This is a genomic window from Candidatus Rickettsia colombianensi, from assembly GCF_003664375.1.
Taxonomy (GTDB): Bacteria; Pseudomonadota; Alphaproteobacteria; order Rickettsiales; family Rickettsiaceae; genus Rickettsia; species Rickettsia tamurae.
Genome location: NZ_RAQN01000004.1, coordinates 1 through 57,671 on the forward strand (window position 1 = coordinate 1; position 57,671 = coordinate 57,671).

The following is a 57,671-nucleotide window of genomic DNA, read 5'->3' on the forward strand; positions in this document are numbered from 1 at the left end:
ATCAAAATAAAAAAAACATAATAAATTTTATATATAATGCGTTAAAACCTATAGGTTCTGTTTATTTCATTATTCTTATATTAATTTTCCTAGTATTATATAGATTACCGGATAACTTAATTAATGTTATGATTAATCCGTTTTTGCTTCATCTTGAGTATGATGCTTTTGAAATAGCAAGCGTTGGAAAGTTTTGGGGCGTTGTAGGAGCTATAATCGGTGGACTTGTCGGCGGTGTTATTATGAAACATAAAAATATATTAAATAGTATATTTTTATTTGGTATTATTCATGCTTTAGGACATATTTTATTTATTTTTCTTGAAATAAACAGTAAAAATTCTTTATTATTATTTATTACGATAGGAATAGAAAGTATTACCGGTGGTATGACGATGACTGCTTATATCGCTTTTATTTCTTCACTCTGTCAAGGTAAATTTCGAGCTACTCAATATTCTTTTCTTTCATCGATGATGGGAATTTCACGCTCAATTTTTCCTATAATTTCAGGCTATATGGTAGTAAATTTTGGTTGGCAAAATTTCTTTTTATTTACTACTATTATAACTATCCCATCTTTATTAATATTATTAAAAATAAAAACTAAATTACAATAATGAATGATATATTAAGTGCTTTTTTACATGGCATCGTTTTAGCTCTCGGTTTAATAGTGCCGCTTGGAGTACAGAATATTTTTATATTTAATCAAGGAGCAAAACAGCCAAAATTTAGCAAGGCTTTATCTAGCATAATTGCAGCCTCAATATGTGATACTATTCTTATATGTATGGCAGTTCTTGGGATATCTTTATTAATTCTTGAAATTTCTTGGTTAAAATTATCTATATTTATTGTTGGATTTATTTTCTTAATTTATATGGGATATAATACTTGGAATCAGCCTCCTATTGATCTTACAATGATGAATTCCGGGGCTTTTTCAGCTAAAAAACAAATTTTATTTGCTATATCGGTGTCAATATTAAATCCGCATGCAATTATGGATACAATTATAGTAATAGGTACTAGTGCTTTAAAGTATAACGGTATTGCAAAAATTATATTTACCTTAACTTGCATACTTATATCTTGGATATGGTTTTTTTCTTTAGCAGTTGCAGGTTATAATATCAGAAAGCTAAATAAAAGTAGTACGATTTTAACCATAATTAATAAAATAGCTGCTATTGTTATTTGGGCAGTTGCGTTTTATATTGGAGTACAAATATTGTATGAAATCGGTTTTATTAACTAGAAATATTAAAGAAAATAATGAAACTATAAAGGAAATAAGTAAATATAATTTAGATTTACGTTATATTCATTGTCCTTTAATTAAATATAAAACTCTAGATTTTAATATCGATATTTTAGATAATTACTCAAATATAATAATAACTAGTAAATATGCAGCAAATATCTTAGCCGGTCATAACTTAAAACAAGATGTTTGGGTAGTAGGTAGTAAGTCAAAACGATTATTAGGCAAGAAAGTAATTTATACTGCTAAAAACGTGGAAGATTTGATTAAGCATTTTCCTCCTGATTTATATGAGCAGACTATATATTTATCTTCAAATGAAATTACTAAAGATTTGTCTAATAAAATAGCTAGACATATCATTTATAATGTAGAATATTTGAATGAGCTGCCCTTATCTATTATAAAAGAATTTAAAAGCAATATTGACTTTATACTTCTTTATTCTCAGAATAGTGCTAAGACTTTTGTAAGATTATTACTTCAAAATAATTTACTAGAATACTTACAAGATAGTTTAGTTGTAGCTATAAGTTTGAAAGTCGCAAATATAGTTAGACCTTTTATAAAAAATGTGGTTTATTGTGATGATCAGAACCCTAACGATGTAATCAAGTTATTATCTGAAAATGCAAAAATTCGATAGTTTATTTAAAAGCAAAAATATCTTTTTTATAGCAATAGTAATATTTGTCTTATCTTCTTTTATTCTTTATCATAATAGATCCGATATTTTAAAACTGTTTAAAAGTGAAAATAAAGATTTAAGCCAAATTTCTGATCAAGCAGTAGAAAATAAAGAAAATACTACCCTGGAAGAAAAGGAAGCAGCCCCTCTATTATCTACCAAATCGCTTTTAAATTACGTAAGTTCTTTAAAGTTTCCTGAAGCACCGACTAATTTAGTAGAACCAAAATTAGAAACTGTAGTCAATTCAGCTTCATTCGGATACAAGGAACAAGGAGCGAAGCCTATAACTAATAGGAAAGCGACGAGTGACGATGTAGGCGGATGGGGATTAATTGACTATATTAATTACTTATTAAATGTAAATCTATTATTATATAATTTCATGCAAGATAAGGATTATAGTAAAGAACTAAGACTAGTAAAATCCCGCCTGCTGCCTCAAGATATAAGGAATATTTTAAATAACTTAGAAGCATATAATAATAATTATCTTTGTTCTAAATCAAGTAGTACGGAAGTAATTTTGCCTACCAACCATAAATGGCTGGAGAAGTTTATCAAAATTGAGAAAAAACCTTCTGCTATGATGGTAAAAGAACAAGATAAAGCTCTAATTTTAGAGAAATTAAACTGTTTAATCGATTTTCTTTATTCAGAAAAATTTATGCAGGAGTTTGTAAATAAAGATGTTTAGGTTATTATTAATATGTGCTACTTTTTTACTGCTTTATTTCGGATTTACTTTAATAGAGAGCTTTGATTCAAAAGTTTTTATTAGTTTATACGATTATAATATTGAGACTACTTTGTTCTTTAGTCTTATTTTAGGATTATTATTACTAATTTCTTGTTTTATTGTCATTAGATTTCTAATATTAATTATCGATTTACCGTCTAAAATACATAATATTTTTAATAAACGAAAAATTAATCATGATAGATATGCTTTAATTTTAGCTTTTGCCGAATATATTATGAATAATAAAGCTAAATCTGCTTCTATTGCCCGCAAAAATTTATCTTCTGAAGATCTAAAAGATTCACAAGAATTCCATAATTTAATCTTAGCCGTAACTGAAGAGGATGTAGATAGAAAAATTTCCTATTTTCAAAAACTTATTACATCTAAAGAATTTGTTTTTTACAGTAGCAAAAACCTAGCAAAACTTTATTATGATAAATCTTTGTATGAGAAAGCAGAAAATTACGCAACAAAGGCTTATAATTTCAATGAACTTGATAGTGACAATTTAATTACTTTAATGCGTTGTTATGCTAGACTTTCTCTATGGACGAAATTTATTTTTATAACGAACAAGCTTGCAAAATTTCATAAACATGAGTCTATGCTGGAAATTGCTGAGTATTATTTATTAGCAACGAAGCAGGAAGTAGAAGGTAATAATACGGCTAATGCTATAGATTATTTGGAAACGGCTGTAGATTTAAATTTTTATAACGACGAATTACTAGAATTTTACTTTAATTTAAATGATAAGCTTAATGTTAATAAAAAGATCAAAATATTAAAAGATGCTTTTTGTATTATCCCCTCTTTAAAATTAGTGCAGCTATTTAAAAAATTCACTTCTCTATCAGATAGACAAATTTACAAAGAATTAACTCAAGAGTTAGATACTAAAAAAGATGAAATCTTAATTTTGGCAATGGAAGCTTATTTAGAATTGTAGACGTTGTGATATGGATCAGTTTTAGCGTCATTGCGAGGAAAAATTAAAAATTTTGATGAAGCAATCTCAGGAGTTTGTTATTATTTCATGCGATTGCCGTGCAGCCTACGGCTGCTCGCAATGACAGATAAGCCGAACCACACAATAAAAACTAATATAAAAATAGTTTCTTTTGGCTCTTACTAATTTCTTCATTTACATTATTATTATGGTGATGATAATTAGATTGGATTGTTATTAAATAATCATTTATTGCTTTAGAAAATTCTTCAGTTTTATAACGAAAGAAATGGTCAGCCCCATTGATAATTTTATAATCAACTTTAATATGGGATTGTTGCTTAGATAATCTATTTGCTAGGTCTTTTACATCATCTGCCGATACTATACTATCATTATCTCCCTGTAATATAAATCCTGGGATAGGACAAGGTGAAAGGAATGAAAAATCATATTTATGAATTGTATTAACTGGTGGCGAAATAGCAATAAAATGATTTATTTCCGGACGTCGCATTACCAGTTGCATAGCTATCCATGCTCCGAACGAAAATCCTAATATCAGATTAGACTGAGCATTTGGGTTATTCTGCTGTAACCAGTCGAGAGCTGCCCCCGCATCAACAACTTCACCGACTCCGTTATCAAATTTACCTTGCGATCCCCCTACTCCTCTAAAATTAATACGTAAGACGGTATAACCGTTATCTGCTAAAATCTTATAGGCATTATAAACTACTTTATTATTCATATTACCCTCATATAAAGGATGAGGATGAAGAACTAATGCAATAGGAGCATTAGGTGAGGTAGCTTTTGCATATCTTCCTTCAACTCGTCCTTCCGGACCGTTAAAATAAATTTGCGGCATAATTATTCATAATATTTAATTTGTTCGATATGATATTTTACCACTTTTTCTTATTAGTGCAACTATTCTTAATTAAAATATGATTGTATTGACGCATGCCGCCATATATACTAAAGTGTAGTCAAATCATTTGACTATAGCGGATAATAATAACTGAATGGAGCTATATTATGAATACGGTAGATATTAGATTACGTGTTTCAGAAGATATAAAGACAAAAGCAGAAGAAATATTTAAGCAAATGGGGATGACTATGTCGGAAGCCATGAGGATATTCCTAAATCAATGTATAAATAGCGGCGGTTTGCCTTTCAAAACACATATTAAGATTCCTAATGAAAAGACTATAAAAACTTTTGAGGATACAGATAAGCAAATTGGTTTAACTATCTCAAATAATAAGAAATGTTTAATAAGTTAGGCATCTAATTTGTATCATCATTGCAAGCGACTAAAAACCTTGTTGTACGACTTCTATGTCATTCCCGCTTTCGCAGGAATCCAAAAAAATAGCCTTAATACTAGTACAAAAATTACGCATCAATTGACAAAATAAACCTAAAAAAACAAGTTTTTTATAGGTTTTGCTGGATTCCCGCTTTCGCGGAGATGACATATAAAGATGATCTAAGAAAATACTGCTCGTTCGACTGCATCTACGCTATGTTGCACTAAATCCTTAGCAATTTCTTTAGTAATCATCTTTTTTAGACCGTTTTTAAGTTCTTGTCTAACACATCCAAGCATTTGCGGTTCTGCTACAATAATCAACGCCTTATATTTAGCTTGATCAGCAGTAGTTACTTTCTCTAAATATTTAATAACGCTCCTTGCTGCTTTTTTATGTTCTATATCTTTTAGTGAAGTATGCGGCTCAAAAAGTGATCCTGGGGTAGATTTATTTTGGTAAGGGCTTTGTCTTTTTTCTCTATGGTGGTGATGTTCCTCTAAATCTAAAGATAATTTTAAAGGTTTATTAGTAGTAATTTTAACTCCTTGAGCGTCATAAAGCATCATTTGTTTACTATCGATAACTGCAATTAATTTTAACGGTGCTGTACTTACCATAAATACCTCCATAAGAACTAAGTTGTAATTTTATGATAATACTAATTATTTTTAAAATCTAATATTAATTTAATAATTTTTGCTTTTCACTGTTAATAATTTGCTCAACCTTGTCATTAAGTATACGTACGTCAGTTTGCTCTATTTCTTCTTTTTCTATTACACCTATAATCTTTACCTTTATAGTTCCAGGCTGCTTAAACCAAAACCCTCTAGGCCAAAATAAACCGGCATTATGAGCCATCATTACAATTGGAACTTTAGTAATTGAAGCAAGCTTTACGGCACTTGGCTTAAATTTCACCGTTCTATCAGGCGGAACTTTAGTTGATTCCGGAAATATTATTAACCATAATCCTTCTTTTATTTTTTCCTGACCTTCTCTTAAAATCTGAGCAACCGAGCTATTAGTACCACGGTCAACCGCAATAGGTTTAACCATCCGAAGTCCCCAACCAAGCAAGGGTATGTTAAATAATTCACGCTTTAATACCCAAGAATGTTTAGGAATAATCAACTGCATAAACATTTGATCCCAAAAGGATTGGTGATTAGATACGACTATTGAGATTGTTTCCGGTAATTTCTCAAGCCCCTCTACTTCATATTTTAAACCGCAACAAATTTTTGCAAGCCATATAAAAGCATAAGAAAAGATAATGGCAACTCTATATCTTATTTGATAGTTGACATTGAAAAATGTTACGGGTATGTAACATATAAGAAAAAAAATAAATGTAAATAACGATAATAATCCGTAAAATGATAAAATTCTTAAACGCCACAGCATAATTATTAAGATAATTATATTAATTAAAATGGTATTTATAACATAATTTTACAATGAGTAAAATAAAAAGGTATTAAATGAAAAAAACTGTTCTTTCCGGTGTGCAAGCAACCGGTTCTTTACATCTCGGTAACTATTTAGGTTCAATTAGAAACTGGGTTAAAATACAGGAAGAATATAATTGTTTTTTCTTCTTAGCAGATTTGCATGCTATCACGGTTGATATTAAGCCATCAGAACTTAATAATTCAATTATGGGGGGTCTTGCTGTTTATTTAGCAGCAGGGCTTAACCCCGACAAAGTAACGATTTTTGCCCAAAGTATGGTGAAAGAGCATACTGAACTTGCTTGGCTACTAAATTGTGTTACACCGCTTGGATGGTTAAAGCGAATGACGCAATTTAAAGATACAGCAGGTAGTGATCAAGAAAAGGCTTGCCTTGGGCTATTTTCCTATCCGGTACTTATGGCAGCGGATATCTTAATATATAAAGCCGATATAGTGCCTGTAGGCGAGGATCAGAAGCAGCATTTAGAGCTAACAAGAGATATTGCAGGTGTGATAAATAGGAGATTTGATAAAGAAATTCTAAAAGTCCCGGATATTTTAATTAGTGAAACAGGTACAAGAATCATGAGTTTACGGGATGGATTAAAGAAAATGAGTAAATCTGATATTTCGGATTTTTCCCGTATCAATTTAAAAGACGATAATGATCTTATTCATCAAAAAATAAAAAAAGCTAAAACCGATCATTTAAGCTTTGTTAGCTATGATAAAGAAACAAGACCGGAAATTAGTAATTTATTAGATATTTATAGAAGTTTATCCGAAGAAAGCTTAGAAAAAATAATCGATAATTATCAAAACCAAGGTTTTACAAAATTTAAAGAAGATTTGGCAGAAATTATTATTACAAATCTACAACCGATACGTGATAAATATTTAGAATTAATGAATGATAAAGAATATTTATTAAAAATACTGCACAAAGGAGCAGAAAAAGCAAGAATTAGAGCTTCTGAAACGGTTAACGAAGTGAAAGAACAATTCGGATTTGTAATTTAACTTTATATATTGCAAGATTTCCCTTGAAATATATAAGATTATTTGGTATGAATCTTCTTGGATAGGTGGCCGAGCGGTTTAAGGCACTAGTCTTGAAAACTGGCGTACGGGCAACCGTACCGTGGGTTCGAATCCCACCCTATCCACCAGCTCAGTTTATAGTATTATGTCCTTTTATTTTCTTTATAGTGCTTAGTATATTTATCTAGTAAAATCCTAATCATTTTTTTATTGGTTAAAAATCCTTAAATATATTCCCTAAATATCTATTTATCCAGTTGCTCCAACATCATTTTAGCGGCTTTTATACCTGCTTCTTTTGAAGTTTTTATATTGGTGGTTTCAGTATGGAAAGTTATTTTACTACCGTCAAGGTTGCCGAGCATAAAATCGGTTTGTATATTAGACATCTTCCCAAACTCTACTTCTAGGGGTAATTTGTACGTCAATCCGGTACTCGCATCCTCACGTACGCTTTTGTACGCTGCGGTGCTGCGTTCCGTGTTTTCTTCAAATTCTTCCCTATAAGCAAGTTTGGAAAGATGTCTAGGATCCGCATCTAAATATTTAGAGTAAGCAGCAATCAGGGTACGGCAATTAGCATCTAGATATTCTAAAAAAGCTCTTTCAGGTTTTATTAGTTCAAAGGTAGGAATATGATTAATTTGGTTGCATATCTCAAGCATAGCATTATCATCTTGTCGTATTTCAACTGCAATGACTCCCTGCCCTATACACGGTAACATCTGTGAATATTCTATCAAATGACAATATTCCGGATTAAATGCCTCTAACCTTTTCAGCCCTGCATATGCTAAAATTGTCGCATCAACTTCGCCGGTCATTAACTTTTTTATTCTTGAATCAACATTCCCTCTAAAAACCGTTACCTTTAAATCCGGTCTTATTTTTGGATGAATGCTTTTCTTCGTACTGCCGAACTACCTATTACGGCATTTTGCGGCAGTTCTTCTATGGATTTATAATTTAAACATACAAAAACATCTCTAGGATCTTCACGCTCTAAAACGGCAGCAATTGCTAGCTCTTCAGGTATTCTACCAGGTACGTCTTTTAAAGAATGAACGGCTAAGTCAATTTTTTTATCACGCAAGGTTTGCTCTATTTCCTTTAAAAATAAAGCTTTGCCGCCTATATCGCATAATGGTTTATTTTGGATTAAATCCCCGCTAGTAATAATTGGTACTATTTCACAATTAATATCAGGAAAAAATTGTTTAATTTGCTGAATAACTAAATTAGTTTGTATTAAAGCAAGCGGACTTTGTCTTGTACCTATTCTGATAGAATTTGTCATTTGTTTTCTACTATTTCAAAAGGGCTAGTAAAACTTAAAACATTACTGCTTATAATTACTTCATGATTCATAATAACCGGATGATTTACCTCTCCATGCCCTATTCCTACTACTTTATAAGCTTCTATATGCGGAATATGATTTAAACAAAAACTTTTTATAGCTTGTTCTACAAACTCATCCCCTTTAGTAAAATCACCGAAAATTATCGCCTCTATATCGTCAAATATACCGGCATTTTTTAATTGAACTAGATTACGATGCACGGCATAGGCTTTTTCATTAACGTCTTCAAGTAGTAATATATTACCCTTTTTTAGGTTAATAGAAGTTCCTATTAATTTGCTAAAAACCGTTAAATTTCCGCCTGTTATTTTACCGGTTATATTTTCCTCACTAATTTTCTTTATAGGTATAAGTTGTATTTCACTCTTTTCTCCTTTAAGGACATTTATTATAGATGTAATATCCTGATTAGTAGGCGGTAGTAACGAGGTTAGTACTGAACCGTGAATAGTTGGGATATTATAATGGTTATTTAGTAATAAATGCAAAACGGTAATATCGCTATAGCCTATCAGAATTTTATCGCCTTTTTGCTTTATATTAAAACAATCTTCTACAAATTCACCGCATCCATATCCGCCACGAAAAGCCCAAATTATTTTAACCTGTTCATTTTCCATAGCCTCTTTAAATGTTCTTAGCCTTTCCTCTTTAGGAGCAGCGAAAAAAGGCAATTCATCACCTGAAAAAATCTTATCATCTACTAAAGTTTTAAACCCTTGTAAAGTTAGTATTTCAATAGCTTTCTTTAGTTTATCCTGTGCATCAGGACAACCTGACGCCGGTGCTATAATTGATATCAAATCTCGTTGTTTGTTAAAAATAATCTTTTTCATAATAATGTCATCCCTTGGCTTGACCACGGTATCTAGATAAAAATGTTGAAAAGTGCGTGTTATAAGTTGTTTTTTGGATACCGTGGTCAAGCCAAGGGATGACAGCAAAAAATACTGGATTCCCGTTTTCACGGGAATGATATTAAAATCATAATAGTTATACGAAGATCAACTTCAAAAAGAGCAAAGAGTCTATAAGGCGAGGAGCGGAGCGTATACTTAATACGTGAGCACCGCAGCTCTTATAAGACGACGTAGCCAATTTTTGAAGTTCATCGAGTATAAGGCATCGTAAAAATAAAAGTAGTCTTCCCCAGTTTATCGTTTTCTGCCCAAATTTTTCCGGCGTGCAGTTCTATTACTTTCTTACATAGAGCAAGCCCTACTCCTCTACCTCCTGCCGGTGTACGTGTTTTAGAGCTTACGACAAATACACCGAATATACTCTGCAAATCCTCTTTCAGTACTCCTATTCCATCGTCTTTTATACTAAACAAGATATTATTTTCTTGTATGTGTAGATCAATTTTTATTATTCCCTCACTACAATAGCTAATAGCATTAATTATTAGATTATCGAATGTGTGTTTAATATAATGAGGATCACAGTTAAATATTATATTTTCTTCAATATCAGATATAAAATTTAAGGTTTTGCCGTTTAGATATAATTTCTTACATATTTTAATCCTTTCATGTAGCAATTCGCTTAAGTTTATATCTTCTTTATTTAGTTCATAATTAAGACTAGATAATTTTGAAAAATCTAGAATATTATTTATCAAGCTATTTAATCTAATAGAGCTTTTAGCTATAATCTCTACGGCATTACGACGCTGATCTTCATTAAATTTATCATAATTAGCCCATAAGGTTTCACCAAGGCTAATAATACCGGTTAGCGGCGTATTGATTTCATGGTTTATATTACGTAAGAACTCATGTTTCAAATCAAGTAACTTCTCTAATTCCTGCTCTCTATAATTAACTCTATTACCTAAATGGGTATTTTTTAGGTTAACTAATCTCTCTTGCTCCTGCCTTGGTTTTAAGAATATTATTAAAAGGCTGCTAAATAAGGTTAGGAAATATACTACTTTAAATTGAAAACTATCTATGCTAATTAATAACTTCTCATCCATAAAATATTTATAAAACTCTATACTAGCAAACACGCCCGTAACGGTCATAAGTAAAGTAGCTTGCCACCTGAATATCGTTGCAATTATAAGTAAGTTAATTATCGAACACATTAATTGCAGCTGATCAAAATTACTTGATATAACAAGTAAACTACCGAAAAATATTAATATAACAAAAGTAGCAACAAACCAAGATAAAGATATAATATAATAATTCTTTTTAAACTTTAAAGACCATAAAGGATAAGTGATTAATATTGCAGCAGTTATAAGTGTGGTATGGTAAATAATATTATATATATCCAAATGGTTCATTATTCTGCTACCCGGTGTGGTATATAAAGATGAGAACATCGATATTAAAATAAATATACCGACATAACTATAGGTAATTTCTTGATTTGGTAGGGTACTTTCCCAATATTTAAAGATGTTAAAATTCTTAAGATCACGAAATAAAGTCAAAAATTTTCTTTTTCTCTCTTGCCTGATTATTTTAACGGCTAGTGGCTCTTTTAAAGAACTAAACCCTCCGGGTTGCTTTAAAATATAATGGCTTCCAAGGAAAAAGAGTAAATTTACGATAGTTGCGGGTAGTATCGGATAAATACCTAGAACTGCTCTTAAAGAAAATATTTGCCACAATATAATAGTTAATATTGCAGCAATCATACCGATAAAAAAACTTTTGGCACTTGATTTAAAACCGTATATTAACAAAATTAACGGCAAAGTGATTAGAGGTAAATAGATACTAGTTAACAATAGAAATAGATTTATTAAATCTTTCGTATAAAGTGATATAATAAAACCTATTAATCCTATAGTAATTGCGGTTATATAATTATAATTTAATGAAGCTTTTTTAATGATGTCATTAGTAAAAGTTACCGCTGCAACGTTAATATAAGAGTTAGTACTTGAGATTATCATTGCCATAATAACGCCGACGATTAACCCCTTAAATCCTATATAACTTTTAATAATCCGTAAAAACAGTTCATTAGTGTCAACACTCGGTTCTTGAGATAGTAATAATATTACAATCCAAATAAATAAAACAGATAAACAAAGACAAATAATTGCCGAAATAAAAAAAGTTTTTGATATTTGCTTTGTGTCTTTTGCCATCAATACTCTTTGAAAAATTGAAGGACCAAGCGACGGAATCGCAAAATATATAAAAATATTTAAAGAAATCCAAAATTTAGGACTAGTATAGTGAAACAATCCTTGTAAATCAGTCAGACGAGTTTGTACGTTTGAGTCTATAACTATATGCGGATCACTAAAAACATTCCATACGACAATTCCTATTACCGGAATAATTGCACTATAGGTAAAAAACTGTACGGCTTCGGTAAAAGTAACCGATTTTACACCACCAAAAGCAGAATAACTTATTATTACGGTGGCTATACATAAATCTATATAAAAATTTGAAATATTAAAGAATAGCTGTAATATTAAACTTGCTACGTGGAATTGCATGGCAATTCTACCTATAGACATTAATATACTAACTATCGACGTAAGAATACGAACTTTGTTACCGTACGCCTCCCCTATTATTTCTGCTGCCGATAAGCTGCCCAAAAAATTCTCAAAACAAGGAGCTATAAAGTAACTAATTAATAACCAACTAACGACGCTACCGAATATACTAGGTACTAAGTAAAATAATCCATCCGTATATATTCTTGAATTATCGATTAAAAAAGTACTAGTACCGATCCAAGTAGCAATAAGAGTTGCAACTATCGTACCTGTAGAAAAATTCCTTTTTCCTATCGCATATTCGCGAATATTTTTTATATTTTTGATATTTAGAAGTCCAACTAGCAAATTAATCGCTAAAAAGCTAGTAAAAATGAGGAGATCTATATTTGGCATAGAGTTAAGTTATAGGAATTTTCTATGCAAATAATAATAAAGATAAAAAAAGAAACAAACAATATTTTTGTGGAGTTAAAAAAGTATTTCATTCCTGCTTTGGCATTGTTGTGTGGATCTATTTTTCCGTCATTGCGAGGAAATTACGTAAGTAATTGACGAAGCAATTCAGTAAGAAATTCTGATTTACAGAATTTTTTTATTATTTTTCTGGATTGCCACGCAGTCTACGACTGCTCGCAATGACGACGCGAGAATAACATTAAGATAAACTATCTTTTATTCATAAAGATTGAACTCTTCTACTGCCTGACCTAATGATGCTACAGTATAATCGTTATTATACCAAGTTGTGTACTCATCAAGTGCATTATGACAATCATTATAATCAACTATAGCTGTTTTTTTCTCTTCTAATACATCTGCTGCAGTTTTATTAGCAGGCGTTATTGCATCTTGTTCACATCGAGAATTTACATCAGCACCTTTTTCGATTAAAGTTTCTACTACCTTCTTAGCATTATAATCACTATACCAATCAAGCGTAGTTCTACCAACGGCATCACAGAAATTTATATCAGGTTTTGTGTTTTCATATTTTCTATGCATTCTTTTAAGAATTCTGCTCCAAATTCACCAAGCCATGCTATAGCATGGAATTTAAATTGATCAATAATCTCAGCATTAAAGCCTTTTTGTTTTACTATTTTTTCTATTATAGGCTTAGCTAAATTTTGTAGATCATGCAAATTGATAAGTAATAATTTTTTTCTTGATCTGAGGCTTTGAAAATATTTTGTTTAATAGACCATATTATATTACCAAGTGTAGCAATCATATTATTACCGCCAGTGGAATTTTCAAGGTCACAATTTTCTAATGCTTTTTCTACTAATTTTTCTACTTTTCTTATTAAAGCCTTAAAATCTGCTTGAGCTATATGCTTATGACCTTTGTTGGATATTTTAGATATTGTATTTTGTATTTGTTGTAAAGTACCGTTAGCTACTAAATTTAATATATTATTTGCCTCAAGTGAAGGGTTAGCTTCAAATTTAAGTAAGTTCTCAACTATTTCATAATATTTATCTATTTGAGCTTGATATACACTTATATTTGTATCATTTGGATTATTAGCAATAAGCTTATATTTATTTAAATAAGTCTTTATTATGGAATATTAAAGCAGCATGATTATTATCTTGACCAAAATCATTAATATCTAAACCTAACAGCTTAAATTTTTCGATTTGCTCGACACGAAATTCATCGGAAATATGCGTCTCCATAGTAACACGCCAAAAATTTTGGATTTGTGCTTTTTCAGCTGCAACAAATTTATTCATTATTTGAGAATTATTATGCAATACTTCCATCACTTTAGTGCTATTACTCCATAGTCCCCATTCAAAAACGGTATTACCGTTTTTATCTCAATCAGTTTCTGGGTTGGAAATCATTTTATTTAATACTTGTACTGCAGTACTTTCTAATACATTTTTACAGTTTGACTTTGCTGTTTAGGCATTAAACTGCAAAGAGCTTCAAAAATATTTAGCTTGGAATTATTAAGCTCATCAATATTAGTTCCGTTTAATATAGATGGTATTTGTTGTATATTTCTTGAATTTAATAATTGAAAAAGACTCTCCATAAAAAAACAAAATTTATATTTTGCAATCAATTACCATGAAACATGGTTTTTACTTGTGTCACTAAAATACATAAAGTATTAATAAATGTCAATGGATTATTTACTAATAATTTAAATTTTGTTAATTAATTTAATACCAAAGTGCGAGAGATAAGTTTATTTTAATCCCTTTAACGGTAATATCCGCTTCTTTATCGGCAAGATATTTTTCTTCTCTGATTAAGGCGATTGCTTTATTACGGTAACTTGAGCATATTACGCCGATTTTATCGTTATCTGCGAGTATTTCTTCATCTTTAACTAATGAGGATAAATCTTCATCTGCTGTAATTTTATATATCTTTCTTCTTATAACACCTTGATATTTAGCTCTTGAAATAACTTCCTGACCAACATAACAGCCTTTGTCAAAACTAATTGCATTTAACTCCTCAGCACCATACATATTTGGAATAGATTTATCTGTGATTAAATCTTCTACTCCGTCTATTATTGCAAAATTATATTTATCTTCTAGGTATAATTTTTCATTAAAAGAAGCTGGATTCCCGCTTTCGCGGGGAGGTATTGTTGCATGGACCGATTCCACTCTTGTCATACCGCGACTTGATCGCGGGATCCAATCTTGTTTAATTGTTTTCTGGATACCGCGGTCAAGCTGCGGTATGACACCGAGCTCATATATAGAACGAAAACCGAGCATAGTATAGCGAGGATCACGAGACGTAACTAGCGTGTCTATATCTAATTTTTGATGTGAGTAGATAACTTTATATTCTTCGCTGCAATCTATTATTTGTATTTTAGAGCGAAATTTATAAAAGTTTAAATGCTCTATCAAAGCAGCTTTATTACTTTTATCAATATCAAGGTAAATTTCCTCAAGGTTAGGAACATACACAAAAAAATCAAATAAATATCTTCCTTGATTATTAAGCAAATAAGTATAGCAGTAATTATTCTTTTTTATGTCGTTAGTAATGAGATTTTGTAGGAACTTTACGGAATCTAAACCTATTATTTTGATAACTTCTCTATTACTTAATATTTCATACATAATTATAATATTATTGACTTTATAGGTTCCTAACTACTATACTCTAAATTTATATAAATTAAACTTAATAATCATGAGATGTTCATCTTACTGTACTTCTTCCGAATATAAGATGAGTAATCTAGTTACTAATTTAAAAAAGATTGGTCTTGAACCTCAACATTTTGACGATGTTTTATATATTCGGAAAGAGATAAATAAAGATTCTGATTTTATAGAGATATTTTTCTTTCCGTTTGGCTGTGTAACTATTTGGGGCGGCGATGAAATTCAAGAAAAAATAGTTTTAAGCGATACTGATTTAGTAACCGTGAACAAGCTTAAAGAGCCGGTGTTTGATTATATTTATTTTGAATATAATCCAGAAGTCGAGAAAACATTTATTGATGAAGAAAAAAATAAAATAATCTTAGCCGATAAATCAGTTTTTGTTAAACTTTCTATTTCCCATGCTCTTGCACAATCGGTTAAACTGAGCGTTCTTGAGCAATCCGTTAGTAACTTGATTGTTCAGACAACCCCTATACAACAGGAACTAGCTAGAACCGGTAGCGTATCGCTTTCTAAAAAGGAGATATTACAGCAAATAGGTATATTATTTAACGAGCGTTATTCAATCAGTTTGTATAGCGATATATTCGATACTCCGGAATTCTTTTGGCGTCGTCCGAACTATGAGCCTCTATATCTCATGACAGCAGAGTTTCAAGACATAGAAATACGGCAAAATATAATGAATCATCGTCTTAATATGATTCATGAACTTTTAGACATTCTTTCAAATGACCTTAATTATAAACATTCTACCAAACTTGAGTGGATTATTATTATTTTAATCGGTCTTGAAGTTGTCCTGTCGTTATCTCATACTAATCTTTTCTTAAAAATTATCGGAGCTTTATAAATAGCTTCTATGCAAATTATCGATAATCAAAAAACATTAGAAGAATTTTGTAACCGGTTAGCAAATAAGGCATGCTTAAGCATAGATACGGAATTTGAGCGTCGCTATACTTATTATGCTCAGCTTAGTATAATTCAAGTTAAAGCAGAAGAATATTGCGGAATAATTGATGCATTAAGCAATTTAGATCTGAATATTTTTAATAAGCTGCTTGCAGATAATAATATTACTAAAATATTTCATGCTCCTCGTGAAGATTTAGAGATTTTCTATAATTTATTTAAAATACTACCTTCTAATGTTTTTGATATACAAATTGCAGCAAATATTTGCGGATTCGGTAAACAGCTAAGCTATGATGACCTTTGCTATAAGCTAATCGGTATTACTATCGATAAAACCCACCAAAAATCTAACTGGCTAAAACGCCCTATCACTAGTGATATGTTAAATTATGCAATGTTAGACGTGGAGTATTTGTATAAGATATATAAAGAGTTAAATAATATAATTATTAGAAATAATTTAACTAATAAATATCAAACTACTCTTAGTTCTTTATTAGATGTTAGAAATTATAAGGTTGAGCCGAAAGATGCTTGGAAAAAAATAACATATAGAAGTGATGATGAGAGTTTTAACCACAAAATTCAAATACTTGCAGCTTATCGTGAAGAGAATGCACAAACTATAAATATTCCTCGTAAGCATTTTATTTTAGATGAAGATTTAATAAAGCTTAGTAAATACCCGCCATTGCATCACAAAGATTTTAAAAATCTAAATTTAAAAAGCAAATATTTACACAAACAAAAATATAAAGATGAAATAATAAGTTTGTGTAATAACTTATAAGAAAAAAGGCTACAAATCAAATAACTTGTAGTCTATATATGAATAGAAAAAAATTAGCCAACTAATGTAACTTGTATCTCACTATCTTGTACTACTTTGACATATTCGTTGTATACATCATCAGGCAAGTTATAAAATGCCTGATCTATGATAAGTGTCCCTACTCCTACCAATGCTAATTGAAAGCAAATATCTCCAGTCTGAGTATTGCCGGATACTTGTCCTGTTTCTAGCTAATCTCCAACTGCTTGTGCAAAAAAAAAGCAAAAGGTACACCGATCGATACGACAATTTTTTTTATTATATCAACCATTTTACCCTAAGTTGATTTTTGTAATAATATTTTATACAATTAAAAAAATTAAGGTTATTATACCGAAATCACAAAATTAAGCTTACGATCATGAGATTCAACCAGCAAATTATCTATTAATTGTTCTTTTAAACAAACTCCGGCGGTTAATATATTTCGGTTATTATTAAGATATCGGTCAAAATGTCCTTTGCCGTATCCAAGTCTATAACCCTCTTTACTAAACGCAAGTCCTGGGATAATAACTAACTCAGGTATAAAAAAATCATTATTTATAGGTTCATAGGTTTTAAAAGCCCCTAAAGCCAATTGATCATTATAATGATAAGGACAATATTTTATCTTATTTTTTATAATTTTCGGTAAGAAGAATTTTATTTTAGGATGTAAGTTTGTTATTTCAAGTAAGTTAATTTCGTATTTTAGAGGAAAGTAAAGTCCTGCTGTCTTTACTTTTAACTCCTGTAATAACCGGCTAATTTTATTGATTAGGGAGTTTTTGACTAAGTCGGAAGTAATTTTTTCTTGGTTTTTTATTAAAAGTTCTTTGAAATAAAGACGCAGTTCTTGCTTGTTCATATCATTGTCATACCGTGGCTTGACCACGGTATCCATAAAAATAACTTACCATTCTAATAATTTTAACTGGATGCCGTGGTCAAGCCACGGCATGATAATTTGAACATTTACATATTAATAGTCCTTTTATCCACACTAAGTGCTGCCTCTTTTATAGCTTCGCTTAAAGTTGGATGGGCGTGGCAGGTTCGTGCTATATCTTCTGAAGCTGCTCCGAATTCCATATAAGCGGTAAGCTCGGCAATTAATGTACCTGCATCGGCTCCTATAATATGAGCTCCTAAAACCCTATCGGTTTTACTATCGGCAAGAATCTTAACCATACCTTCCGTACTACCGATTGCTCTTGCTCTACTATTTGCTAAAAACGGAAACTTACCGACTTTATAATTAATGCCTTTTTCTTTTAGTTGTTCTTCCGTTTCACCGACGCTTGCTACTTCAGGATAAGTATATATTACGCTTGGAATTAAATTATAGTTAACATGTCCCGCCTGCCCTGCCATAATTTCCACGGCAGCTACAGCCTCTTCCTCGGCTTTATGAGCAAGCATAGCTCCTTTTACCACATCACCGACTGCGTAAATATTTGAAATTGCTGTTTGGAACCGGTCATTAATCTCAATTCTACCTTGCTTATCCATAATAATACCGACAGACTCAAGTCCTAGATTTTGTGTATAGGCTTTTCTGCCTACCGCCATCAACACAACATCGCTTGTTACTACCGAACTCTTACCGCCCTCCTCTATTGTCAGATTTACTTTTCCTGACTTTACTGCAGATAGCACTTTAGTATTCAGTTTAAACTCTATACCTTGTTTTTGCTGTAGTTTCATAAATTGCGTAGCAATTTCTTTATCAAGCATAGGTACAATGCTCGGTGTATACTCAATAACCGTTACTTTAGCTCCCAAACGACGCCAAACTGAACCAAGTTCTAAGCCTATATACCCTCCCCCGACAACTATTAAGTTCTCAGGTACTTTAGAAAGTTTCAAAGCACCGGTAGATGAAACAATAAATTCTTCGTCTATTTTAATGTTCGGTATTTCTATGACGCTGGAGCCTGTAGTAATTAGGATATTTTTGGCTTTAATTTGCTCTTTATTTACTTCAACGATATTACTAGAGATAATTTTAGCTTCGCCTTTTATCCTAGTAATCTTATTCTTAGCAAATAAGCTTTCTATACCTTTTGTAAGATCAAGAACTACTTTATCTTTATTAGCTAGCATTTTTTGTAAGTCTAGTTTTACATCTGCAGTAATACCTATACTCTCAAAATGCTTTAGAGCTTCTTCATATTTTTCAGAGGAATTAAGTAAAGCTTTCGACGGTATGCATCCTATATTTAAACAAGTGCCGCCAAGAGTATCGTTTTTCTCAATACACGCTACTTTCATACCAAGCTGAGCAGCCCTAATACTGCCTGTATAACCGGCCGGACCGCTACCTATTACCACTAAATCAAATTCTTGCATATTTTTACCTTATATTATCCTCCCTTTGTCATACCGTGGCTTGACCACGGGGTCCAAAAAACAACTTAAAATACTAATAATTTAGTATTTTTAACTGGACCCTGTGGTCAAGCTACGGGGTGACAACAAAAAAGCCTAGATTCCCACTCTCGCGGGAATGACATCGACTGCCATACGGCAATGCCTCTATCATCATTCCAACCAACCATACACCACTATCACCTTTATAACAACTTTAATCTTATACTATTCTTATTCGGTGAAGCAATAAAACTAATTAAATTAATATTATCTTCAAAGCCGTTTGTATAATTTTGTAGTAAAGAAAACATCTTTTTAGAAATAGCGTAATTATGACTAGCATTTAGTGAATTTGACTCACCTATATTTTTTATTTTCCTCATTAAAGCTAAAGGATTATCAAATTTTAGCTCTATATTTTCATAGTCAACAATTACTTCGGCAAATCCTGCTTGTGATAATAGCATTGGGACATGATCAAAATGAATAAAAGGAGAAATATGAGGAAAATGTTTAAAACCACTTGCTATTTCGGCATCTATTAAGGATTGACGTAAATTCTTTAAGCTATTTCCTCCGACAAAATTACCGATAAAAATACCGTCAGACTTTAAAAATGTTCTTATATTAGATAGAAAACTTTGCACATCGTTTATCCAGTGTAATCCTAATGAATAAATAATTAAATCAAAAGAGTTCGGAGGAAATTCTAAATCTTCATCATCGATTAACAATTTGTGATTATGCTCAAAAAAATCAAGCAATAAAGGCGACATATCTGTTACGGTAATATCGGCACTTCGATAAGCATTTTTTAGTAAACCCGTAAGATAACCGCATTTAGCCGATATTTCTAGAATATCCGAAAAATCCTTATCAATCATCTCTAACCGACTTATTATATCATTAGCTGCATGCTTGATAAATAAGCTGTTACTTATTCCCGCTACTGCATTATTTCGGTGATTTTTTAGCTTTAGTCTGTTGAATATATAATCCTCTCCTATCTTGAATTTTCTCTCCTAAAATTGTTGGTGGCGGTCGAGAAATAAAACCTCCTAAAAAATCTCCTAGCAAACTATTTTAAACAAGTTCTCTCTGTCTTGCAGTGCGAATATCATCCCCTTTAACTCTATCTAGCCCTTCAAAATTCTCCTGAATACCTACAACTATAGGTTTCGTATTTTTATTATTAGGCGATAAAGGTTCTAAACTCAACAGGCTTTTTTCTGAAGGATTTAAATCCGAAGTTAGATCCAAATACTCTAAGTAGACAGGTTTTAGTTGTTTATCATTACTAGAAACTTTTTTTCTTGCTACCGCTGAAACATTGCTCTTTGTCTTATTAGATTCTCCTAGAGATTTATAACTACTTATACACAACAATAATAATATAAATTAAACAATATATGAATCAAGTATTGAAATAAATTAATTATTTCTAAAGATATTATCTTCGTATTTTTTTCTATAATATATTTTGTAATTCTCGTTTCTTATATCATTAAACCATTGGTCTTGTTGTTTTTTAATATAATAATTTAGGGAATTAGATTTACTTTTACTAGTTTGGAAATTATCTTCACAAAATTTTAAAAAACCTGATATTAAAGTTTCTACTCCATTAGTCTCAGATTTTTTCTCAAGAAATTGCATAGAAAAATTAGTAGGATTATTATGTTTTAAATAAAATTGCTTATATTTCTCATGAATTTTATTTTCTTTTTTTATTTGTTGTTCTGAAAAAGATAATTTTTCCTCTAATAATTTATGAATTTCGGTACAGTCGCTCCAAGGTAATTCTATTGTTAGCTGCTCTTCCTGATATTCAAAATTATCTTGAATATTGTTAAAATCGGTATTTACTTTTACCGCACTTACTAATATTAAAAAACATGTAATTAATTTAATATTCATAGAATTAATTAATTTTAGCAGGAACTGGTATCATAATACTACTTCTGTATCTTTTATTGCCAATAAAAAGTGATTTTTTTTTAACTTTGTTATTATTGACCGGAATTGTATCTTCTAAAGCCCCTTCATTATTATTTAGATAACTATGTAAGGATGCTTTATAAAGAGCCATATTACTTGCTATTTTAACTACATCTTGCTTATATTTAAACCCTAAAGAATGTGTAGCCGAATGATAATGAGCTATCGCTTTGTGCCAGCTCCCTAACTGATCATATTTTGAACGTAAAAATTCTGCACCGTAACGAATGTTATTATTTGGATCAAATGCATGTTCAAGGGAATTAAAAGCCCCGAAATGATGCCTTAAGTTAATCTGCATGCATCCAACATCAATACTCTCTCGCCCTTTTATAAGCTCTATTCTAACAAAACTTATGGCTTCTCTTTTACTGTTAAAATAATAGCCTTTTCCTTCAACATTTACCGTCCAAGGCCATACTACTCTAATTTTATGGGTTGTATGTTTTTTCCCCGATTCTTTTAAAGCTATTGAATGTAACGTATTAGATGGGATATTAAATTTTTTTTCAAAGTAAGGAAAAAGTTTTGAACATTTAAAGGATTCAGCTATTTCAGGATCGGCAATAGCCGGCTTAGAGAAGAGGATAAAGGATAATAATAGGAGTAGTATGGTCATTGTGTTATTCTTTGCCTCCCCTATGTCATTCCCACGAAAGCGGGAATGACATAGGAAAATTTGGCACAATTCCCAAACCATACCGGCAACGCTAAAATAAACTTGAGTTACAATAAGATAAACTAGCCTATCATAACTTATATTATGAAGCAAGGGAAGTTATGGTATAAGAAGCGAACAAGATTACTTATAAATCATTAGCATCAAAATTATCTTTAGTAATACCTAATGTTTCTAATATTTGTTCAAGTTCTTTACTACAGGCTCTAACTCAGCTGACTTTTTATTAAAGTTAAAATTTTCTGAGGTTAATGTTTCTTCATCTAAATTTGCAGCTCTAACCACATTAAATCTTACGCCAACTTCTTTAAGCCATTGATATGTATTATTAACATCTTCATGATTTCTATAATAATCACTACAATCATTTAGTAGTATGTAAAATATTGTTGTTTTTAATGTATCGCTTTTAGTTGCCGGTAAATTTTGAGCAAGCAACTCTAATATGTCCTTACCTTTATAGCTTATTATTCTTTGCTTCTTTTGAAACCTGCTCTAAGGACAATAAACCTTGTCTTAATGCTACACTATCAGTATTATTAGCTTCAATAAGCTTTTTGATTTTGGTAAGTATACTTAAATAATCTGTCGATTCTAGTTTACCCATTACATCTTTTTTTTTTAATTTTCAATCAAAGACTCTTTCACAAATAATATATCCTTATTTAAATTAAAATCTTAAAAACCATGGAATATGGATTCTGAATTTTTGAAAACGGAAATATAGAATTTGTAAAATTTTGTCAATATAATAAAATATAAGGTTTGTGTATAGAAATTATTAATTATTTTTAAGAAATAAAAATAATCTATCATAACTTCTCTTGCGAAACAAAAGAAGTTATGACATTTAAGAGGTAAAGATTTAATCTAAATCCCAAGCTGCATCATTAGTGTTTTGAGGATTACCTAGTATATCGGGTACCATATCCAACAAATTATTAATATCACCCCCTGTCGCTTGCAAAAGATTACTGTACTTGCGTTACAAAGTCTTCAGCAGTTCTACCTTGAGCATCTTGAGGATTAGTAGTTCCATCTGCACTCCGGCATTAATTAATGTTACTAAATCCTTAGCTTGCATACCTAAAAAATAGTATCTTCTGTACCGCTCTCTCCTCTATTAGAACTAGTAGAAGGTTGTACATGTGGTATTTCCTCTCTGTTAGCATGAGCAGTTGCTTGATGAACCACAGTTGTAAGTTGTTGATCGTTAAGATTATTTTGTTCCTTTGACATTTCTGGAGATAACGTAGAATCATCCTCAGATAGATCAATTAGATCTTCTTCTTGCAATATAGAGCTTGTATTCGTACTATAGCTTAAAGCTTGTAACATTGAAAAAGCCTCATCTTTAATTACGCTTTCATACCATTTTTTATGTTCGTTAGCTGCATGTTTTGCATTTTCATTATTTTTATAATTATTTGGAATAGCGTATAAACCGTATTCTCCTTTATCTGCTTCGTCTATTATGATTTTAGCTATATTCAGTTCATCTATACTTAAGTCAATATTTTGTTTAATAAGTAAGTTTCAGTATCTGATCACCTTGTGCTACCCCTTTATTATTTTTCCAGCCTCTTATTAAACTACAATAATCTATACCTGATGTTCTAGCATGCTCTAATACTGCTTTTATAGTTTTCCATTGATTATTAGCTTTTTCATTTTCACCTTGCTGCTCATCTTTAATAGCGTCCTCAGCCCATTTAGCAATTTGAGCATATGATGCTAGCTCCCCTACTGCATTAAATATGGATACGTGTTTACCTGGATAATCTACTTTTGTAATTATTTCAGATAGATCAAATTTTTGAACTAATTTTGGTAATTCAACAAGAAATTCATCATAATATGGTTTGTCTAAACTCCATTCTCTTCCATTTTGTTTGATTTCATTTATAGTTTCTTGAGTAAAGTTAAATAATGAATATTTATTCATTATTTTATCCCTTTGTAATTATTGGTCAAATTGTGGTATTTCTTAATTTTTATAAACATATAATATATTATTTAATATATGTCAATAAAATACCATGTTTCATGGTATTTTATTTAAAAATGCTTTAAATTGGTAATTGACTAAATAAATAAAAATGTTTATTATCAGTCCAAATTAAATGTAAAAGTATATTTTATGAAAGTTGTTAGCTCATTAAAATCATTAAAAAAACGTGATAAAGATTGTCAGATCGTTAAAAGAAGAAGCAAAATTTTTGTAATAAATAAAAAGAATAAAAGATTTAAAGCAAAACAAGGTTAATTAATCGGATGAACTTGAAAAATTGCCTTACTCTTTTGCTTTCAAGAATTGTTCTTTCATTTTATCGAAAATTCCTGTACTCACGTACTAAGTGGTACGTTGCGTACAGTCACCTCTCAAAATAAAATTCAATTCTTGAAAGCATGTGAGTATATGTCGTCTTTGTAAGTTCTCGGATGCTGAACGTTTAATATACGCTCCGCTCCTCGGCTTACAGACTCCTTGCTATTTTCCAAGTTGATCTTCGTATATTACTCTTCATTTTACTTCGGAGTATATAATATTACTTTTGAAAGAAAAGAAATAAATATGGCCGGTCACTCAAAGTTCAAAAATATTCAGTATCGTAAAGGGGCTCAAGATAAAAAAAGAGCAAAAGTTTTCACTAAATTAATTCGTGAAATAGTTACTGCAGCTAAAACCGGTTCTTCTAATAATCCTGAAAATAATCCACGTCTTAGAAATGCTTTAACCGCCGCACGTAGTCAAAATCTCCCTAAAGAAAGAATAGATAAAGCTATTAATAGTGCTAATGATTCTTCTAATACCGAAAATTATACGGAAATTAGATATGAAGGTTATGCCCCGAATGGTATTGCTATAATAGTTGAAGCTTTAACCGATAATAAAAACCGCACTGCTGCAGAAGTACGCTCTAGTTTTACTAAATATGGTGGAAGTTTAGGCGAAACCGGTAGTGTCAATTATTTATTTAAACATTACGGCGTTATTCAATATCTAAGCAATATAGCATCGAATGAAAATATTTTAGAAGCAGTTATAGAGTTAGATGTAGATGATATTATCTCTGATGATACCACCCATACAATCTATACGGATATTGAAAATTTTTCTAAAGTTCTAGAATTTTTAACCGGCAAATACGGTATGCCTGAAGACTCTTATATAGGCTGGATTCCATTAAATACAATAATTATAGATGATAAGGAAAAAGCTGAAAAATTACTAAAGCTCGTGGAAGTTTTAGAAGAAAGCGACGATGTACAAAGAGTTTTCGGGAATTATGAGTTATCCGATGATGTTTATGAAATAATACAAGGAGAACAATGACTTATAACGATACAAATTATCAAATAATTATTTTAGCAGCCGGTAAAGGTACTAGAATGGAGTCCGATTTACCGAAAGTAATGCATAAAGTCGGCGGAGTTCCAATGCTTGAAACGGTATTAAAGAATTCGCTTAACGTCACAAATGATGTAATTATAGTTTATTTAGAAGAACTTAAAAAACATTTAACGCCCTATGAAAATATGTGTTGCTTTGTACTGCAAGAAGAACCTAAAGGTACAGCTCATGCTACTTATGCAGCAATAGATTTAATTGATAAAAATAAAACAATATTAGTTTTATACGGCGATCATCCTCTTATTACTCCAAAACTTATGCATGAATTAATAGATTACTTAAGCCTTACTAATTCTGCATTAGTGACTTTAAGCTTTGAGAGAGCAAATCCGGCTCAATATGGAAGAATAGCTACTGATAAAAATGGTGAGTTTTTAGAGATAATCGAATATAAAAATGCAAGTGAAGAAGAGAAAAACATAAAACTTTGTAATTCAGGTATTATGGCTTTCAGTAGCGGAATTTTAAATAAATACTTACCTTTATTTGCTACTAATACTAACGGTAATAAGGAAGTTTATTTAACTGAAATAGTAAAAATATGTAAAAATCATGGTGAAAAAGTTTCATATTTATTATCTACTGATCATGATTTAATTGTTGGTGTTAATACTAAAAATGAGTTAGAAGAAGCTAATAATATTTTTTCTAAGAATAAGTCTTAGTATTATCCGCATGGATACCGAGTTGTCATTGCGGGTGGGCTTTGTTGCGTGGATTGAAAAATGCATTCGGTGTCACCCCGTGGCTTGACCACGGTATCCAGAAAAACAATAAAAAATACTAATAATTTTAGTATTTTTAACTGGATCCCGCGATCAAGTCGCAGGATGACAGAGGTGAAATTGATCCACGCAGCTTACGGCTTGCTCGCAATGACGATTAAGTATCCATGCAAACGCCTTGCGAGAATGACATAGGAAGCCACACGGGCAATGCTAAAAATTTTGGAGAGATGGCCGAGCGGTTTAAGGCGCACGCCTGGAAAGCGTGTTCACGGCAACGTGTCGGGGGTTCGAATCCCCCTCTCTCCGCCATAATAATATTTCTTTTGTTATTATGCATTAGCATCTTTTATAATTTTTATATTTATAAATCTATTTAATATATTATGGAAGAAAAACAAAAGTCTAAACCGACTCTTCGCACAAGAGCTAAAAAATTAAAGAGTTTAGGTGCAAGAACTTGATCGCCGTAATTGAGAACCCTGATAATATAAAAAATATTGGCACCATCATTCGAAATGTTAACGCACTTGGGATTGAAAAAGCTTATATTGTTACCAATCAAAAACTATTGCCTGACACATGGGAAGAAATGCGTACAGAGCCAAAACTCAATGCTATATCCGTCTCAGACATCACATGGAGTTTCGTAAAGATTTTCAAAGACACAAATAGCTGTATGGATCATTTGGAGACGGAAAGTTTTGTTTCAGTCATTACTTCTCCTCACATGAAAGGATACAAAAATGTAGTGCTTCATGAACATGATTACACTAAGTATAACAAGCTTGCAGTTTGGTTTGGAAACGAAGGAGTAGGAATTAGCAAAACTGCTGTCGAGAGAAGTAGCTTTTGTATTAACATTCCAATGTACGGAATTATTGAAAGTCTTAATTTGGGTACATCATCCGGCATTGTGCTATATGAGATCGCAAAACAACGACGCAAATTTCAGTTTAACCTAAAAAAGAAGATCGCTACAAATAAGATTAGCAAAGAAGGTTCCTAATTTAAGTAAAACGGTAATTTCAGTCTAATAAAATCTTAATCATTTTTTGATAAGGAACATGTACAGTTGCTACTTCTGATTTAAAAAATTCTATGCTCTCTTTACTTAAAGAAATGGTTACCTTTACGCCAGTATCCTGCTCCAAAAATTCTTGTATGATTATCTCGGAATGTAAAATGGACGGACTGTTAAAATATTACCATCAACTTTACCTAAACAAAAATATCTTTTTTCTGTAATACTAACATACCACGCACTAGTCTGGACAGTTAGCCAATTTTTGTAGTTTATTGAACCGGAAAGCAAAATAGTAATCAAGGTTTCCACTGTCGAGCCTTTAAAAGTTTCATATGCATTTGTTATTACATTTATAAAGTCTAAAAGCTTTCAAGAGAGCTTATAGTCTAATAATTACCTCATATTGATAGTCTTTTAATTTCTATTTTTACTTTTATAATAAAAATAGTTGTATATTTATATTACTTTCTCTATTATAGCCGTAATTTTATAAGTTACAATTATATACCTAATAATCAATTAATTTATATTAAGTTATGGCTCATGAAGATTTATCGCATTTAAGTGAAACACAAATTAAAGAATTAATAAGACGTTATTATAATTACGAAAAAATACCAGATTTATTAGAAGAATTTGAGATTAATGTATATCCTAGCATGTTAATTAAACTCTTTCCCCCTCTAGTTCATAATGAATTGTTCTGTAAATATTGTTTGGATATAAATTTAGTGAGTGAATTTAGAAGCAGAAGTTATACTAATGGTGATAGTAATATAGTAAGTGTTAACTCATTCTGTCCTTTATGTAATCATATCGATCATCTACATTGTTCCTGTTCTAATTGTAAAGAAATTAGAAAACAGAAAAAACAAGCTGAAGAAGAAAATAAAAGAAATGTTTTAATGCAAGCGTTTTTGCCCATTAGTATCGATATTCCTATACCAAATGAATTAACCTTAAAGGATACGGTATATTTATTTGCCGAAAAAGAACACTCTGCTACTAAAGATTTATTTAGAAGGACCTTCTATAACAAGTTTAGCACCGGATGAGGAGTTAAGATGCTATATTATAGAACGATTATTTTCATCAGGATCAATAAAGAAAGTATCGCTTAGTGGATCAATATGTTTGTGGTAAAATTTTATAAAAGCTTCTAAAGTAGAGCTAGCAAGCCCTTTGCCTAAGAAGTTTTTATTACCTATACTGAAATCAAGAGTTATCGTATGACCTGATTTAGACAAATATTTTCGTTGAATATCAGATAAATTTTGGTCTTTTTCAAGCATATCTGATAAGATAAAACAAAATGGTTCATTATTTATAAAACCAGTCCAATAATTAGTTGTCCCGTAAAAATAATGCTGTTTTCTGCCGATAATAAAATTCAAAATGTCATTCTTATGTTCTTGACTATTGTCCCAAAATTCTTTTATATGAGGCTCTTCTAACCAATTAAAAATAATTTCTTTATGAGTTAAATTAGCTTTTTCAAAATGTATATTCATATACAAGAGGTTAGAAGCTGGTATTTTGTCTAGCTTATGCTTGCTATCTGTTGGAATCTTGAGGATGGAATAGAAAACGAGTTATTTTTAAAACTTGCCGATAAAGCATATATCCTAGTTTAATTTAATGCCAATATAAATATCAACTACTGCATTATGTGGATCACTACTCCTTTCATCATATATTTCAAAGTCAGCTATGTACGCTCTTTCCCCTCCTAACATTGCCGCATCCATATTCCATATTTTTTGCCACATATCAATAACAACTTTAGGCATTTGATCAGGATCGGATGTAAATTTTGTATAAGTTTGCATTGGAATAGTAAGAGTTGAAAACTCTTTATCTATATTCTCAAAAGAGGTAACTTCTTCTCCAAGAAAATAAGTATATTCCCCGGTAGCATCACTTTCATAATTTGTATAAACTGCAAAAACTTTTTCCGGAGTTTGTCTATTTAGGATTTTGTCTTGTAGCTTGTCTGCAAAAAATCGCTGCATTATTATTCCTATTTTTGCAGTATCAGCGTTCATTTCTGCAGCGTTTGAGGTGCGGGCTTGTAATACCAACTAATTTAATTTCTAATAATTGTGTAATTACTTTATTCATTTTATAGCCTCTTATTAATTCACTAAGTAAGTTAAAACTAATCTAAAAAGGAATTATGATAAGATTGAATATTATCTAACTTTTTTTTGATAGTAAAAAGTCCTTAGTTTATAATATGTTTACTGTTTGAAGTATTTATAAATTGAAATAGAAATAAGACATGGTGGAGCCAGGGGGAGTCGAACCCCCGACCTTTTGAATGCCATTTACACGGTCCAATTCTTAACTACTTTTTACTCTCTTCATAAACATACAATTTTTTCTACTCTTAGGCTTATAGCCTTTTTACTTATAGGATTTATCTTACTACCAAAAGTAATAATTTAACTGTAATAGAGTTGCAGTTATTTGTCAGGAATCAAAAAAAATATAGCAAATTCACAAATATTCTCAGCATATAAGCAGCATATAATAACTAGAATTTATTATGCATTTTCATCTTCTAAAAAAGAAAGGACCGTTTGAATATACACACAATTACCACAGCCAGCAGTTGATTTTATTCGTGTTAATCATGAATTTTTCTAATTCACCTTACGCAAAAACAGCAAAGTATACTTAAATAACAATAGTGTCATATTCAGACGCCATAAAATTACGGATAATAAGTTCTCTACAAGCCTTATTGGATTAGGTTTTGTACGAAGCGTTATAAGCTGTTCAATTCAATATCTGGCATTAAACATGATAGTGTACTAAATTTATAAAGCTTTTAGTTGATTTTATCACAAACACAGCATCGTTCATACCACTATCAGCTATACAGAGTCTCTATTAATACGAAACTTGTGTTATGAATGAATTGGCAAATTTTCGTCAAAATCACTAGTTTGCGTAAGGTGAGTTTCTAATAGCCCATATTTAAGTATAAGATTGTTTGACAATAAGATTTGCCATTATAAATAAAACATACTACAGTTCAATTGTATACAGCGAAGGTATTGGAAGGATTTATGTCAGTCAAATCACTACTTTTTACTAAAGAACTACTTCAGGAAATTAAACCGCCACAAGAAAAAAGAGATTTATATAAAGATACTAAAGAGCAAGGATTATTACTGATAGTATCATATGGTGGTAGCAAGATATTTTATTTAGGTAGCATCATTAACAAAAAATATTATAGAGTAAAAATAGGGTCTTTCCCTAATTTATCTGTGTGTGAAGCAAGAACAAAGGCATCTAAATTAAAAAATCAAATAGCATTAATCCAATAGAAGAGAAGAAAAAACACGCTTTAAAAGAATCAGCTTACAAGATTACTTTCAAAGCACTGAGATACACTAATGATTATGCTAAATATAATATGAAAAGATGGCAAGATTATCTTGATACAGTTGATAGACATGCCAAAGATTTATATCCAGTACAGATATCTGCTATTTCAAAAATAAGTATTCAAGAAAAATTTAATCATCTCAGTAAAGAGTCAGGGACATATGCTGCTAATAGGTGTATTGATATTTTAAGATCAATACTTAATAAAGCTATTGAGCGGGGAATGTTAACAGTAAATCCGGTTATTGGCATTAAGAAGCATAAAGAAAAATCAAGAGATAGATATTTAACTAGAGAAGAAATACCACAGTTTTTGACAGCAATAGCAGAAGAGAAAAACCAGGTAATGAAGGATTTTTTCTTAATAGCTTTATATACATCAGTACGTAAAGATAATTTACTTACTATGAAGTGGGATCAAGTGAGTTTTACTGACAAATAATTATACCTTCCAGAAACTAAAAACGGTCAATCTCATAATTTACCTTTATTAGATCAAGCATTAGAAATATTAAAAGTACGAAAAGAGAACTCTACTAGTTGTTGGGTATTTCCAAGTGAAACTAGCAGTATATGGCAAGTATTTAATGGCATAGGCAGAGTGTTTAGCTCAAATAGCGAGTATTTTACTCCAGTAGGACAATTTGCTTTGACTATTGGTGGTATTTGGGCAGCAACTAGAGCTATTTTTAGAGGTAATATTGGTATTTTTGCCATGGAATGGTTCTTCCCATCTTTATTTATTTTTATCTTTTTATTTGCTCCAAAAGCAAATGTTTGGCTGAAAGATGAAATATCAATGCAAGCTCCAGTTAAAATTGATAATGTTCCAATAGGCATTGCTTTATTTGCATTAGTATCATCTAAAATAAGTTATACAGTATCTGAAATGCTAGAAAAACATTTACTGCCAGCTGATGAAGGTTTATCAAGCAGGAAGAATGGTATTATGTTTGGTGCTAAAGCAGTTGGTAAAATTAAAGACATTCAAATAGAAGATCCAGTAACCTTAAACAATACAAAAGAATATTTAAGGCAATGCTTTATGAAGCCATACATTATTGGCAATATTTTAGGCAAGAAAGCAGAAGCACAAAGAGCAAGTGATATAATAGCGTTTATAGAACAAAATATGCCGAATAATTTGGGTGTTTATTATAAAGACCCAACTAGCTCAGTTATTTCCTTTAAAACCTGCGGGCAAGTCACAACTTTAATTAAAACCGCTATTAATAAAGAATTACATGATGGGCTGTTGACTAAATTTGCAAGTACTTTGACTAGGCAATTGTTTTATAAGTTAAAGCTTAAGTTATCAAACTATAGCATTCTATAAATTAAACATGACTTATAATTGAGTTATTTACTAAATTGTAGTTAATAGGTATGAAACAAATTTATTCCTGTTTTTGTACTAATTTTTTAATCAATTAATACTTATTTTAAGAAAGCATAAAATGAAATTCTTAACTAATATATTAATATTTTGTTTCTCTACTAGCGTTAAGGCAAACAATTCAAATAGCACAGTACTGGTTACAGCAGCGACTGGACAGATTGGAGAATCTATGTGTGATTTTTTGGGTGCAGAAGGATATAATTTATTAGTAGCAGGAAGAAACAAGGATAAATTAGCGAGCTTACAAAAGAAATTACAAGGAAAGTATCCCAATATTATTGTAAAAATATTGATAATTAATTTTTCTGACATCGAAACTATAAAGAATTCTGCAAATAAAATTAATGATGGAACTATTAGCGGAATTGTCCTTATCGGTCCAAGACCATCCCTAAATCAAGATAATCTTCCTAGTCTACAGGAGTGGGCTACAGTGTTTGCTGAGACTTTTATTGCTCCTCTTGAAGTAGTGCGTTATTTTGGACCCAAACTTCATGATAACAGTAGTATCGTAGTAATTTCAGGCAGTAGTTCTAAAAATTATTCGTCCGATTATGCTAATACTAATGTTATACGCCTTGCTTGGAGTGGAGAAATAAAAAATCTGATGTATTTTTGTGCCGACCGCAAAATTCGGGTCAATTCTATCTCACCAGGAATAGTTTTAACGCAGCATCATTAAGATAGAATAAGAGCAAAGGCTATTTCTAATAATATTTCATATAAAGCTCAATTATCACAAGATACCTCTGCTATCCCTTTGAAATCATATGCTACAAAAGAAGATGTTGCAAATTTAGCAATATTTTTACTTTCAAATAAATCTAGTTATCTGAATTGATAAAGAGACTTTATCTCTTTTGACTTTATTAGTTGTCACCCCGTATATTTTAATCGTTGATTAATTTTAAGCTGGAGAGCACCTGTTGTGAGCCGTAGGGCCTCTAGTATTTTCTAGTTTATACTGTGCTCTCATTCGCTAATTTTTTTCTGTAGATAGAGAAAAGATTCATTATGTATTTTGTTATCCAATTTTTTTAGAATTGGTAAAAAATTTTTTCATTTCCATTAGGAAATTTTTGAGAAGCAAGTCAGAAGCTTTTAGTAAATCCAATATAAGGCGCACTACAGCATTTAATACTATATTTCATAATTATTGTAGAGATTACAAAACTTTCTTTTTTATAAGCTTAAGCAAACAATGTCTTATAAGTTCTTGACAAACTCCTAGAAACTGTTCAAAGAAGTGATAAGTTTTCTGAAGTTCATTAATACTATTGTCATAGTAGATCTGTAAGCAAACGATTATTAGAGGTAGCAGCTGTCTTGCAGTTTTACTTAAGATTTTACATTACTAGAAGTAAGATTACTCTTAATTCTTAACCACAAGATTTATATAGAAAAACCAAGTGTTATAGCAACACTATTGATATACATGCTTTTAATACATTATTTATTTAGCAATATCTAAAGTTTTGAGATATAAAATAATTAATGTAATGGTTTATCATTGTAGTAATTAATCTAATAAAAGTGGAAGGATATTATGAGTAATAGAAAGTCAACAGATGATAGCAATAACAACCTAAAACAACAAAAGCTTGATCTGGAGAGGTTATCGCTACAACATATGTTACTTGTCGCTATAGCAGTCAAGTTGTGGAAAAATGAGGATATTCAGCAAAAAATATAGCTGCTTCTAGCCAATGGATTGATAGCAATAAATAGCAAAAAATTGAGAACAAGGTAGCAGATAAAGCTGCTTCACTACCTTTACCAAACCCTATAAAAGAAAAAGTGCAAGCTTATGTTGGTCTAATAGGTAGGGAAGTATCTGATTTTATTAAATACAATGCACAATACACTTTTTTCATTATCAGAGACAGTGAACTATATTAACATTCTAATTTCTACATATTTACTGGGAAAAATCTGGCTTAATTAATTACAAAAAAACAGCCCAAGCTTTATTATCCAGAAATGAATTGAATAATTACGATAAGTACAGGCTAGCCTGTACTTATTGTTTAGAAGATGAGATAGTAATTATAGTGCAACAAGTCTCTACATCTGATATTTATTGGCAAGATTGTTTAAGGAGCAACAACATTCTTGTAAATTTTTGGAGTTCTGCTATAGCTGGTAACATACAAGACTCAAATTTTTATACAAGATTAATAAGACATAACCATGTCAATCGAGTTGATAGAAGTTTATATGAATATATGTTATTAGAGGTAATTAGCATTAATAATGCGGTTGCAGTAGAATATATCTGGAATAAACTTAGTGATATGGAGAAGCTTGAGAATATAGTAAAAGCGACAGAAATAGCATTGCCTTACAAAAATAGCAAAATCATCACTTTTTTACTGTCTCAAATGGAAGAAAAACAACAAGTTTACATACTACAAAACCATGCTTCTGAGATACTTAATATTATTATTATGGACTGGCCATGGAGAGATTATTTTTGGCCTGCAATTCATAACATATTAGATATGATACATAGTGATTATTTTAATACATTAAAAGTAATAGCAGATAAGATAGGAAAAAATTCTGAAGGAAAATATAGGCAGGGTGAATATAAAGAGATCTTTAGACAACTTTGGCAGGATGCTCCCCAGCACTTAAAAAAATATATGTTTGAAATTCAATATCATAAGCCTAGGTATGAAGATGTATTGCTTACTATGACCTATAGAAAAAATATAGACCTGCTTCAGTTAATACTCTCTGAACCTAGCATTAGTCTTGAACAAAAGAGAGAAATAATATTCTCAAGTTATAGTCTTGAAAAATGTGCAGGTTTTTTAATGCATAGCAGACGGGGTTTATTAGAAATATTTATGAAGTATGCTCTTACATCTCCTGAAGATGTCGAGAGCTTTAAGGAAATACTAATAAAAAAGAAAGGTGGTGACCTTGGTTCATATTTTGTAAAGCGAGAAGAGTGGGATAAGTTAGATGAATTCTTAAATTGGAGTTTAAAATTAGAAGAAGCCAACAAATTCAAATTACAAGAATTGGTATGTAGTTATGCTTTTGTAGAACTATTAGAGCACTCTGTTACTGGCGATAAAGCAGATTTTACAAAAGTAGATCATTTCTTACAATAGTGTTTTAAATCAACAAATGAATTATATCAGTATAAAACAGCAATGTTCCAAATTGACTTTCTAAAAAGTAAATTTGTAAAATTAGCTTGTCAGTTGCTTCAGGAAAGCAAATTTGAATTAGCTGAGCAAGCATTGAATTGGGGATTTTTAAATAATCAAGATGCAATCAATAATTTTAAAGCCATCTTATTATCTAAAAAATATGCTGTATATAATACTGAGTTAATAGCTCATTTAATATGTAGAAACGATCAATTACAGTCTTTAAAAAAGCTAACTCATTGGTGTATTCAAAGTGAAAATGAAATAAATGATTTTAAAAAGGAAATATTGCATAGCAAAGAAGAAATGTTAGGCATATGTGGGAGGTTGTTATATCGAAATGAATTTAAGTTGGCAGATAATTTTGTCAATTGGTGTTGCAGTGCATCACAAGAATTAGTTAATAAATTCAAAAATCAATTTATGCTCTACAATAATATCAGTGATATTTTTGATGAACTTGATCTTGAAAATAATAATCCAGCTGAAGTTATCAAATGGTTCAATCCATCTTTAGAGACGATCGAGAAATTTAAAGAAAAATTTAAAAATGAATGGTGGTTTGAAAATGTTTTAAATCAGTTGGATGCATTTATCCAAAGACAAAAAGATAAAAAGAATATAGAAGAAGAGCAATTAATAATTGTAAGCAATGTACAAAATAATTTAGAACAAGGTGCTATATCAAACGACTACACTGTAGTGTATGCTGACAACTCCACCTTAGAATTAGGACATGCAAATAATCTATCATATGATTTTATGTCTACAGATTTATAATAATACTGTTTCCGGGAGAGAAAAAATGACAAAAAATGTAGAGCGCTGTGAACTAATAGAAGGATTTTTAAACGAACCTGAACAGTTTAAGCAAAGGTTTGAACGTGTTTTGCAAAGTACTCCTAATAATGGAGCACCAAATAAAACTAAGTTTTGGCTATATTTTTTCTTGGTGACGCTCTAGCTGTTCAAAATATAGGTACACTAAAGGAAAAGATTCTAGATGTGTGTTTTAGTTTAGAAATAGATAAAGGCATTAGTATTTTAAAAATAGCTTTTAAGATGGACGAAAACAAAGTAGTATTTAGATCTATTCTTGTTGTTAGGGAAGATAGCAATATCACTTTTCATCAATATAGTAAATATGTAAAATATACAAGTGCTGAACTTGAAAGTGTAGGGAAACAATTTAACTTGAAAAATGACATAGATATAACAAATGCTAACTCTAAAATGTTACTTTTTAATATAAAGAAAAAAGATAATATAAGATTTGATGACAATAACACATTAGGGGATAGACTAAAAAAAACTTCAAATTTTATTAGGGTCCAACCATTACAAAAAATAATACAAGATGATGATAAGTCAACCAGTGTCATATTAGATGAAAAATTAAATTTAATTGTTGATTTAAATGACAAAGATTTTACTAATGATAGAAACAGCCAAGGAGAGAATGAGTTCGAAGATAAAATTAAGAAAGAAGTAAATCCTTTTTTTGAGCAGTTGATAGAATTGTACAACAATCATCCAATACTTTCTAAGAGTTCAGAGGCATCATATCACGGTTTTATTTATGGGTTGTTTGTACTAAATTATAGGGATAAATATTGGATAGATACTAGTGTTGAACAAAATTCTGGCAGAGGAGTTTTAGACCTTTCTTTGTTATTCAAAAAACATAGTGATGGTGTGAGGGCAGAATATGCCCCTCATATAATATTAGAATTCAAACAGGGAGAGCAATTATGTCAATCTGCACAAACTGCAATAAGGCAATTAGGCACAAAGGTTATGCTTATAAACTAATAGGTAGAACTAAATCAAAGTATGCAACAGGAGTCGGAATTAACTTTAATAGAGAAGATCCAAGAGAAAAACTAGAAGTAACAGCTCAACCAACCATTGATAATCCTGAAAAGGATTTATTTTCTACAATAACAGAATTAGACAAATTAGATAAAGAAACAATTAAAAAAGGGATAAGAGCCTAGTACATGGTATCACTTCCAATTGCTTAGCACTCTTACCATAAATCATTCTCACTTGCTGTAGTATCTTATCTTGTGCGTATTCTGAAAGCTGAATATCTTGAAGCAGACTGATTTGATACTGATTATCAACTACACCAATAAAAGAGCAGGAGCTTAACAATTCATAAGCTGTATCTGAGTCAAAGATGCCAATAATTTTACGTTTTAGCTGAGCTTGTTTGCTAGTATCAGTACTACCTTCTACCTCATTTAGATATTGCTCTTTAGCTTTATCTGCATCGTGATAGTTAAACTGAAAACTCGCATCATGAGCCTTAGTAGCTGCTCTTAGCTCGTTAGCAAGAGCCTTGGCCATGTAATTCAGTAGCACCTTCTTATGACCAAAATGATAATTAGAATATTCTCCTGCAAGCTTTAAAAGCAACTTATTGATAAAGTCTAGATTAAACTCTCGATTAGATTTTATGCGTAGTAAATCAGCATCTTCTTGGCTTAATGGATAGAAGTCTGCTAATTTTTTTCTTTTAAACCAGCATTTATTTTATCTAGATTCTACTGCTGCATTATTGTCAGCTACGTGGTTATGTCTTGTATAATCAGCTCTATCAATCACTGCTTGTAATGCTTGATTTACCTGTTGGGTTTACAGAATTTTTACATTCTGGTTCTTTTCTGCTATCTTGCTGATTATTTGCTGATTTTTCTGCTGTAAATTGTAAATCTTGTTCTAGATTTTGCTCTGGTCCAGATTGTAATAATTGTTCATCTTGATCAATTCCATTTTTGTTAAAAATTTCACTAGATCTAGATTTATTAGATATATTTTTATTATTATATATATTTTTTGTCATCCAAACTTTTTTGGGGTTGACCCAAAAATTCTTTGGGCTTCACCCCAAAGTTTTTTGGAGCAGGTGAAAAATTTTTTTCATTATCACGAGTTATTTTACTAGAGGCAGGTTGGAAATTTCTAGCTAGCTTAATGCAAGGAGTATTACGGCATTTAATGCCATACTTAACTATCGTTGCTTTATGCATATCAATAAAGCCACTCTTTTTTAACTCAAGTAAGCACTGTCTTACACGTTCTTGACAGACTCTTAAGTTTTCTTCAAAGAAGGTATAAGTCTCTTGGAGCTCGTCGATACTATTATTATAGTAGATCTGCATGCGAAATACTATTAGAGACAATAGCTGTCTTGCAGTCTTACTTAGTATCTTATCATTATGAGATGAGAGATTACTCCATTCAGGGGGGATAAAATTACCAACAAAATTATAAAATATAAGAGGATTATTATCTCTATGATCATGTGTTACACAATCAGGAGTAAAATGTGAGCAGCATATAAGCAGCATATGGAGTGTGCTAAGAAAGAATAGAATAGAGGGAACCCTTATTTTAACTGGTGGAGCCAGGGGGAATCGAACCCCCGACCTTTTGAATGCCATTCAAACACTCTACCAACTGAGCTATGACCCCAATATAGTCAATTGATTTGGACTCGCCTACATCGTCACTCGTCGCTATCCCATTATTTAGGTTTAACTCCTCGCTCCTTATATGCAAATCCCACTGAATTGACTATAACAAATTAATTCTCTTATATAATAGTAAAACTAAATCTATAAGATTTTTTTATAAAATTTAATCTTTATTTTGCTGACATTGTCATAGCATCTCTAAAAGACATTACATTATCTATTATTCCAAATTTTTTTGCTTCTTCCGGTGACATGAAATGATCACGTTCCATACTTTTTTCGATATGTTTTAACTCTTGTCTAGTATGTTTACTATACAATTCGTTAAGTAACCTTTTGATTTTTAGGGTTTCTTGAGCGTGGATTTCTATATCGGTAGCTTGTCCTTTATAACCTCCTGACGGTTGATGGATCATAATACGGCTATGAGGTAAACTATAACGCATTCCCTTCTCGCCTCCGCAAAGTAAAAGTGAACCCATAGAACAAGCTTGACCTATGCATAATGTAGCCACTTTAGGTTTTATATATTGCATTGTGTCATAAATCGCAAGACCTGCGGTTACAACTCCTCCGGGGGAATTGATATACATATATATATCTTTTTTAGGATTTTCTGCTTCAAGAAACAATAATTGTGCAACAATTAAGTTTGCCATATGATCTTCAACAGTACTACATACAAAGATTATACGTTCTTTTAGCAATCTTGAATATATATCATAAGCACGTTCACCGCGTGATGTTTGTTCAATTACTATCGGTACATACGACATTAATATTTTCTCCTGAAATTGATGAATGAAATAGCTTTTCGTCATTGCGAGGAGGTTAACCGACGTGGCAATCTCATGAAGTAGCATAGAACTCCTGAGATTGCTTCGTCGAAACTTACAGTTTCTCCTCGCAATAACTTATAGATTATTACTTCTTATCTTCTAAAGCATTAGCAAGTATATCTCCCATATTGGTAGTATTATCCCTAGAACCATATTCTTTGAGAGCTTTTTGACGTTCTGCTATTTTATGAGCTTTTACCGATAATAAAATTCTACCGGTTAATTTCTCGATAGAAACAACTTTTGCTTCTATTTCTTCATCTATTTTAAACATTTCAGGCTTCTGCTCGTCTTTTTCATCCGATAGTTCAGTTCTTTTAATAAAACCTGCTACTTTATTGTTTAATAATACTTCGAGTCCATCATCTTTAACTTCTGTTATAAGGGCTTTAACTATTGTGCCTTTTTTATATTCATCACTGATTTCTTGATATGGATTCGGCGACAATTGTTTTATACCTAAACTAACTTGTTCTTTTTCAATATTAATGGCTAGAACTTTGCATTCTATTTTGTCACCTTTTTTGTATGATTTTAATAGATCCGTTCCTTTATCTTCCCAGCTAATATCACCTTCATGAATCATGCCGTCCATATTATTACCGAGTGCAACAAAAATACCGAAATCCGTAATATTTCTAATCGGTGCTTTAATTACAGTACCAACAGGATTATTTTCAGCGAACTTTATTAAAGGATTTTCTTGGCATTGTTTAATACTTAAAGAAACACGATGCTTTTCGGTATCAACCTCTAAAACTATGAATTCTATTTCCTGACCTATAGTTAGCGTTTTTCTAGGATTCTGATTAGATTTTAACCAACTAATTTCGCTTGAATGAACAAGTCCTTCTAGCCCGTCTTTTAACTCTATAAATACGCCGTAATCAGCAAAATTTGTAACTTTACCCGTCATTTTTTTGCCGACAGGGAACTCTTCTTTAATTGCTTCCCATGGGTTAGAATCAAGTTGTTTTATACCAAGTGATATTCTTTTGGTTTTTTCATCAAACTTAATAACCATTACTTTAACCTTTTGGTTAAATTCTAACATTTCTGAAGGATGGTTAACTCTTCCCCAAGAAATATCGGTTAAATGTAATAAACCGTCAACACTTCCAAGATCGATAAATGCACCGTAATCAGTAATGTTTTTTACAGTTCCTTCTAACACCATGCCTTCTTTAATTTTAGATAACATCTCATCTCTAGCTTCGGAACGTGATGCTTCTAAGATAGCTCTTCTTGAAACTACTATATTACCAAGCTTTTTATCCATGCTTAAAATTTTAAACGGTTGCTTGATATTCATTATAGAAGTAGGATCTTTAATAGGTCTAACGTCAACTTGGCTTCCCGGTAAGAATGCTACTACACCGGATAAATCCACGGTAAAGCCTCCTTTCACACGACCAAAAATCGTACCGTCAACAAATTCGCCCTTGGAACACATGATTTCTAGTTGTCCCCATAATTCTTCTTTAACTGCTTTTTCACGGCTCAATATCGTTCTGCCGTTACGTCCTTCAATTTTCTCGACGAAAACTTCAACTACGTCCCCAACTTCAGGTGAAGCTAAAAATTCAGACTTAGGTATTCTACCTTCATTTTTTAATCCAACGTCAACAATAATCATATCGTTTTTTATTTCAATTACTTGACCTTTAACTACCGTTTTTTCTTTTATATGACTTGTATCAACGGTTTCAAGCATTTTAGAAAAATCTTCTTCAAATTCGTGATTAATTGTTGCAAGTTGTGGAACAAATCGTTGTTTTAGTTTTATTGACATATTTTTCTTGTAATATTAGCTAAAGTGCCCTAGGTTCTATGAACATTTCTAAAAAGATTTAATTTTGGTTATTTTTTGCTGCAAATTATAAGATTTTTTTGAAATATGAATAACTATTCCGGCAAAAATTAATTTTCGCTAAAAAATACCTCAAAATAGCAAATCAATTAGAAATGTTCACAGAGCCTAAACTAATAAATTTTTTAAAAGGTTAGTAAAATTGAATAAAATAACCTAGCACTTTGAAAGTTGTATGAAGTTTGTTGCATGGACCAAAAAGTACTCAAAATGTCATACCGTGGCTTGACCACGGTATCCAAAAAAACAATTTAAAATACCAATTAGTATTTTAAGCTAGACCCCGTGGTCAAGCCCCGGGGTGACAGATAAGTTTTTTGAGCCAGGCAACAAGACTGGTTACTTTCAAGTTATTTTATTCTTTATGTAATTTGTTACTTCTTCTACGACTTCCATTGCCGAAAGCTCTGAAGTATCGATAATTAAAGCATCTGAAGCTGGTAATAACGGTGCAGCTTTTCGCTCTTTATCTCTTTTATCTCGCAAAATTATTTGCTGTAAAATCTCATCGAGTATACATGTTTTTCCTTTTGCTTGCAACTGTTTATATCGTCTTTCAGCCCTAATTTGAGGATTTGCGGTTATAAAAATCTTTAAATTGGCGTCAGGTGCAACAACAGTGCCTATATCCCTACCCTCCATAATGATTCTAGGCGTTGTTTTTACTAGATTAATCAAGTATTTGTTTAAATTATTTCTAACTTCACTTATTACAGCAATTTGCGATGCTATATCTCCTATACTCTCATTCTCTAAGTCAAGGTTAGACAGCTTCCCAAACTCTACTTCTAGAGGTAATTTATACGTCGAGCCTAGACTCGCATCTGCGCGATCGCTTGTGTACGCTGCGGTGCTGCGTTCCGTGTCTCCTTTAAATTCCTCTCTATAAGCGACTTTGGAAAGATGTCTAGTATTATCGAGCTTTAATTCTTTAGATAAAGCAATTACTGCATCTATATCAGTGATATCTATTTTTTGACTAATACAGTCAAAAGCAAACTGCCTATAAACAATACTTGACTGAAAATATTTAAGAGAAAATTTCTTTGCCAGTATTAAACCGATAGTCCCCTTACCTGAAGCAGCAGGACCATCAAGAGAAATAGTAAAATTTTGAGAAATATCAAAGGCTTTAGTTTTTAAATCCACCATAAAATTATAGACTAAATAATAAAATATTATAAATAATGGAAATAAAGCTTGAAATCTAGTACATTATGCAATAAATATAGAATTTAAAATTATAAGAGGCTATCTGTAAAATAGTTTTAAAGCTAATTAAGTTCTTTTTTGTTACAAATTATAAGTTTTTTTGAAATAGTAACTAGCTATTCCAGCAAAAAACTTATTAATTTTCGTTATAATAAGTTCTTTAATTATCAGTTAAAATTACTTTACAGATACCTCTAAGGGTGATTAGCTCAGTTGGTTAGAGCATTACGTTGACATCGTAAAGGTCAGAGGTTCGAATCCTCTATCGCCCACCAGTATATCTTCAACGTTTCTACAATTTATAATTATTATCAAAAAATTTATATGCTCCCTATATTCTCCTTTGCGTTTGCATTGTCAGAGTTATAATTGCTGCAAAATCTCTCCTATAACTGACATTCAGGAGAAATATTATGCATAATATATTCTCCTCTTTTTCCACCTCTAGTCTAGTAAGGTAAATATTGATAATAGCGATAATGGCTCCGCTATCTACTATAATTTTGTTGGCAATTTTATCCCTCCTGAATGGAGTAATCTCTCATCTCATAATGGGAAAATATTAAGTAAAACTGCAAGGCAGCTTCTATCTCTCATAGTAAATCTATCATAATAATAGCATTGATGAACTTAAGGAAACCTATCATTTCTTTCAAGAACATTAGGAGTTTGTCAACGAAGAATTAGACAATGTCTACTTGAATTACAACAAGCTGGCTTTATCTATCTCTCTACTACAACAATAATTAGATACGGTATAAAATGTCGTAATACTCCCTGTGTGAAATTAGCAAAAGATTTCCAGCCTTATAATAATAAATCTTTAGGTAAAAACGAAAAAAATTTTAGTACTACACGAAAAAGTTTTCGTTCCAACCCGAAAGAGATTTCAGGTCAACCAAAAAAAAGCTGCGCCACTCTATATATATAGATAATAATAAAAATATATCTAAAATCTAGATATAGTGAATCTACAATTTTGCAAAATGAAAAAGATAAATGCAGTCAAAATGCAAAAAATCAGTTACAACAACAAAAACTTGAAGCAAATTCACAATGTAATAGCATAAAACCAGTACACGATGAACAACAAGGCGATAATATCAGTGTATCTAGTACTGATAGCATACCAGGTAGTACGCAAATTAACACTGCACTACAAGCAGTTATGTATAAAATCTCTAAAAAATATAATTCTACGGAATCAAGTAGTAATAATGCAGCAATTAATACCGTTAATCATAAGGGCTGGTTCAAAAGGCAAAAATTAACAGATTTCCATCCCTTAACCCAAGAAGAGGTTGATTTATTACAGATAAAATCAAATCGAGAATTTAATCTTAATTTCATCAATAAGCTCTTATTGAAGCTAGCAGAACAATATCCAGAACATCATTTTGGTCATAAAAAAGTGTTTTTAAATTACATGGCTAAAGCTTTAGCTCATGAACTGAGAGAAACTACTCAAGCTAATTGTCAGCATTTTCAGTTTAAATCTAGCGATGTAAACAAAGCTAAAGACCGATATCTAGATAAAATAGAACGTAGTACTAATACTAGCAGACAAGCCCAGTTAAAACGTAAAATCATTGGTATTTTTGATCATGATACTGCCTATGAATTATTAATCTCTTGCTGCTTTATTGGGGTAGTAGGTAATAAGTATCAAATCAAACTGCTTAAAACTATTACGCTTTCAGAAAATGCACAAGATAAAATACTACAGCAAGTACGAATGATCTATGGCAGTAATATTGGGCAGTTACAAATCATACCATTTTCTGAGCTTGAAGCGAAGCAGAATAATATTGAAGATGAAAAACAAGATTATTTACGGCAATTAAGTAAACAATTAAATCCTGATTCAGTATGGTACCAGGTAAGGAAATTCCTCATTAAACATTATAACCAATATATTGATTTTGGGGTATTAAGTAAATTAGTAGTGGTAGAGGAAGATATAGTCAACAAAAAGGTAATCCTTAAATCAACAACGGCTTTTAATGATTACTATATTAGAAATCGTCATATGCAAGATATAGAAGAAGATTTTAAGACTCAAGATTATTGCTTTGAATTAATTAAGTTTGAATATCACTAAGCTATTGTGGTAATTGATAATTTGTAATAACTACTTCATCAGATATTTTATTGCGCTCGGGCATGGAATATTTAACCTTAATAATACTAATATTAAAATTTTTGTATAAGTTTCTAATAAAGGGAGTATTACTATTAGAAATCATTATTTTAACACCTTTATCATTAAGTTCTGTAGCAAAATCTTTAAGTCTCGTTTGTTCATTCTCATCAAAAGGTAATCTAGTATAAAATTTCTCACCTGATGTATGATAAGGAGGATCAAAATAAACAAAATCATCTTTTTTTGGTTCAATGAAAGAAAAATCCATAGCACAAATAAATGTGCTAGCTAAAAGCTGACTACACTGTTTTAATCTAAAGGCAAGATCAGATTTACTATAATTCCTACCAGAGAAAGTTTGAGCTGGCTTTCCATCAATATTAATTCGGTAAATGCCTTTAAATGAATATCTATTAAGATAGATAAACCTTGCAGTAATTTTTGCTGGGTCATTACTGTCATTATTACTTCTAACTTGGTAATAATGCTCTTTAGAATGTTTTTCTTTATGAGAGTCTAATAGTTTACTGACCTTATCTGGATTCTTCTTAACTGCGTTATAGGCCGTTACTAGCTCTAGATTAATATCAGATAAATAGCATTGTTTAAATTTATCTCTAACTTGAAAAAATAAAGCTCCACCACCAAGAAATGGTTCATAGTAGTTGTTTAATTTTGCAGGAATAAATTTAATTAATTGATCAACTATTTTTCTTTACCGCCAACCCATTGTAAGAATGGTTGCGGTTTATCTAAAGTTTTTACTGACATGAAATCATTATTAAAATATTTATACTATAATTATAATATAAAGTAGGCTTAAATGCCAGCAAAATACTATATTCAAAGGAATTTCTGATGTTTTTTGTAGCATAATTAATGCTACTTTGGATTTAGATGTAATAGATAAAGAGTTGAGCTAATAAACAATAGTAATTTAGCTGTGTCTCATTTGTGCAGCTGTTTGCCTAATTGTATAAAAATCTGTCAAAAAGCTTTTAAATCCTCTGTACTTCAAAGAATTGTAGTGATATCTGTCCTTGTTAAGAGCGGCCGTAGTGCAACGCTGGTTCAGAGGTTAAATTCAAGACTTCAATATTCTAACACTTTAACCTCTGAGCTGTTTTCTGAACTTTAACAGCAAGGAAATGTTATGACAATTAGAAATCAAAATCAACTAAAAGATAATCATAATATTACTAATCTTACTTAAAACAAATTGGAATCTTCAATTATCTCCCATATCTGTCACATTAATACCATATCAGCAAGAAGAAAATATCATTAACTCGACGATTATAAATTATACTGATATAATTAAATATAAATTAGAATTACAAGAAGCAAATAATAAATTGAAAGAATCTGAGTTATTTAAAAGAGATGTGGTTCAAAATATGGTACATGGATTAAAGATTCCATGTAATGGGATTTTTTCATTAGTAACAGCTCTTTATGAAATAGAAGATAATCCTGAAAAAAAAGGATTATTTAGCTAGTGTGGTAAGTTGTGCTGAAGAATTACTAGATTATTATAACAATATACTTAGTTATTTACAGAATAATTCTGGATTACCTCCTATAGTTTTAAATAAGTTTGATCCAAAACAGTTGGTAAATAAGATTATTGATAAAGCGATGCCAATAGCTCAACGTAAGGGATTAAATTTATCTTGTAATTTTCAGTATGATTTAACAAATGCTATAATTAGTGATACTTATAGAATAGGAGTAATATTAGAGCAGTTAATAGATAATTCTATTAACTTTACTAAAGAAGGTAAAGTTGTGGTAACAGTGAACATGTTTGCTATTAGTCCTGCATTATTAGAATCAGAACAACAGAATAGAGAAATGGTATTCCAATTTATTGTGCATGATAGTGGTGCTGGTTTATCTAAAGAAATCAGGCAACATCTTCATGAAAAGATTGATAAATTTGATGTTGCTACGCAATATCATGGACTTGGATCAGGATTAAGTTTTGTAAAGCGTCTAATTGGTGAGTTAAATGGAGAGATTGAAGTAACAAGTGAAAAAGGTAAAAATACTACTATTGTCTGTAATATACCAATTAAGTTACCTCTTCTTGATGATCTGATTTATGATACATAATGTTGATATTGATAAGGTTTTGATGATTATGTATTAATTAATAATGATGATTTTCTTGATTATTGTGCTTCACTTGCTACACTTAAATAAAATTATAGTAGGGATTGATATATGGCAAGAAGTCAAGAAAATCATCAAAAAACTATAGATCCTATTATAGGAAAGTTAAAACCTAAAAGTATAGGTCTTGAGCTAGACAAAATAAAAATTACAGATCTATCAAATTGCCGATATAGTAAAAGGCTATTAACGAAGATCATGCTTATTAATAAGATTTCTAAGAACATGGTTGATCTTAATAAAATTAAAAAAGCAATATATTTTGCTAAAAAATATCATGGCGGGCAAAGAAGAGAAACAGGAGAATTTTATTATTCACATCCTTTAGAAGTAGCATATATGATTTCTGATTATTTATTTAGAACGGATATCATAGTAACTAGCATATTGCATGATTGTATTGAAGATACATTGCTTACTAAAAAATGATTATAAAAGAATTTGGCTATAAAATTGCTAATCAGGTTGAAGATTTAACACGAGTTAAAAATGATAAAAAAATTAGTTCAGCAGAAATGGTTGAAATATTGTATCAGCAGAAGAAAAAAGATTTATTATTAATTAAATTATTTGATCGATTACATAATATACAAACGGTAGGAGCTAAACATCCTAAGAAAGGATGGAAAACCATTTTAGAAACTCTACAGGTCTTTTTAACTATTGCTACTTATCTCAAGGTACCAAGAGTTGCAAGACAATTACACGCACATTGTTTAAATATCACTGCAAATTACAAAAAATTAAATATAATATACAGCTGCCTTTTCTAGCTCAATAATAATGCTAAATTATTTATATATAAAATCTTAAAGATATAAATTTTCCATTATTATCACTCCTTATATCCTCTCACATCAAACCTATTGATAAGAATAAGTTTTGTTTATACTCATTGTTTAATTTTTCTCTTGACTTAATTAATCCTCTAAACTTACGCTATGGTGTTTAGTCCTAGGGTGTAATGGTGTATATTATAAAGAATTACCATCAAGAGAGGAATTATGGGACAAATATTACACGGCTGTGCCAAAACGACAGAGGCAATACGTTTCGCAATCCAAAAGAGTCAAGAGAGCTTAAAGACTTTAGCAAGAAAATATTCTATTAATCCTAAAACAGTTGCTAAGTGGAAGAAACGAACTACATTACAAGATACTTGTATGGGTCCCAAAGAACCATCTTCTACAGTATTAACTTCTGAAGAAGAAGCTATATGTATAGCATTTTGTAAACACACTTTATTATCTTTAGATGATTGCTTATATGCTTTACAAGTTAGTATTCCCAAGCTTACTAGATCTTCCTTACATAGACTTCTTCAACGCCATAATGTTAGTAGGTTACCGGAAGTAAAAGGAGATAACAAAACCAAGAAGAAGTTTAAACTTTATCCAATTGGTTATTTCCATATAGATATTGCTGAAGTCAAAACAGAAGAAGGTAAACTCTATCTATTTGTTGCTATTGATCGCACTGCAAAGTTTGTGTATGTAGAACTTTTACCAAGATGTACCAAGACAGAAACAGCACAATTTCTTCGTAATTTAATTAAAGCTATACCTTATAAAATTCATACTATTTTGACAGATAATGGTATTCAATTTACTAACAGAACAGTAGATAAGCATGCTTGGATGCATATTTTTGATCGTATTTGCTATGAATACAATATTGAACACAGGCTAACAAAAGTTAATCATCCATGGACTAATGGACAGGTGAACGTATGAAAATGATACAGATTTTTTAATAAGCACCGGCTGAAAATTAATACAGCATACACTACGCTATCTTTAATAATTAATTGCTTAATGTTAAGATATTATTGCTGTTATTCCCTATTAAAATGTACTTTTATGACAGGGATTAAAATGATCTTGAAGCAACATAGCATAAGTTTTGGATGGTAATACTGTATCAATTTTCATCCGTTGCTAACACAATAAGCAGTGTTCTATACGAATCAAATAAAAGAAATTTATGGTAGAAAAATTAAAACATGATGCCTTAGTAAAGAAGATTTTAACTGAAAAGATAGCAGCACAGGAATTTTTAGAATATTATTTGCCATCAGATTTTAAGGATTTGATAGATTTAAGAGAAATAACAGTAGAAAAAGAGTCGTTTGTCGAGGATGATTTAAAAAGAAAATACAGTGATATAATTTATTCGGTAAAAACTAAAGAGCAAGGAGCAGCATTTGTATATGTATTAATAGAGGCACAATCTACTTGTGATTATTGGATAGCATTAAGATTATGGAAATATATGCTGCTTCTATGTGAGCGTCATATGACAAATAAAGAGAAATTACCATTAATTTGTCCATTGTTAATATATAATGGTTCTGAAGTATATATGCACCAAAAAGTTTATGGGAATTATTTGCAAGACCAGAGCAAGCAAAGAAACTAATGGTGGAGGATTACCAGCTAGTAGATTTACAGAGTCAATCTGATGATGAGATAGAGAAGAAGAAACATCTTGGGATGATGGAGTATTGTTTAAAGCACATATATCAAAGGGATATGCTAAAGCTATGGGATGAGTTTTTGAGTAGATTTAAACTAAGTATAATAATGGATAAGGAATCAGGATATATTTACTTAAAGATCATTTTTATGGTATACTGACGCTAAGATCTCTGAAGAGAAGCAGCAAGAGTTAGAACAAATAATAGTTAAACATTTATCAACAAAAGAGAAAGATAATATTATGAGAACAATAGCTCAAAAATACATAGATGAGGGAATTCAGTATGGCATAATCCAAGGTATTGAAAAAGGAAAAGCTGAGGAAAGAGTTGAAATAGCAAAAAAACTATTACCCCAAGGTTGCAGTATTTCTTTAATTTCTAGTGTAACCGGTCTTGATGAAGCTTTTATTTGTTCTTTAGAGTAAAGTGATTTTATGGTTTTTATACTTTTGGGTTTAAATCAAGTTTGTAAATTCATTTGTAATTTAGTAATAGGGAAATTACCCACAAGTTTTACATAACAGGTAAGATCTTCTAGATTCATGATTTCAGATGGCATGACTAATATTTTTCTTCTTTCTAGGTGGTTCATATTCACTCCATCACGCATGGAGTTAGCTCCGTATGAAAGACTTTCTTGAGTTTCAATAATTTCTTGCTCACCAAGCATTAAAGCTGATTTATGTGCTGTTTGTTGATCACTTACTCGAAAAATAAATTTGCTACCAAATAGAAGATCAAGCATTGAAGCTGCTCCTGCATGACCATATATCTCATCTAATTGATGAATGTTTTGCATCCCTGCAACAACGCAGCCACCATATTTCCTGCTTTCAGCTAAAGCTATTCCTAAAGAAGATATCTTTTGTAAAGCTGGTAGCTCATCAATCACAAACCACATATTACTATGAGTATTATTGATATTTCTATTCATTAATACTTTTATCGCTATGCTAATCCATGCAGCAATGAGTGGTCTCAGCATTACTCGTTGATTAGGAGTATTAGTTATAAATAACCAACCTTCCATGCTAGTAAACCACTTTCTAATACTAAACTCACCTTTAGGCTTTAAATGTTGCAGAGCTTCAATATTTTTACTAACAGTTGCTTGAATACCTGAAGAAGTCTCAGGTGCACCACTGCTAATTATACCAGATACTGCACTATTTTTAAAACTTCTTACAAATTCTTTATTATTTGCATAAAGAATAGTATTTATTAGCTTTTTGATGTCTTTACTATCCTGATATAATCTTAATCCTTCAGCTAATACTAACTCAGCAGTTTTAGCAAAAAAATTATCTAATTTAGGATTATAATTACTAAAACTACTGGCTATATCATTAAAATCCCAAATTTCATGACAATCATTCCATGGTAGCCAATGCTCAGTATTCTCTTGCAAGGGATTCAGTAACTTATCACATTTGGGATCAAAAAATCTATTAGTAAAGCTACCTGTTAAATCAATTCTTTAATGATTGCTCTACCATGCTCTTTTCTAATCTGAGGTAATAGCTCATTTATCATATTGGTTTTACCACTACCTGTAGTACCGGTAATAAGAATATTTCTTCTCTCACTACTTTGGTAATCCAGAAAAACAAATATTAGCAGCTTGTTTGTTTTTATGAAGCATTCTTGCTAAAGTTTTTGCTTCCACCAAATCTGCTCTCCTGATCTTATATTGGATAACAGCTTTTTTACCTCGATACATAAAAAAAAGATTATAGCAGTGAACATACCCACAGTAAAAGTAATAATACCTTCTTGCCAAGCTGAATGCAATAAAAATTGCCCAAATTGATTGATATTATGTGAATGCGGTGTAACATGCCAAAATTTATAAATAAATTCTTTAGCATTACGATAAACTCAAGCTTTTTGCTCTAAATAATAGAATTGAATACCTAAAGCATTCATTACATTAACATGAACTTTTTTCTTCATCCACTGAATCAGGATCAATTCTGAAGCTATACACAAGTTTATTATATATTGCGTTAGCTCTTTTGTTTTTGTAAACCAAGAGCTAAACTTCTTGTCTAGGGCTTTTCGATTGATTTTGCTAGTAGCAACAATCTTTGTTTGTTTTAATTTATTTATGCTAGGTTTACTGGTTTGGGGTCAGTATGAAGATTATTTTATTATTTACACATGTGTTTATTTTTGTACTTATGTTGGACTTTGAAAGTTTAGAACTGTATCAATTACTCGCTACTTAAGAAGCAAATTTTGCGGAATCTTTTAATATCTTTGACAAAATTATGATAATACTTTTCCTTCTAAACATTACTTAAAGACATTTATAATTCCTCAGTTTAAAACAAATATCTAATATCCTGAAGAGATTGCTCTCCATTTAAATACATATCATGGCCGTCATCTATATCTTCTAAAGAACATGGTTGCTCAATATCTTGAACACCCTGATTTTCGCTATTATCACCTCCAAAAAGAGCTGTCATCTTTTGTAATCCTTCATATACTTTTTGTTCTATCTGATATATTTCTATTGCTCTTTCTTGCATTGGAGATAAGGGTATTGTTTGTTTATACTTTTCTCCTGTAATCGATCTAGTAATGACATCAGCAAACATTAATGACCCACACCATTCTAGATCTTGCATAACTTGAATATTACTACCTTTTTCATGAGTTAAAAGTAGTTTTGAACTACTTTTATCGCTATCACAGGTTATAATATAATAAGAGTAATTTCCAGTCTTATCATTAACTAACATTGATTTGCATACTATATCAGAAGTTACTTGCAATTCTGTTGTAGGATAATTTGCTGATATTGTTTTACCAATTTTTTCTTTTATATTTGAGGTAATAGCTTTGATTACTTGAGGTAAACTTTCTAATGCACCATAATACTCGTCATCCATTAGTTCTTCAATAACAACAGGTACTTTTTTTACTGCTGCTTCAGCCAAACTTTCCTGTGCATCGTAATAGATCTTATCATCATATCCTTCTGGACCTTTACCTTGTTGTGTTTGATTATTTGGACTATATGCATTGTGTAGATAAAATGGCTTTACTATAGTAGACAATAATGCATACCCTGCTTCTTTAAGCAAATAAAAAATGTTATTTATTGGAGATGACAAACTGCTTGCTGCGTTATGTATTAATAATGCCTCACCTTCTTGAATTTCTTGAGTTGAGTGTTGCAAATGACTATTACCTTTTTCAATAAGTGGCATTCTCAAGAGATTACGAAACATTGATAAAGGAATAATACTACCTTCTAAAGAACTGATTCCTATTTGTTTGGGTATGTCAGTAATACTTACTCCATTAAGAGTTAATGTGTTATTAGCTATAGATACCTCTTGTATATCTCGTGAGAACTCAAGACACTTTTTATCATCAGCTATTGTACCTTTATGCCATATAAAATCTTCGTCACTGATACTGTGTCTGTGACCTACTTTAGCACACAATACGCCCTTTTTGATTAAGTACGTTATACCATTGATAATAGGTGTATTTGTAATAAAATGGTGTTTAATAATTGTATTACCATCACTATATTTAACTCCAAAGGTAAAAGTAATACCATTTACCAATAGTAATGCATCGTTAAAATACTTATGCTGAAAAAAACTAAAATTGATTAAGAATAGATTAGATGCAATAGTAGCACTTGTTAAATAATGTAGGTATTCAACAATTTTATTGTTATATAATATATATTTCTGCAACTTATTATTATGAGCTATTATTTCTATGAAAGCAGTATCATTACTTACAGTACCTGTCATAGAAATAATTTTATTACCATAAAAAGCCAATGTATAATCACACTTATCAGAAAATTTTATTGTTAATAATTCTTTATTTGGTACATGGTGTAAAGAGTATAGTATTTTATCAAGCTCAAGTGGTTGTGCATTATCAGTAATATGAAATTGCTTATTAGATATCTTAGAATAAGTTATTGCGTGTGTATTATCTATACATCTTGCCATAATAAATTTCATATTAGCATCAGTATCTATGACCCGTATATTATTTATTAGTTGGACATTAAATACACTAGTGTTATTTAAAACGATTTTTCCTAGAGCGTCATCAGATTGTCCTTCTGCATTTAATATACTAATATGCCTACCATGTAAAACTAATTTACCAATATACCATCCACTTGGTTGCATTATGAATATGGTAAGGAAATCCTTATAATTTGGAATAATCATTCTTCCTATAGAATCAAATAATATATCAAAACCTCCTGTACCTAAGCTTTGACCACTTAACTTTCTTCCAACAGTGATATTGAGATGAGTTAGTATAATAGACGTATTGTGTGTATAATCAGATATTTCAAATGGAGTGAGTTTTCCTATAGTATTAGAATTAACAATATAATTGGTCTGAATCTTGGTATTATGAGTTGCTATCTTAAATGTTGCTTTGTGAGAGTGCTTTATCATTAAGCGCATAGGACTAAAATAATCAGTATTATGTAGTAATATTGTTAATGAGTAGTGGTCAGGAATATTTGGTTTCAAATGAGCAAAATACTTATAATGATCTGCGTTTTGGTAATAACTATTATTTACATATTGAAGATGATTTTTATCAAGGTGATTTAATCCTTCAAAATTAAAATTCAAATTGGTATCACCGTGTACCTTAGGGTCAAATAACATAATCATGTTATGACGATATGGGCCATTGAACCATATAGCAGATGTAACAGAACAAGGTCCAAAAACCCCATCACCGCTACACTTATCCCATATAGTATCATTGCGGTATATTGCTGACATCCCTCCTTCTATCCTAGCAGACTGAGCTAAATATATATCAGGGTCATTGTCATTTTTAATTGTTGTTGATGCAACCCTTTCATATTGAGTGGTAACTGTTCCACCATCAGATGCGTGGATACAAGAATTAGACAATTTAATAGTGCTCTCAAATATATTATGTTCTTGATGTACTTTAGTAGGCACAAATGTAATGTTCCTATTTTTAGGGACAACGTTAAAAATTTTTTGATACCAAGTTTCATAATCATATCTCAATGAGTAAACAGAATTGAGTCTAAATCCTCCGTATTCACATGTTTCGCCAAAGTTACTTGATCCTCCTCTGTACACATCCAAAGGATTATAAACTCTAGTACAAATAGAATTGTGATTAGCTATATAATTTTTTACTTCTTGTGGCACATAATTTTCTTCAATTTTTTGCCACTGTACATCAGTTATGTCGGGTAGATGTAAGAGAAGCCAAGCAGCTGGTAAGTTAAACTTTTCTAACAACTGTAATTGTATATTCCGAAGATCCCTCTCTTGAAATATTATTGGTAATAAGTCCTGATCAAATCCTAAATTTATTAAAAATGCTTCCCATAATGAGGTATCAGGTAAATGATATTGGTTACGTAAAGCTATTGCACCATAAAACATTTGTTCAGCCATTAATCCTATCCATAAAGGACCTGTTTCAATTCCAAACATTTCAGCTAACATTAATCCACAAGTAAAATATTGCTCTCCTAAATGGTGTCGTATATTACTTGCCTCTATTGAATCAGGTGCTAGAGTACTTAATTTTTTGTGTAATTCTGATATTGAATAGAATGTTACTATTTTAAATATAATACTATTAATTGGCATTTTACTTAACAAAGTATGATTTAGCAACATATCTCCACCAATCATACCTATAGTTTTGCTTAAGTTTTCAATATTACCGGTATTAACTGAACTGATAATATCTGGTAATAAAAAAAATGCTTGTGTGCTCACAGCTTTTAATACATGAAGCTTATTATAACTTTCAGTATGTAACTGTTTAAAATGCTCAAGGGATTTTTCTCTTATCTCTTGTGGTATTATATCCTTATAACTTATATCTCCAGCATGACCATCCTCAAATTCATTCCGTAATATTTCAAATGAAAGGTTACTCAGGTCACGTATGTCCGATATTTCAGATGATTTTATACTTTTTAGTACTTTGTTATTATAATCTTGTAAAATGTGTTTATTACTCTCGGGTACTAGATCAAGACACAAAGTATCTACTAAAATATTGTATTTCTTAATTACTTCTCCTAATACTTGTATTTGTTGTTGTGTTAAAGATGGTAAGATTTTATGCAGCATATTTGCTCTAAAAGTAAGCTTATCATTATTTAAGCGGAAAAAATTTGTGTCTAATAATGTCACATCTGGACTATGATTATTTATAAAAAATAATTCCCTTACTATCTCTGCAGGTAAAGATTCAATTAATCCAAAATGTTTTCTATACAGTAACGTTAAATCAGAAACAACTTGATCAGGATTCCAGAATTTTGCTTGCTTTATCTCATTGATAATTTCTACTGGCATATTTTGCTTTAAAGTAAACAAGTCATATTCTATACTATTACTATACAATTTAAAAAATGCTTCAGCATATAATTCTATATCTGTAAAACTTATTCCTTCTTTAGTTTGAAAGCTTTTCCTATAGTTCAAATCTTGACTATATATATGATAACGATTTCCATCATATGATGCTAGCAACGATTGTTTTCCATTATCAAATAACCAAGCACGACGTGAGAAATCAACCTCTGATCCCACTAATTCTAATAGCTCATCTCTAGGATACTTGGTTAAAAACTCTTGAGCCTTTTGATAATGATCTTTTAACAAATCTTTCTCTCTTAAACTATAATTTAACTCACCCTCGCTAATGATATCTCCTATATGTTTGTTATATGTTAAAACATGCTCTAGCTTAATAGGTGATCTATCACCTTCGTTTGCTTCTAAAGAAAAAAGACATGCAATATTTGCGTATAATCGTGCATTAATTTTAGTAGCATCTACTACATTTTCTTCCAATGGATCATATGGAAATATCTCTTTACTCTCCTCTTCTTGACATAAATCACGCTTCAGACGTTTCTTACTAGAACAACTTGAACCAGATGGTTGTAAGCCAATATTATCTTTTTGTTCCTTAAGATTTTCTAGCTTAAACCTTACTTTCTTTAACGGTGAATTACCACCATCTAGGTCTTTCCTCTTTAATGTCCCACTTGTACCAGCTTTTTCTCCGATACTAACTCTACTACCTTCTTGCTCAGATTCCATGTTCCTATCACTACTACCTCCTTCTATTATAATTCTATGCTGAGTTTCTAAATTTTGTACAGACCTTTCTAAAATAGCATTTATTTCTTCTTGTATAGCACTAACTTCTCTATCTATTTGTTGAATCCTTAATTTTACTACTTCAACAAACTTGCTAATTTCTAATTCTTCCTGACTTATTAAAGGTCCACACTTTTTTTTAGAATATGCTATATTTATATCCACATTATTAAATAATTCTTCTCTATTTAATATAGACAAAAATTGTGTTGAATACTCATAATTTGTTAAAGGTAGTATTTTTATTTCGTCATTTTCTACAGCTATGATGGAAGAAGAGGTTATTTTTCCAGAATCACTTTTTAATCCCATTACATAGAACTTTTTAGTAATTTGTAATGATTGTAGTGTAAAAAGATCATGTTTTAACTGATTTATTAACTTAGTTTGTTGTTCTTGTTTTAATCGTTCAATACGCTGTGTTTTTTGCTTTTCATCTAAATCATCTTCATATTCTACTATATCTACATCTACTAGATTATTGCTGATTTCATTTGACAGTATTTTTTCAATATTTTCCTTATCATATAATTCTGCCAATATCTGATCTGTATCAATAGAATCACTGTCCGATCTTCCGGGAGATAATAACCTTGGATCTAAATTCGAAATAGCACTATTTAACGATGATACACCTTCACTTGAACGTTCATCAACTAATATGTCAGGATGTTGTAATACATACTCCTCCCAATCTTTTTTCCATTTATCTTTTTGAACTTTACTAAGTTTTTGTGCCTCAATTAATTTTATGCCAAATTCTTTTTTAGTTAAATATTCCTTTTTCCAAGTTCTGTATTCATATTCATATTCTTCTTGTGTGAAAAATGATAATGCTTCATTGTCTGATTGTTCAAAAAGTCTTAACCATATTCTTAACATTTCAATGGCATCACATACTATTGCATCAAATTTC

Annotated in this window: 51 protein-coding genes, 4 tRNA genes and 12 pseudogenes (1 of these 67 running past the window's edge); 32 read left to right on the top strand and 35 right to left on the bottom strand. The window is 30.8% G+C overall.

All coding sequences use genetic code 11. The features are described from left to right. From D6968_RS00555 to D6968_RS00575, 5 genes are all read left to right on the top strand, one after another. The coding region (locus D6968_RS00555) for an MFS transporter (RefSeq protein WP_121542677.1) at nt 1-620 on the top strand (620 nt) is incomplete at its 5' end. Further along, a complete protein-coding gene (locus D6968_RS00560; protein WP_177717133.1) occupies nt 617-1,261 on the top strand; it encodes a LysE/ArgO family amino acid transporter in 645 nt (214 codons plus the stop codon). The genes D6968_RS00555 and D6968_RS00560, both read left to right, overlap by 4 nt. Then, complete coding sequence (locus D6968_RS00565; protein WP_121542681.1) at nt 1,239-1,913, top strand: uroporphyrinogen-III synthase; 675 nt, start codon at nt 1,239-1,241, stop codon at nt 1,911-1,913. Before D6968_RS00560 ends, D6968_RS00565 begins: the two co-directional genes overlap by 23 nt. Continuing rightward, nucleotides 1,897-2,652: a palindromic element RPE2 domain-containing protein gene (locus D6968_RS00570; RefSeq protein WP_121542683.1), complete on the top strand. Its 756-nt coding sequence runs from the start codon at nt 1,897-1,899 to the stop codon at nt 2,650-2,652. The genes D6968_RS00565 and D6968_RS00570 overlap by 17 nt, the downstream gene beginning before the upstream one ends. Next, the gene (locus tag D6968_RS00575; RefSeq protein ID WP_121542685.1) at nt 2,645-3,649 is read left to right on the top strand and encodes a tetratricopeptide repeat protein; all 1,005 of its coding nucleotides are present in this window, start codon (nt 2,645-2,647) and stop codon (nt 3,647-3,649) included. Before D6968_RS00570 ends, D6968_RS00575 begins: the two co-directional genes overlap by 8 nt. A 151-nt stretch (nt 3,650-3,800) precedes the next feature. Here D6968_RS00575 and D6968_RS00580 read toward each other — a convergent pair whose 3' ends face one another. Further along, nucleotides 3,801-4,520 (bottom strand): alpha/beta hydrolase, encoded by a 720-nt coding sequence (locus tag D6968_RS00580; RefSeq protein ID WP_121542687.1) that lies wholly within the window; start codon nt 4,518-4,520, stop codon nt 3,801-3,803. A gap of 170 nt (nt 4,521-4,690) precedes the next feature. Here D6968_RS00580 and D6968_RS00585 point away from each other — a divergent pair, with 170 nt between their 5' ends. Continuing rightward, nucleotides 4,691-4,942 (top strand): type II toxin-antitoxin system RelB/DinJ family antitoxin, encoded by a 252-nt coding sequence (locus D6968_RS00585; protein ID WP_177717098.1) that lies wholly within the window; start codon nt 4,691-4,693, stop codon nt 4,940-4,942. 206 nt (nt 4,943-5,148) lie between these two features. On the opposite strand, the gene D6968_RS00590 is transcribed toward D6968_RS00585, so the two are convergent. Both D6968_RS00590 and D6968_RS00595 read right to left on the bottom strand, forming a co-directional pair. Next, nucleotides 5,149-5,589, bottom strand: a complete 441-nt coding sequence (locus D6968_RS00590; RefSeq protein ID WP_177717113.1) for a host attachment protein — start codon at nt 5,587-5,589, stop codon at nt 5,149-5,151. Between the two features lie 64 nt (nt 5,590-5,653). Continuing rightward, nucleotides 5,654-6,379, bottom strand: a complete 726-nt coding sequence (locus D6968_RS00595; RefSeq protein WP_121542693.1) for a lysophospholipid acyltransferase family protein — start codon at nt 6,377-6,379, stop codon at nt 5,654-5,656. Nucleotides 6,380-6,456: 77 nt separating this feature from the next. Between D6968_RS00595 and trpS the strand changes: the two genes are divergently transcribed. Then, on the top strand, nt 6,457-7,449 hold the full coding sequence (gene trpS, locus D6968_RS00600) for a tryptophan--tRNA ligase (RefSeq protein WP_121542695.1): 993 nt from the start codon (nt 6,457-6,459) through the stop codon (nt 7,447-7,449). Nucleotides 7,450-7,508: 59 nt separating this feature from the next. Beyond that, nucleotides 7,509-7,598, top strand: a tRNA-Ser gene (locus D6968_RS00605). 117 nt (nt 7,599-7,715) lie between these two features. On the opposite strand, the pseudogene hemC reads toward D6968_RS00605, so the two are convergent. The 8 genes and pseudogenes from hemC to ygfZ all read right to left on the bottom strand — a co-directional run bounded on the left by hemC (nt 7,716) and on the right by ygfZ (nt 15,415). Next, a pseudogene (gene hemC / locus D6968_RS00610) lies at nt 7,716-8,767 on the bottom strand (hydroxymethylbilane synthase). Next, nucleotides 8,764-9,669 carry an LD-carboxypeptidase gene (locus tag D6968_RS00615; RefSeq protein WP_141110516.1) on the bottom strand — a complete coding sequence of 302 codons (906 nt, stop codon included), beginning with the start codon at nt 9,667-9,669 and terminating at the stop codon, nt 8,764-8,766. Before D6968_RS00615 ends, hemC begins: the two are co-directional and overlap by 4 nt. A 272-nt stretch (nt 9,670-9,941) precedes the next feature. Beyond that, the gene (locus D6968_RS00625) at nt 9,942-12,704 is read right to left on the bottom strand and encodes a sodium:solute symporter family transporter (protein ID WP_121542699.1); all 2,763 of its coding nucleotides are present in this window, start codon (nt 12,702-12,704) and stop codon (nt 9,942-9,944) included. A gap of 279 nt (nt 12,705-12,983) precedes the next feature. Next, on the bottom strand, nt 12,984-13,313 hold the full coding sequence (locus D6968_RS05565; RefSeq protein ID WP_245968964.1) for a hypothetical protein: 330 nt from the start codon (nt 13,311-13,313) through the stop codon (nt 12,984-12,986). After that, on the bottom strand, nt 13,277-13,453 hold the full coding sequence (locus D6968_RS05570) for a hypothetical protein (protein ID WP_245968966.1): 177 nt from the start codon (nt 13,451-13,453) through the stop codon (nt 13,277-13,279). Before D6968_RS05570 ends, D6968_RS05565 begins: the two co-directional genes overlap by 37 nt. Nucleotides 13,454-13,855: 402 nt before the next feature. After that, on the bottom strand, nt 13,856-14,080 hold the full coding sequence (locus D6968_RS05575; RefSeq protein ID WP_245968968.1) for a hypothetical protein: 225 nt from the start codon (nt 14,078-14,080) through the stop codon (nt 13,856-13,858). A 113-nt stretch (nt 14,081-14,193) separates the two neighbouring features. Continuing rightward, on the bottom strand, nt 14,194-14,358 hold the full coding sequence (locus D6968_RS05020; RefSeq protein ID WP_177717120.1) for a hypothetical protein: 165 nt from the start codon (nt 14,356-14,358) through the stop codon (nt 14,194-14,196). Between the two features lie 130 nt (nt 14,359-14,488). Then, nucleotides 14,489-15,415: a CAF17-like 4Fe-4S cluster assembly/insertion protein YgfZ gene (gene ygfZ / locus D6968_RS00650; RefSeq protein WP_121542703.1), complete on the bottom strand. Its 927-nt coding sequence runs from the start codon at nt 15,413-15,415 to the stop codon at nt 14,489-14,491. Between the two features lie 112 nt (nt 15,416-15,527). Here ygfZ and D6968_RS00655 point away from each other — a divergent pair, with 112 nt between their 5' ends. Next, on the top strand, nt 15,528-16,319 hold the full coding sequence (locus D6968_RS00655) for an RMD1 family protein (protein ID WP_121542705.1): 792 nt from the start codon (nt 15,528-15,530) through the stop codon (nt 16,317-16,319). Nucleotides 16,320-16,328: 9 nt separating this feature from the next. Beyond that, nucleotides 16,329-17,174 (top strand): ribonuclease D, encoded by an 846-nt coding sequence (locus D6968_RS00660; protein ID WP_121542706.1) that lies wholly within the window; start codon nt 16,329-16,331, stop codon nt 17,172-17,174. Nucleotides 17,175-17,227: 53 nt separating this feature from the next. Here the strand turns inward: D6968_RS00660 and D6968_RS05580 are convergent. The 11 genes and pseudogenes from D6968_RS05580 to D6968_RS00720 all read right to left on the bottom strand — a co-directional run bounded on the left by D6968_RS05580 (nt 17,228) and on the right by D6968_RS00720 (nt 24,193). Beyond that, a pseudogene (locus tag D6968_RS05580) lies at nt 17,228-17,487 on the bottom strand (hypothetical protein). A gap of 57 nt (nt 17,488-17,544) precedes the next feature. After that, nucleotides 17,545-18,066: a 5-formyltetrahydrofolate cyclo-ligase gene (locus D6968_RS00670; protein WP_121542708.1), complete on the bottom strand. Its 522-nt coding sequence runs from the start codon at nt 18,064-18,066 to the stop codon at nt 17,545-17,547. Between the two features lie 107 nt (nt 18,067-18,173). Then, nucleotides 18,174-19,550 (bottom strand): dihydrolipoyl dehydrogenase, encoded by a 1,377-nt coding sequence (lpdA, locus tag D6968_RS00680; protein WP_121542712.1) that lies wholly within the window; start codon nt 19,548-19,550, stop codon nt 18,174-18,176. A gap of 224 nt (nt 19,551-19,774) precedes the next feature. After that, nucleotides 19,775-20,494 (bottom strand): methyltransferase domain-containing protein, encoded by a 720-nt coding sequence (locus D6968_RS00690; RefSeq protein ID WP_342767332.1) that lies wholly within the window; start codon nt 20,492-20,494, stop codon nt 19,775-19,777. Between the two features lie 31 nt (nt 20,495-20,525). Beyond that, nucleotides 20,526-20,966, bottom strand: a pseudogene (locus D6968_RS00695) (hypothetical protein). Nucleotides 20,967-21,002: 36 nt separating this feature from the next. Continuing rightward, a complete protein-coding gene (locus D6968_RS00700) occupies nt 21,003-21,488 on the bottom strand; it encodes a DUF2532 domain-containing protein (RefSeq protein WP_045804056.1) in 486 nt (161 codons plus the stop codon). 4 nt (nt 21,489-21,492) lie between these two features. Beyond that, the gene (locus tag D6968_RS00705) at nt 21,493-22,269 is read right to left on the bottom strand and encodes a lytic transglycosylase domain-containing protein (RefSeq protein WP_410519438.1); all 777 of its coding nucleotides are present in this window, start codon (nt 22,267-22,269) and stop codon (nt 21,493-21,495) included. Between the two features lie 153 nt (nt 22,270-22,422). Beyond that, a complete protein-coding gene (locus tag D6968_RS00710) occupies nt 22,423-22,686 on the bottom strand; it encodes a hypothetical protein (RefSeq protein ID WP_245968977.1) in 264 nt (87 codons plus the stop codon). A 19-nt stretch (nt 22,687-22,705) separates the two neighbouring features. Further along, nucleotides 22,706-22,855, bottom strand: coding sequence for a hypothetical protein (locus tag D6968_RS05585; RefSeq protein WP_245968980.1), 150 nt, complete (start codon nt 22,853-22,855; stop codon nt 22,706-22,708). Nucleotides 22,856-23,113: 258 nt separating this feature from the next. Further along, a pseudogene (locus D6968_RS06405) lies at nt 23,114-23,586 on the bottom strand (hypothetical protein). Between the two features lie 184 nt (nt 23,587-23,770). Continuing rightward, nucleotides 23,771-24,193 (bottom strand): hypothetical protein, encoded by a 423-nt coding sequence (locus tag D6968_RS00720; protein ID WP_121542718.1) that lies wholly within the window; start codon nt 24,191-24,193, stop codon nt 23,771-23,773. 195 nt (nt 24,194-24,388) lie between these two features. On the opposite strand from D6968_RS00720, the gene ykgO reads away from it, so the two are divergent. The 6 genes from ykgO to D6968_RS00755 all read left to right on the top strand — a co-directional run bounded on the left by ykgO (nt 24,389) and on the right by D6968_RS00755 (nt 27,397). Beyond that, nucleotides 24,389-24,514: a type B 50S ribosomal protein L36 gene (gene ykgO / locus D6968_RS00725; protein WP_008579439.1), complete on the top strand. Its 126-nt coding sequence runs from the start codon at nt 24,389-24,391 to the stop codon at nt 24,512-24,514. 309 nt (nt 24,515-24,823) lie between these two features. Beyond that, on the top strand, nt 24,824-25,585 hold the full coding sequence (locus D6968_RS00735) for a YebC/PmpR family DNA-binding transcriptional regulator (protein ID WP_121542760.1): 762 nt from the start codon (nt 24,824-24,826) through the stop codon (nt 25,583-25,585). Then, nucleotides 25,582-26,328, top strand: a complete 747-nt coding sequence (locus tag D6968_RS00740) for a sugar phosphate nucleotidyltransferase (protein ID WP_008579441.1) — start codon at nt 25,582-25,584, stop codon at nt 26,326-26,328. Before D6968_RS00735 ends, D6968_RS00740 begins: the two co-directional genes overlap by 4 nt. Before the next feature lie 60 nt (nt 26,329-26,388). Beyond that, nucleotides 26,389-26,583, top strand: a complete 195-nt coding sequence (locus D6968_RS05590; RefSeq protein WP_245969002.1) for a hypothetical protein — start codon at nt 26,389-26,391, stop codon at nt 26,581-26,583. 29 nt (nt 26,584-26,612) lie between these two features. Further along, nucleotides 26,613-26,700, top strand: a tRNA-Ser gene (locus D6968_RS00750). Nucleotides 26,701-26,848: 148 nt separating this feature from the next. Then, nucleotides 26,849-27,397 carry a TrmH family RNA methyltransferase gene (locus tag D6968_RS00755; RefSeq protein ID WP_218564466.1) on the top strand — a complete coding sequence of 183 codons (549 nt, stop codon included), beginning with the start codon at nt 26,849-26,851 and terminating at the stop codon, nt 27,395-27,397. A gap of 19 nt (nt 27,398-27,416) precedes the next feature. Here the strand turns inward: D6968_RS00755 and D6968_RS06590 are convergent. Further along, a pseudogene (locus D6968_RS06590) lies at nt 27,417-27,533 on the bottom strand (CopG family transcriptional regulator); the annotation flags it as partial. Nucleotides 27,534-27,951: 418 nt separating this feature from the next. Between D6968_RS06590 and D6968_RS00770 the strand changes: the two are divergent. Continuing rightward, entirely contained in the window at nt 27,952-28,470 is a 519-nt protein-coding gene (locus D6968_RS00770; protein ID WP_121542722.1) for a hypothetical protein, read from the top strand. A gap of 12 nt (nt 28,471-28,482) precedes the next feature. On the opposite strand, the gene D6968_RS00775 is transcribed toward D6968_RS00770, so the two are convergent. Further along, on the bottom strand, nt 28,483-28,926 hold the full coding sequence (locus D6968_RS00775) for a GNAT family N-acetyltransferase (RefSeq protein ID WP_121542724.1): 444 nt from the start codon (nt 28,924-28,926) through the stop codon (nt 28,483-28,485). A gap of 114 nt (nt 28,927-29,040) precedes the next feature. After that, entirely contained in the window at nt 29,041-29,460 is a 420-nt protein-coding gene (locus D6968_RS00785; RefSeq protein ID WP_245968982.1) for a GyrI-like domain-containing protein, read from the bottom strand. Between the two features lie 1,029 nt (nt 29,461-30,489). Here D6968_RS00785 and D6968_RS05595 point away from each other — a divergent pair. From D6968_RS05595 to D6968_RS00825, 9 genes and pseudogenes are all read left to right on the top strand, one after another. Beyond that, nucleotides 30,490-30,753, top strand: a complete 264-nt coding sequence (locus D6968_RS05595; protein WP_245968984.1) for an Arm DNA-binding domain-containing protein — start codon at nt 30,490-30,492, stop codon at nt 30,751-30,753. A gap of 89 nt (nt 30,754-30,842) precedes the next feature. Beyond that, nucleotides 30,843-31,256: a site-specific integrase gene (locus D6968_RS05600; RefSeq protein ID WP_245968986.1), complete on the top strand. Its 414-nt coding sequence runs from the start codon at nt 30,843-30,845 to the stop codon at nt 31,254-31,256. A gap of 129 nt (nt 31,257-31,385) precedes the next feature. After that, a pseudogene (locus D6968_RS00795) lies at nt 31,386-32,087 on the top strand (conjugal transfer protein TraG N-terminal domain-containing protein); the annotation flags it as partial. A gap of 184 nt (nt 32,088-32,271) precedes the next feature. After that, nucleotides 32,272-32,895, top strand: coding sequence for an SDR family oxidoreductase (locus tag D6968_RS00800; protein ID WP_121542726.1), 624 nt, complete (start codon nt 32,272-32,274; stop codon nt 32,893-32,895). A gap of 864 nt (nt 32,896-33,759) precedes the next feature. Further along, nucleotides 33,760-33,906: a hypothetical protein gene (locus tag D6968_RS05030; protein WP_177717123.1), complete on the top strand. Its 147-nt coding sequence runs from the start codon at nt 33,760-33,762 to the stop codon at nt 33,904-33,906. A 292-nt stretch (nt 33,907-34,198) separates the two neighbouring features. Then, on the top strand, nt 34,199-35,335 hold the full coding sequence (locus D6968_RS00805; RefSeq protein ID WP_121542728.1) for a hypothetical protein: 1,137 nt from the start codon (nt 34,199-34,201) through the stop codon (nt 35,333-35,335). 42 nt (nt 35,336-35,377) lie between these two features. Continuing rightward, entirely contained in the window at nt 35,378-36,157 is a 780-nt protein-coding gene (locus D6968_RS00810) for a hypothetical protein (protein WP_121542730.1), read from the top strand. Between the two features lie 153 nt (nt 36,158-36,310). Continuing rightward, complete coding sequence (locus D6968_RS00820; RefSeq protein WP_121542734.1) at nt 36,311-37,189, top strand: hypothetical protein; 879 nt, start codon at nt 36,311-36,313, stop codon at nt 37,187-37,189. Beyond that, nucleotides 37,129-37,374, top strand: a complete 246-nt coding sequence (locus D6968_RS00825; RefSeq protein ID WP_121542736.1) for a hypothetical protein — start codon at nt 37,129-37,131, stop codon at nt 37,372-37,374. The genes D6968_RS00820 and D6968_RS00825 overlap by 61 nt, the downstream gene beginning before the upstream one ends. Here D6968_RS00825 and D6968_RS05035 read toward each other — a convergent pair. The 7 genes from D6968_RS05035 to D6968_RS00855 form a co-directional block, all read right to left on the bottom strand. Further along, nucleotides 37,352-37,798, bottom strand: a complete 447-nt coding sequence (locus D6968_RS05035; RefSeq protein WP_177717126.1) for a hypothetical protein — start codon at nt 37,796-37,798, stop codon at nt 37,352-37,354. The two genes, D6968_RS00825 and D6968_RS05035, sit on opposite strands and share 23 nt — an antisense overlap. 181 nt (nt 37,799-37,979) lie before the next feature. After that, nucleotides 37,980-38,225, bottom strand: a complete 246-nt coding sequence (locus tag D6968_RS05605) for a hypothetical protein (protein WP_245968990.1) — start codon at nt 38,223-38,225, stop codon at nt 37,980-37,982. Continuing rightward, nucleotides 38,206-38,733 (bottom strand): hypothetical protein, encoded by a 528-nt coding sequence (locus D6968_RS05040; protein WP_245968992.1) that lies wholly within the window; start codon nt 38,731-38,733, stop codon nt 38,206-38,208. The genes D6968_RS05605 and D6968_RS05040 overlap by 20 nt, the downstream gene beginning before the upstream one ends. Nucleotides 38,734-38,781: 48 nt before the next feature. After that, nucleotides 38,782-38,857: transfer RNA gene (locus tag D6968_RS00835), tRNA-Ala, on the bottom strand. A gap of 172 nt (nt 38,858-39,029) precedes the next feature. Continuing rightward, a complete protein-coding gene (clpP, locus tag D6968_RS00840) occupies nt 39,030-39,635 on the bottom strand; it encodes an ATP-dependent Clp endopeptidase proteolytic subunit ClpP (protein WP_121542738.1) in 606 nt (201 codons plus the stop codon). Between the two features lie 148 nt (nt 39,636-39,783). Further along, nucleotides 39,784-41,490: a 30S ribosomal protein S1 gene (locus tag D6968_RS00850; protein ID WP_121542742.1), complete on the bottom strand. Its 1,707-nt coding sequence runs from the start codon at nt 41,488-41,490 to the stop codon at nt 39,784-39,786. Nucleotides 41,491-41,913: 423 nt separating this feature from the next. Continuing rightward, complete coding sequence (locus tag D6968_RS00855) at nt 41,914-42,720, bottom strand: (d)CMP kinase (RefSeq protein WP_121542744.1); 807 nt, start codon at nt 42,718-42,720, stop codon at nt 41,914-41,916. A gap of 258 nt (nt 42,721-42,978) precedes the next feature. On the opposite strand from D6968_RS00855, the gene D6968_RS00860 reads away from it, so the two are divergent. Beyond that, nucleotides 42,979-43,055 (top strand) — tRNA-Val (locus D6968_RS00860). A gap of 138 nt (nt 43,056-43,193) precedes the next feature. Further along, nucleotides 43,194-44,881, top strand: a pseudogene (locus D6968_RS00865) (hypothetical protein). Between the two features lies 1 nt (nt 44,882). On the opposite strand, the pseudogene D6968_RS00870 reads toward D6968_RS00865, so the two are convergent. Continuing rightward, nucleotides 44,883-45,694 (bottom strand): annotated as a pseudogene (locus D6968_RS00870) (DNA adenine methylase). Between the two features lie 729 nt (nt 45,695-46,423). On the opposite strand from D6968_RS00870, the gene D6968_RS05610 reads away from it, so the two are divergent. The 4 genes and pseudogenes from D6968_RS05610 to D6968_RS00890 all read left to right on the top strand — a co-directional run bounded on the left by D6968_RS05610 (nt 46,424) and on the right by D6968_RS00890 (nt 50,002). Further along, entirely contained in the window at nt 46,424-47,038 is a 615-nt protein-coding gene (locus tag D6968_RS05610; RefSeq protein WP_245968998.1) for a sensor histidine kinase, read from the top strand. A 111-nt stretch (nt 47,039-47,149) separates the two neighbouring features. Next, a pseudogene (locus D6968_RS00880) lies at nt 47,150-47,871 on the top strand (HD domain-containing protein). 231 nt (nt 47,872-48,102) lie between these two features. Continuing rightward, nucleotides 48,103-48,822, top strand: a pseudogene (locus D6968_RS00885) (DDE-type integrase/transposase/recombinase); the annotation flags it as partial. A gap of 259 nt (nt 48,823-49,081) precedes the next feature. Next, nucleotides 49,082-50,002, top strand: a pseudogene (locus tag D6968_RS00890) (Rpn family recombination-promoting nuclease/putative transposase). 35 nt (nt 50,003-50,037) lie between these two features. Here D6968_RS00890 and D6968_RS00895 read toward each other — a convergent pair. Together D6968_RS00895 and D6968_RS00905 are read right to left on the bottom strand one after the other, a co-directional pair. Next, a pseudogene (locus D6968_RS00895) lies at nt 50,038-51,500 on the bottom strand (type IV secretion system DNA-binding domain-containing protein); the annotation flags it as partial. Nucleotides 51,501-51,901: 401 nt separating this feature from the next. Then, nucleotides 51,902-57,671, bottom strand: partial view of a hypothetical protein gene (locus D6968_RS00905; RefSeq protein WP_177717131.1) — the 3' portion only. It continues 1,181 nt past the right edge of the window; 5,770 of the gene's 6,951 nt are visible here — the last part of the coding sequence; the start codon falls outside the window, past its right edge; its stop codon occupies nt 51,902-51,904.

Excerpts from the sequence above, each read along its gene's own strand:
- D6968_RS00720 (WP_121542718.1), bottom strand. The coding sequence starts at position 24,193 with ATGAATAAATATTCATTATTTAACTTTACTCAAGAAACTATAAATGAA.
- D6968_RS00850 (WP_121542742.1), bottom strand. The coding sequence starts at position 41,490 with ATGTCAATAAAACTAAAACAACGATTTGTTCCACAACTTGCAACAATT.
- D6968_RS05590 (WP_245969002.1), top strand. The coding sequence starts at position 26,389 with ATGCATTCGGTGTCACCCCGTGGCTTGACCACGGTATCCAGAAAAACA.
- D6968_RS00660 (WP_121542706.1), top strand. The coding sequence starts at position 16,329 with ATGCAAATTATCGATAATCAAAAAACATTAGAAGAATTTTGTAACCGG.
- D6968_RS05030 (WP_177717123.1), top strand. The coding sequence starts at position 33,760 with ATGAGTAATAGAAAGTCAACAGATGATAGCAATAACAACCTAAAACAA.
- D6968_RS00625 (WP_121542699.1), bottom strand. The coding sequence starts at position 12,704 with ATGCCAAATATAGATCTCCTCATTTTTACTAGCTTTTTAGCGATTAAT.
- D6968_RS00565 (WP_121542681.1), top strand. The coding sequence starts at position 1,239 with ATGAAATCGGTTTTATTAACTAGAAATATTAAAGAAAATAATGAAACT.
- D6968_RS00570 (WP_121542683.1), top strand. The coding sequence starts at position 1,897 with ATGCAAAAATTCGATAGTTTATTTAAAAGCAAAAATATCTTTTTTATA.
- D6968_RS00575 (WP_121542685.1), top strand. The coding sequence starts at position 2,645 with ATGTTTAGGTTATTATTAATATGTGCTACTTTTTTACTGCTTTATTTC.
- D6968_RS00740 (WP_008579441.1), top strand. The coding sequence starts at position 25,582 with ATGACTTATAACGATACAAATTATCAAATAATTATTTTAGCAGCCGGT.
- D6968_RS05020 (WP_177717120.1), bottom strand. The coding sequence starts at position 14,358 with ATGGAGAGTCTTTTTCAATTATTAAATTCAAGAAATATACAACAAATA.
- D6968_RS00800 (WP_121542726.1), top strand. The coding sequence starts at position 32,272 with ATGAAATTCTTAACTAATATATTAATATTTTGTTTCTCTACTAGCGTT.
- D6968_RS00615 (WP_141110516.1), bottom strand. The coding sequence starts at position 9,669 with ATGAAAAAGATTATTTTTAACAAACAACGAGATTTGATATCAATTATA.
- D6968_RS00700 (WP_045804056.1), bottom strand. The coding sequence starts at position 21,488 with ATGAATATTAAATTAATTACATGTTTTTTAATATTAGTAAGTGCGGTA.
- D6968_RS00595 (WP_121542693.1), bottom strand. The coding sequence starts at position 6,379 with ATGCTGTGGCGTTTAAGAATTTTATCATTTTACGGATTATTATCGTTA.
- D6968_RS05595 (WP_245968984.1), top strand. The coding sequence starts at position 30,490 with ATGTCAGTCAAATCACTACTTTTTACTAAAGAACTACTTCAGGAAATT.
- D6968_RS00705 (WP_410519438.1), bottom strand. The coding sequence starts at position 22,269 with ATGGTTTGGGAATTGTGCCAAATTTTCCTATGTCATTCCCGCTTTCGT.
- D6968_RS00825 (WP_121542736.1), top strand. The coding sequence starts at position 37,129 with ATGTCAATCTGCACAAACTGCAATAAGGCAATTAGGCACAAAGGTTAT.
- trpS (WP_121542695.1), top strand. The coding sequence starts at position 6,457 with ATGAAAAAAACTGTTCTTTCCGGTGTGCAAGCAACCGGTTCTTTACAT.
- ygfZ (WP_121542703.1), bottom strand. The coding sequence starts at position 15,415 with ATGTATGAAATATTAAGTAATAGAGAAGTTATCAAAATAATAGGTTTA.
- clpP (WP_121542738.1), bottom strand. The coding sequence starts at position 39,635 with ATGTCGTATGTACCGATAGTAATTGAACAAACATCACGCGGTGAACGT.
- D6968_RS00590 (WP_177717113.1), bottom strand. The coding sequence starts at position 5,589 with ATGGTAAGTACAGCACCGTTAAAATTAATTGCAGTTATCGATAGTAAA.
- D6968_RS05575 (WP_245968968.1), bottom strand. The coding sequence starts at position 14,080 with ATGGAAGTATTGCATAATAATTCTCAAATAATGAATAAATTTGTTGCA.
- lpdA (WP_121542712.1), bottom strand. The coding sequence starts at position 19,550 with ATGCAAGAATTTGATTTAGTGGTAATAGGTAGCGGTCCGGCCGGTTAT.
- D6968_RS05600 (WP_245968986.1), top strand. The coding sequence starts at position 30,843 with ATGAAAAGATGGCAAGATTATCTTGATACAGTTGATAGACATGCCAAA.
- D6968_RS05565 (WP_245968964.1), bottom strand. The coding sequence starts at position 13,313 with ATGCATAGAAAATATGAAAACACAAAACCTGATATAAATTTCTGTGAT.
- D6968_RS00655 (WP_121542705.1), top strand. The coding sequence starts at position 15,528 with ATGAGTAATCTAGTTACTAATTTAAAAAAGATTGGTCTTGAACCTCAA.
- D6968_RS05585 (WP_245968980.1), bottom strand. The coding sequence starts at position 22,855 with ATGGGTAAACTAGAATCGACAGATTATTTAAGTATACTTACCAAAATC.
- ykgO (WP_008579439.1), top strand. The coding sequence starts at position 24,389 with ATGAAAGTTGTTAGCTCATTAAAATCATTAAAAAAACGTGATAAAGAT.
- D6968_RS00775 (WP_121542724.1), bottom strand. The coding sequence starts at position 28,926 with ATGAATATACATTTTGAAAAAGCTAATTTAACTCATAAAGAAATTATT.
- D6968_RS00785 (WP_245968982.1), bottom strand. The coding sequence starts at position 29,460 with ATGAACGCTGATACTGCAAAAATAGGAATAATAATGCAGCGATTTTTT.
- D6968_RS00770 (WP_121542722.1), top strand. The coding sequence starts at position 27,952 with ATGGCTCATGAAGATTTATCGCATTTAAGTGAAACACAAATTAAAGAA.
- D6968_RS00670 (WP_121542708.1), bottom strand. The coding sequence starts at position 18,066 with ATGAACAAGCAAGAACTGCGTCTTTATTTCAAAGAACTTTTAATAAAA.
- D6968_RS00580 (WP_121542687.1), bottom strand. The coding sequence starts at position 4,520 with ATGCCGCAAATTTATTTTAACGGTCCGGAAGGACGAGTTGAAGGAAGA.
- D6968_RS00810 (WP_121542730.1), top strand. The coding sequence starts at position 35,378 with ATGTTCCAAATTGACTTTCTAAAAAGTAAATTTGTAAAATTAGCTTGT.
- D6968_RS05040 (WP_245968992.1), bottom strand. The coding sequence starts at position 38,733 with ATGCTGCTTATATGCTGCTCACATTTTACTCCTGATTGTGTAACACAT.
- D6968_RS00735 (WP_121542760.1), top strand. The coding sequence starts at position 24,824 with ATGGCCGGTCACTCAAAGTTCAAAAATATTCAGTATCGTAAAGGGGCT.
- D6968_RS00855 (WP_121542744.1), bottom strand. The coding sequence starts at position 42,720 with ATGGTGGATTTAAAAACTAAAGCCTTTGATATTTCTCAAAATTTTACT.
- D6968_RS00585 (WP_177717098.1), top strand. The coding sequence starts at position 4,691 with ATGAATACGGTAGATATTAGATTACGTGTTTCAGAAGATATAAAGACA.
- D6968_RS05605 (WP_245968990.1), bottom strand. The coding sequence starts at position 38,225 with ATGACAAAAAATATATATAATAATAAAAATATATCTAATAAATCTAGA.